Below are 55,745 nucleotides of genomic sequence, written 5' to 3'. Positions count from 1 at the left end.
GGCCAGCCGCCCACCTCACGGCGAGCGTCCTGGTGCTGTCCGAGGACCGGCGCCAGGTGCTGCTCACGCACCATCGCAAGGCCCGCACGTGGTTCCAGCTCGGTGGTCATGCCGAGCCCGGCGACGCGGACGTGGCGGCGGCCGCCCAGCGCGAGGGCCGCGAGGAGTCGGGCATCCCGGACCTGCAGGTGACGCCGGTCCTGGTCGACCTGGACCGGCACGCGCTGGGTGAGGGGTTCACGGTGTGCCGCGAGCACCTGGACCTGAGGTTCGTCGCCGTCGTCCGCGAGGTCGAGCCCGTCGTCAGCGCGGAGTCCCTCGACGTCGCCTGGTGGCCCGTGGACGCGCTGCCGCACCCGCACGGCGAGGAGCTGCCCCGTCTGATCGAGCGGGCCGGCCTCCGCGCGCCCTGAGACGGGTCATCCGTCGACGCAGTCCCCCGTGTCCCCCGGATCCCCGGGCGGGGTGTCATCGCGTGCGCCGTGCGCAACTCCCTCGAGGAAGCCCTTGGCGCGCTCCAGCTTGGGATAGCTCCGCAGCAGGCGCCAGAACTCCGGCCCGTGCCCGGGCTGCAGCAGGTGCGCCAGCTCGTGCAGGACGACGTAGTCCTGGACCCACCGGGGCAGCGCGGCCACCCGGTCGGAGATCCGGATGGTGCCGTCCGCGGGGGTGCACGACCCCCACCGCCGGTGCTGGTTGGACACCCAGGAGATGCTCGCGGGCCTGGCCAGGCCACCGAGGTAGGACTGGGACAGCTCCCACGCCCGCTCGGCCAGCCGGCCGTCGCTCGGGCGCACCCGGTGCTCGCGCGCCTCGATGCGGCCGACCATCTGGTCGATCCACTCCTGCTCCTGGCGGCGGGAGTGCCCGGCGGGGATGAGCACGACGATGCGATCGCCCTCGCGGTAGGCGCTGACGGTGCGGCGTCGACGGGTGCTCCGGCGCACCTCGACCTCACTCATGGCGGCACCCTAGCGGCGCTCGGGCGTGGCCCGGGGCAAGCGCGCCGTGCTCAGCGGCCGGTGAAGGTGGGCGGTCGCCGCTCGGTCGCCGCCCGGACGCCCTCCTGCAGGTCCGCCGTCGCCATCGTGGTGGCCTGTGCGAGGGCCTCCCACTCCAGCGCCGCGGCCGGACCGTCGTGGCCGCCGTCCCGCAGCGCGGCCAGGGTCAGCCTCGTGGCCACCGGCGCCGCGGCGGCGACGCGGTCGGCGGCGTCCAGGGCCAGCCGGAGCACCTCGTCCGCCGGGGCGGCCGCGGACGCCAGTCCCAGGCCCACCGCCTCGTGGCCCAGGACCACCCGCCCCGTCAGGAGCATGTCGGCCGCGAGCGCCGGCCCCGCGACCGATGGCAGCGACCACGTGGTCGCCATACCGGGGTGCAGGCCGAGCCCGGTGAAGGGCACGGCGAGCCTGGCCTCCTCGGCGACGTAGCGCACGTCGCAGGCGAGGGCGAGAGCCAGTCCGGCGCCGATCGCGTGGCCGTTGACGGCCGCCACGACCGGCACCTCCAGCCTCGTCATCGACAGCCAACGACGGTAGAAGGTGCGCATCCTGGCCCGGAGGTCGCTGACCGACGCGTCCGGCTCGGCCATCAGCCAGGACAGGTTGCCCCCCGAGGTGAACGCCGTGCCCGCACCCGTCACCACGACACACGCCAGCTGCGTGTCGTCCCCGAGCAACGAGGCGAGACGCGCCCACGAGGTCGTCATCTCCTCGCTCATGGCGTTGCGCTGCTCCGGCAGGTCCAGGGTGACCACGGCCGTATGACGCTCGCCCTGCACCCGGCGGGTCACCGCCAGGTGCTCGAAATCCTGCTCCCACCAAAGGCTTTCACGATCCATGGCCATCCTCGTCGACGTCGCTGCGCTGGCGCCGGGCCGTCCCGGCCGCACGCGTGGCTCGAGCCTAGCCACGGATCGCGACCGGCGGCGCGGGCGGCAGGGGCAGCCTGGGCGCCCTGAGCACGACTGCGTGCTCGCGAGGTGACGCGGCGTAATCCCCGGAACCAGCTCTCGTGTGCTCTATGGTGACCGAAGTCCGATTGCCGCACCCGCGGCACGAACGACAAGGAGAGACGACATGGCCGACACCTACAAGGGTGAGTTCTACTGCGTCAAGTGCAAGGCCAAGCGTGAGGCCGAGGGCAACATCGTGGAGACCAACGGTCGCCGCATGGCCAAGGGCAAGTGCCCCGAGTGCGGCACCAACCTCAACCGCATCCTCGGCAAGGCCTGAGCACCACCTGCCGTCCGAGAGGCGGTGTCGGCACCTGTGCCGGCACCGCCTCTCGGCATCTCCGAGCGGGACAGTCCCGCTCATGGTTATCCACAGAAGTACTTTTGCTGTCGTTTGCCTGAGTTTGTGTGTGGCACGCTCGATCCATCACGCATCCCGTAGGAGACGACCCATGACCCGTTGCGAACGCCCCACCCTCCGCCCCGGCCTCCGCCTGCTCGACCGTGGCGGTGACGAGCTCCAGCTCGGGGCGCACCACCCCACCGCGATGGTGCTGGCCGGTCTCAGCGCCGCCGATCGTGAGGTCGTCATGGCGCTCGACGGCACCCGCTCCCGGGCAGACCTGCAGCTCGTCTACGTCCGCCACGGGGAGGACGACAGCCGCCTCGGCGACCTGCTGGACCTGCTGACCGCCCACGGCCTGCTCGACCCCCGGTCACCCGGCGGCGGCCGCCCCCGGGACGTGCTGCGACTGCCGGCACCGGGAGTGGACTCGTCCTCGGACGCGTCGGACCTGGCTCGCGTCCCGGTGCTCGTCGCCGGGATCGGCGACCTCGCGGAGCAGGTCGCGAGCGCCCTGCGACGACAGCACCCTCGCCTCCACGTGCAGGACGAGCTCGCCCCGACCCACCTGCCGTCTCCCTCTGCCGGCACCGCCGCCAGGGACTCGCGCCGGCCGCCCGCCCTGGCGGTGCTGGTGGCGGACGGTGCGATCGACCCCGTCGTCGCTCGGCAGTGGGCACCGTGGGCGATGGTCCTGCCGGTCGTCGTGGCGGACGGCTCGGTGACCGTCGGGCCGCTGTGGGGCGGGCTCGCCGACCCCTGCCCCCTGTGCCTGGACCGCTACCGCACCGACCGGGATCCCGCCTGGCCACGCCTGCTGGCCCAGCTCACGACGCGGCGTCTGGACGGCCTCCCCCGGCCCGCGCGCACCGACCCCACCACCACGGCGCTGGCCGTGGGCGCGGCGGCCGCCCATGCTCGGGACGCGGTCACCAGGCGTCGCCTCCCGGTGGGGTTCACCACCGAGGTCCACGACGCAGACCCCGTCCCGCGCCAGCGCACCTGGTCGGTCCACCCGCGATGCCTCACCCACCTACCCGCCCAGGTCTCCCTCGCGGGGTGACAATCAAGGGGTGAACGACATCCCTCGACGGTCTGCCCACCGCACGGCCCGCCTGGCCGCCCTCCCGCTGACCTACGCCGGCCGCACCGCGGTGGGACTCGGCCGCCGTCTCGGCGGGGCGCCGGCCGAGGCCGTCGCGGCCCAGGTCGCCGCCCGCACCGCTGACCAGCTCTTCTCGGTCCTCGGCCAGCTCAAGGGCGGGGCGATGAAGGTCGGGCAGGCGATGTCCATCTTCGAGGCGGCGCTGCCCGAGGAGGTCGCGGCGCACTACCGAGGCGCCCTGACGGCGCTCCAGGACGCCGCCCCCTCGATGCCTGCGGAGACCGTCCACCGCGTCCTGGCGAGCGAGCTGGGCGACGACTGGCGGTCCCGCTTCCACGAGCTCGACGACGTCCCCGTGGCGTCCGCCTCCATCGGGCAGGTGCACCGCGGCCGGTGGGCCGACGGCCGCAAGGTGGCGGTCAAGGTGCAGTACCCCGGGGCGGGCGACGCCCTGCTGTCGGACCTGCGTCAGCTCGCCCGCGTCGCGCGCGTGACCGGCGCGCTGCGGACCGGCATCGACATGAAGGCCGTGACCGACGAGCTGCAGGCCCGGATGAGCGAGGAGCTGGACTACACGCTGGAGGCGGCCGCGCAGCGCCAGTTCGCGGATGCCTTCGCCGGGAGCGAGTTCTTCGCCATACCAAGGGTGCTCGAGGCGACGCCTCGGGTCGTCGTGATGGACTGGCTGGAGGGGACCCCCCTGTCCGCCGTGATCCGCGAGGGGTCTGCCGAGCAGCGGGACCAGGCCGCCACGCTCTACCTGGACTTCCTGCTGGCCGGGCCGGACCACGTGGGCCTGCTCCACGCCGACCCGCACCCGGGGAACTTCCGCATCACCGAGGACAGCCGTCTCGGGGTCCTCGACTTCGGGGCCGTCAACCGCCTTCCCGGTGGGATGCCCAGCGCCGTCGGACGTCTCCTCGGTCTCGCGCTGAGTGGCGACGACACCGGCCCCGCCGTGCTGGACGGGCTTCGCGAGGAGGGGTGGGTCCACCCCGGTGCCGACCTCGCCCCGGACCTGCTGCTGGAGTTCCTCGACCCCTTCCTCGAGCCGGCACGCCACGAGCGCTACACGTTCAGCCGCGCGTGGCTCCGGGGATGCTTCGCCCACGTCAGCGAGCCCCGCTGGCAGTCGGTCATCGCCGTCCTCGACCTACCTCCGGACTACCTCCTCATCCATCGTGTGTGGGCCGGAGGCATCGGCGTGCTGTGCCAGATCGGTGGCGAGGTGGAGGCGCGAGCCATCCTGACCCACTGGCTGGACGACCTGACCCTGCACCCGCCGTCGGAGTAGCCCCGCGCCTGCGGCTCGGTCTCTCTCCCCTGGCCGGGAGGGACTACGCGCGACCTACCACCACGCGGAGTCGAGCTTGCCCTCGATCGAGCGGGCGTGCTGCCGGCTGCACCGCTCGCAGGCCCACACCGTCCGACCCCGCTCGGTGCCGAACGTCCACCGCACCCTGGCCTCGGCCAGGTCCGCTCCCGCCACCTGCCACCCGCAGCTGCCGCACGTCATAGTGCCGTCGTCATCCCTGCCGCCGTCGTCCACCCCGAGATCGTATGCCGCCTCCGCCCCTCCCTCACGGGCCCGGGGCGCCAGGACAGCCCCCACGCACGACGAGGCGGGCAGGACCGTGACGATCCTGCCCGCCTCGCGGGAACCGACGACCATAGGGTCATCGCTGCTGACGGCGGCGAACCGACGTCCGTATCTCTGAGGCGCCGCGTGGTCGCGGCGCCCTCGGCAGACGCTCGACGCGCACGCGCGCCAGCTCCTGGCTGAAGTGCTGGAACATGATGGATCTCCTTGGTGATCAAGCTGTGTCGGTGTCTTCGTCAGCGCCTACGCGGCGACGTCGTCCTTGCGGGGCCGCCCGCGCGGCCTCTTGCGGGGCACGACCACCCCTGCGACGAACAGCTGTCCGCCCCAGACGCCCCACGGCTCCCGGCGCTCCAGGGCGCCGGCCAGGCAGTCGTCCCTCGCCGGGCAGGTGCCGCACAGGGACTTGGCGAACTCGACACCGTCGGGGGTGTCGGCGAACCACATCTCGGGCTCGTTCTCCTGGCAGGGGATGGTCTCGGCGGCCGCGATCGCGGCGACCTGGTTGTCGATGAGCTCCGTGAGTGTCATCGCTGCCTCCTCAAGGTGATGCCCCGGGGTGGTGGGGCGGCGGGTGCCCGGTGGGGGCGGGTGGTGGGTCCGGTGGTGCGGTCGAGGGCCATGGGGTCCTCCTCGGCGTGGTCGGTAGGTGCCCGGACACGCACGAAGGCCGCGGATCCCGGATGTCGGGTTCCGCGGCCTTGGAGAGGACCTGGGTCTAGGGACTAGACCGGTGGCCTCCCGAGGAACGGGACGACATCCGACGGGGCGAACGAGGTGGACGGGTCGATGATGTGGGCGGAGCCGGGACGCACTCCGTCCATGACGCGGGCGGTGCCGCCGGCGTAGGACAGACCGGTCCCCTGACCCTTGCCACGGGCACCCGCGGGCGCACCGAGGGTGCCGCGATCACGGGTGGTCGAGCGCAGGGGCGTGACAGCATCGACGCAGTAACGCGTCACGATCGTCATCGTCGTGTTCTCCATGCGGCCCACCCTCCTCACTGCGCTCATCGGCACCTCGGTGCCGGGACGTGCGTCACGAGCAGCGCTCGTGACAGGACACCTTGGACTGTAGCCTCCGCCCGCGAGAGGGGGCAATGCCTTTATCGACCTGATCCGCCAGGCGGGACCCGATCAGCCTTCTTTGCCCGCGGATTCCTTTGCAGCGGAAAGGATCTCGTCGACGTCGGCGCCACCGAGAATGGCCAGCACGGACTCGCCGTAGAGCCCCAGCTTGCGGGCCCCCACCCCGGAGACGGTGGCCAGGGCAGCGACGTCGGACGGCACCTGCTCGGCGATGGCCGTCAGGGTCGCGTCGGTGAACACGACATAGGCGGGCACGCCGGCAGCGGCCGCGGTGGCCTTGCGCCAGGTGCGGAGCGCCTCGAAGGTGGCCTCGTCGTAGGTGGGCGGGCAGTCCCCACAACGCCCGGTCTTGCGCTCGGCGGCCGAGCTCAGCTCCGCCCCGCACGTGCGGCAGAACGCCGGCTTGGCGATCGACGGCTTGCGCTGGCGGCCGGTGGCGCCGGCGGCCTTGCGGGGCGCGGACCTGGCGCCCTCTCCCAGGACCGACGCGGCATCGTCGAGGAACCGGCTGGGGCGACGGGAGGCCCGTCCGCCCACGTTGCGGGACGCCGCCCAGGACAGGGCGAGCTCGCGACGGGCACGGGTCAGGCCGACGTAGAGCAGACGGCGCTCCTCCTCGATGGCCTCCCACCCCTCGGCCATCGAGATCGGCAGGAGGCCGTCGCTGCAGCCCACGAGGTGCACGACGTCCCACTCCAGGCCCTTGGCGCTGTGGAAGGACGCGAGCGTGACGCCCTGCACCGTGGGGGCGTGCTGGGCCGCGGCACGCTCCGTGAGGTCGGCGACGAGCTCCGGCAGACGTGCGTCCGGCTGCGAGGCCACGAGGTCGTCGGCGAGGGCCACCAGCGCCTGGAGGGACTCCCAGCGCTCGCGGGTGGCGCCGCCCGAGGCCGGTGGTTGCTCCGACCAGCCGACACCACCGAGGACGTCCCTGGTCAGTCGCCCGAGCGGCACCGTGCCGTCGTCGGCGCGCGCCTGCCCCCGCAGCAGCAGCAGCGCGTCGCGGACCTCGCGCCGTGAGAAGAACCGCTCCCCTCCGCGGACGAGGTAGGGGACGTCGGCGTCCGCGAGCGCGGACTCCAGCGCCTCGCTCTGGGAGTTGGTGCGGAACAGGATGGCGATCTCGGCGGGTGGGGTGCCCGCGTCGATGCGACGCCTGATCTCGGCCGCGACACCGCGCGCCTCGGCCTGGTCGTCGTCGTAGGCCGTCAGCCGGGGCTGGGGACCGTCCTCGCCCTGCGCCTGGAGCTGCACGAGCGCTCGGCCCGCGCCCGTGCGGCTCGCCTGGCCCTGGGCGCGCAGCATCACGTTGGCGAGCCCGACCACCTGGGGCGTGGACCGGTAGTTGCGGACGAGCTTGACGACGGCCGCGTCCGGGTAGCGCGCCGAGAAGCCCAGCAGGTGCGCGGGCGAGGCGCCGGTGAAGGAGTAGATGGTCTGGGCCGCGTCGCCGACCACGCACACGTCCTGGCGGTCGCCGACCCACAGGTCGAGCAGCCGCTGCTGCAGGGCGTTGACGTCCTGGTACTCGTCCACGACGAAGTGGCGGTACTGCCCGCGCACCTCGCGGGCCACGGCCGGGTGCTCGTCGAGGATGCCGGCCATGATCAGCAGGACGTCCTCGAAGTCGATGACCCCGCGCTCGCCCTTGACCTCCTCGTAGGCCTGCAGCAGGCGTGCCATCGCCGTCGCGTCCAGCCCTGCGGGGTCCCGACGGGCGTGCCGTGCCGCGGCGGGATAGGTCTCGGGCGTCAGCAGGCTGACCTTGGCCCACTCCACCTCGGCCGCGAGGTCCCGGATGGCAGGGCGGTCGAGCTGCAGGTGCAGCCTGGCCCCCGCCTCCGCGACGGCCCCCGCCTTGTGCGGCATCACCTCGGGCGCCGCACCGCCGATCGCCCGGGGCCAGAAGTAGTGGAGCTGGCGCAGCGCCGCGGCGTGGAAGGTGCGGGCCTGGACCCCTCCGGCCCCGAGGTCGCGCAGCCGGGTGCGCATCTCGCCGGCCGCGCGGGCGGTGAAGGTGACGGCGAGCACGCGCTGGGGGACGTAGACGCCGGACCGCACGCCGTAGGCGATGCGGTGCGTGATCGCGCGGGTCTTGCCGGTGCCCGCACCTGCCAGCACGCACATGGGCCCGAGGGGTCGCTCGGCGACCGCCCGCTGCTCAGGATCGAGGGCGGTCAGTATGTCGTCAGGGGTCGCAGCCATCGCCCGAAGTCTCCCAGATGCCACCGACATACCTCGACGCGGCGCCGGCCCACCCGCCGTGGCTCACCAGGGGACGGGAGGACCATCCTGGAGCGCGGCGATGGGCTCGCCCAGCCAGCGCTCGACGAGGTGGTAGGCCACCGAGATCGGGGTGCCGCCGGACAGCACGGCGCCGGCCCGGATGTCGGCCCGCAGCTCGTCGCGGGAGTACCACCGGGCCTCGGCGATCTCGTCGTCGGCGAACCGCAGCTGGCCGTCGCGGGCGCGGGCGGTGAACGCCAGCATCAAGGATGCCGGGAAGGGCCAGGGCTGGTTCCCGGCATACTCGACCGCCTCGACCTCCAGCCCGACCTCCTCCTTGACCTCGCGGGCCACCGCCACCTCGAGGGACTCCCCCGGCTCGACGAACCCGGCGAGCACGGACAGGCGCCCCTCCGGCCAGGATGCGTTGCGCGCCAGCAGCAGACGGTCCTGCCGGTCGACCACGGCCATGATCACGGCGGGCGAGGTGACGGGATAGGACTCGTGGCCCTCCGGGCAGCGCCGCACCCAGCCGGAGCTGTTGACGGCCGTGGGGAGGCCGCACCGGGAGCAGAAGCGGTGCGCCCGGTGCCAGTTCGAGATACCGGCCAGCGTCGACGCCAGGGCGACGTCGAGCGGATCGAGCGTGAGGCCGAGCGAGCGCAGCCCCAGCCAGCGAGAGGGCTCGTCGGCGGCGCCGTCCCGCGCGGGGTCGCCGGGCCCGGACGCGTCTGGCATCGGGTCCCGGGCCACGCCCAGGTACTGACCGCCACCCTCGTCGGCCCCCAGGTAGACCACCAGGTCCTCGGCGGTCACCCGGACCTCGACCGGGCGGTGGAGCACGAGGGCGGACCCGTCGGCGCGAGCCTGGAGCAGGTCCCCACGGGACACCACGACCTGGGTGCCCTCGTCGTCGAGCAGCCGTGGCACGAGTCCCGCGTCGCCGCGCAACCAGCCTGAACGGTCCAGCGCGGAGCGGGACAGGGCCAGTTCGGGCAGGATTCGCGGCGCTCCGGTCACGCCTGACAGCCTAGACGCCGGGGCTCGCCTACCGTGGGGCGCGTGACCGTCGCCCTCCGCTCCCCGTTGCACCTCGCCGCCCTGGCCAGCGCCGCCGTCAAGGGCCTGGACCCGGTGTCGGTGGAGCCCGTGCACGGGGAGGACGACCGGTGCGACGTCGCCCGCGTCCACGACTCGCAGCAGCGCACCTGGACGATCCGCGTGCCGCGGTCCGCGGCCGACGCCGCCCAGATGGAGTCGGCCGCGATGCTGCTCCCCCACCTCGACAAGCGGCTGGCGTTCGAGGTCCCCCAGGAGGCCGGCAGCGTCGCCCTGCGCGACTCGGGTCGGGCGATGGTCTACGCGCAGGTGCGGGGGCGCAACCTCGACTTCTCGAGACTCCCCGCCGGGCCCGGCCTGGCGGCCGCCCTCGGTCGCGCGCTGGGCGAGATCCACAACCTGGACCCCCGTCTCTACGACGAGGCCGGCGTCCCGGTCTACGACGCCGAGACCTATCGCACGCGTCACCTGGCCGAGCTCGACCGGGCGGCGAGCACCGGGCACGTCCCGGCGAGGCTGCTGAGCAGGTGGGAGCGGGCCCTGGAGAACGTCGCCCACTGGCGCTTCGCCCCCGCCACCATCCACGGGCGGATGTCCGGCGAGCTCCTCCTCGCCGACTTCGAGGACGACCGGGACGCCTCGAGCGGGCGCATCGTCGCGATCACCGGCTGGGACCAGGCCAGGGTGGCCGACCCGGCCGACGACTTCGCCGTGCTGTGGTCGCAGGCGACCCCCGAGGCGTTCGACACCGTCCTGGAGGCGTATGCCGGGACCCGGCACGAGCGCCCGGACCGCGCGCTCGAGATGCGCGCCAGGCTGGCGGGCGAGCTCCGCCTGGTGCGCGAGCTCGTCCACGCCGAGACCGTGCAGGACGACCTGGCCCGCAGGGACGCGCAGGCGGCGCTCCAGCGGCTGGACGACGAGGTGGCCGGGGACGACCTGGTCGCGCACGTCCCGGCCGTGACCCTGCCCGGACCCGTCGGTGCCCCCGAGACGATGGACGCCGGCCTCGACGAGGCCCGGCACACCATGGCCGACCCGCACGAGCCGGGCGCACCCACCCAGCCGGTGGTGCTGCGGGACGTCCGCGCCGACGTCGCAGACAGGGCCGACGAGACGGTGCGAACGGGCCCTGGCGACGCAGCCACCGAGGTCACGCGGATCGTCCCGGTCGCCGAGCCGGGCGAGTCGCGGCCGGACCGCCGAACCGAGGGCGATACCTCCGCGGACGACGGTGTCACAGGAATCCCGGGTCTGGACCAGCGGCGGGACCAGCTCGAGAACCACGACGACAAGGCAGCCGCGGCGGGCGCCGGGGACCGCCGCGGGGACGAGGCAGCCGACGCTGTGCCGGTGGTGAAGGCGACGCCGGACGACACCGTCCAGGAGGACGAGTACGTCGTGGACACCACCCGACACACGACCACCCACCTGCGGCCCGGCGATCACTCCCGCTGACGGGCTGGGCGGTCAGCGGGGCGACTGACCAGCCGTGAGGTCGGCCACGAGCGTCGCCAGGGCCTGCTCGTCGGGGAGGTCCGGTCGCACGGTCTGGCCGGTGGCGGCGTAGTAGAAGGCGCCGTCGACGAGCGCGGGGTCGACCTGCTGCAACCGGGCGTAGGCGACCCGGTAGACAGCCAGCTGGAGCCGGCGCACCTCGGCTCGTCGACCGGTCGGCGGCGCGCCCGTCTTCCAATCCACCACCGTGAACCCCCCGTCCGGTCGGGGGAAGACGGCGTCGATGCGCCCGCGCAGCCTCGCGCCCGCCACGGTGGACTCCACCGCCAGCTCGATGGCCACCGGGGAGAGCGCCGCCCACTCGCTCTCGAGGAAGTGTGCCTTCATCAGGTCGAGGTTCCCCTCGTCGGCAGCGGACTCGTCCGCGCTGCCGGGGAGCTCGTCCAGGTCGATGATGGCCGCCTGGGCGTAGTGCTGCTCGACCCAGGCGTGGAAGGCCGTGCCCCGCCGGGCCGCTGTGGCCGGGGCAGCCGGCATCGGGCGACGCAGCCCCACGGCGAACTCGTCAGGGTCGTCGGCGAGGGCCACGAGCGACGACGTCGACAGGTGGGGCGGTAGGGACACCAGCACCTCGGAGCGCTGCTGGGCCGCATCTCGCTCAGCGACGAGGACGGCGATCTCACGGTCCAGGTGCCGCCACTCGTCCGCAGGCGTGACCGCCGCCGCAGGCGTGGGCTCCACCTCGGGCGTGGGCGCCACCTCGGACGTGGGCGCCGTGGATCCGCGAGCCGCCTGGACCGCGTCGGCGGCCCGGGTGAGAGCTGGGTCAGGGGCGTCGCGCAACGGCCACGGCAGGGTGAGCTGATCCGCCAGCCGCGGGTTGGCGAGGTCGTCGTCGCGGGAGTCCGGCATCTCGGCCCAGGCTGTCGTGCGGGCGATCCCCGCCTCGCGAACCTCGTCCAGCAGGCGGGACGTGACCCGCGGGCTGCGCTGAGTGGCCCAGACGGGGGCGGTCAGCAGCAGCTCGTGGCGGGCCCGGGTGACGGCGACGTAGGCCAGTCGTCGCTCCTCGACGACGGCGTGCTGCCCGCACGCCAGCACGAAGGTTTCGATCCGGCTCGCCAGCTCCTGACGGTCCGGGCAGGTCGCCCAGTCGAGGTGCGGCAGGCCGGACCGGTCGCCCCGCAGGCCGAAGGGGAGGCTGTCGAGCCCGCTCAACCAGGCCTTGTCCTTGGGCGGCGGCACCCGCCACCCACCGTCGTCCCGGGCGGCGACCCGGGCGTCGTGGGCCGGGAAGGTGCCCTCCTCGAGCCCGGGGACGACCACGAGGTCCCACTCCAGCCCTTTGGAGGCGTGGACCGTCAGCAGCTGCACGGCTCCCGGGGTGGGCGCGGTCTGACCGGCGGCGAGGCCTCTCTCGCGAGCCTCGGCGACGTCCAGCCAGGTCAGCAGACCGCCCAGCGTGGGCCGCTCGGACGACGAGGCGTAGGCGGCAACGACGTCGGCGAAGGCCTCGAGGTGGACCCGGGCATCGGCGACCGAACGCCCCGGTCGCGCCATGAGCTCGAGGTCCAGCCCCAGCACCCGCTCGGCCTCGCCGACGACCTCGGGCACGGTGGCGCTCAGGACCTCGCGCACCCGCCGGACCCTGCGCCGCAGGTCGACGAGCCGCGATCGGCCGGTGTCGCCCAGGGCGCGGCCGTGGGCGTCGTGCCATCCCGTCGGGGGTAGCCGGTCCAGCGCCTCGACGAGGCCCACCTGCTCCGGCTCCCCCACCTCGCCCCCTCGACCGAGCGACCGTGCCCAGGCGTGCAGGCCTGCGAGGTCGGCCGGGCCGAGGCGCACCAGCGGCCCCGTGAGGAGACGCATCAGGTGGTCACCGCGGGAGGGGTCGTCCACGACGTGCAGGAAGGACACGAGGTCGACGACCTCGGGCATGCTGAGGAGCCCGCCCAGGCCAACGACCTCGACGGGCAGGCCGGCGGCGGTGAGGGTCTCCGCGAGCAGGGTGAACTGGCTCCGCTTGCGGCACAGCACGGCGGCCGTCGGGCGCGGGTCGCCGTTCAGGCCGACGGTCGTGCCGGTCTCGCTGGGATCAGGCTGCGCCGCCAGCCGCTCGCTCAGCCAGTCGGCGATGTGCGCGGCCTCGGCCTCCAGGGTGTCGAGGCGGGCCGCCTCCACCTGACCGGGGCCGGCCCCGGGGCGCGGCTCGAGGACCGCCACCTCCACCGGGCAGGCGGCGGTGAGGGGCGCGGCGATGACGTTGGCCGCAGCGAGGATGGCGCCGTCGTTGCGCCAGGAGGTAGACAGCGGCAACGTGCGGGCGGGCCCAGCGGGTCCGGGGAACTGCTGGGGGAAGGACGTCAACGTGGTGGAGCTGGCGCCCCGCCAGCCGTAGATCGACTGGTGCGGGTCCCCCACCGCCATGACCGGAACCGTCTCGTCCGCCTCGGCGTAGAGCCGGCGCAGCAGCACCAGCTGCGCCTCGCTGGTGTCCTGGAACTCGTCGAGGAGGACGGCACGGAATCGCTGCCGCTCCCCCCGACCGACGTCGGGGAAGGCGCTCGCGATCCGGGCTGCCACGGACATCTGGTCGGCGAAGTCCAGGCTCTCCCGCGCCCGCTTGACGCGCTGGTAGTCCAGGATCAGCGGGACCAGGGCCTGCCGCTGACGCAGGACCCCGATGGCCTCCAGCACCGGCTTGAGCGGCGTCTTGCGTCCCTCTCCGTCGGGGAGAGCGTCCCAGGCCGCCAGGAGTCTGCGGAGGTGGTCGCCAAGGTCCTCGGGGGTGCCGAGGTGCTCCGCGAGCTGGCCGGAGAGCGACAGGACCGCCTCGACGACCGTGGACACGGCCGGGACCGCCCGGCCGGCGGCGCTGCTGACGGTGTCCAACGGCCCCGGATAGGCCTCGACGACCTCCTGCGCGAGCTGCCAGCAGGACGCCTCGGACAGCAGCCGGGCCCCGGGCTCGTTGCCGAGCCGTAGGCCGTGCTCGGACACGATCCGGCCGGCGTACGCGTGGTAGGTGGAGACCGTGGGCGTGAGGTCGAGGCCGTCGTCGGGTGAGCCGTCACGCCACAGCCCGGCGGCCTCCAGCTGCCGCAGCCGGCGTCCGATGCGCTCGGCCAGCTCACCGGCAGCCTTGCGGGTGAAGGTGAGGCCGAGCACCTCCTGCGGCTGGACCAGACCGTTGGCGACGAGCCACACGACCCTGGCCGACATGGTCTCGGTCTTGCCCGAGCCTGCCCCGGCCACGACCAGCAGCGGCTCCCGAGGAGCCTCGATGACGGCCTGCTGCTCGGCCGTCGGCGGAGGCTGGCCCAGGGCCTGGGCGATGTCGAGAGCACCGATCAGCGTCACAGGGTCCTCCCCTCGGGCTGCGCCGGGCAGGACCTGCGGACCGGGCAGTAGGAGCAGTGGTCACCCGGCGTGGCGGGGAAGCTGTCGCCGGCCATCCCCTCGGCGGTCGACTCGACGAGCTCGCGCGCCCACCCCGGGTCGTCGGCCTCGACGGCCGGCGCCTGCGGTTGGACGCGGGGGGCACGTCGGTCGCCGCCGAGCTGCAGCAGGGCCGCACCCGCGGACCCGGTGCCCGAGGGGAAGGCACCGGCCTCGACGGCGGCCTGGTAGGCCGCCAGCTGCGCGTGGTCGGCGAGCTCGGCCTGCGTGGGGGCGCTCCTGCCCGTCTTGATGTCGACGACCCGGAGGCGACCGTCCGGGGCACGCTCGAGGCGGTCGACGCGGCCCGTCAGCAGGGCGCGCCCGATCTCGACGCGGGCCTCCTGCTCGACCGCGACGAGCTCCCACCCCTCGTCCCGGATGGTGCGGGCGTAGTCGGCCAGCTTGTCGACCATGCGACCCGCCCGGTCGTGGTCGTGCCGGCCCCGCCAGCTGTCGGGCAGCCCGAGCTCGGGCCAGCGCCGGTCGAGCTCGCGCCGCAGGGTGGTGGCGTCGGTCAGGTCGACGTCGGGGTCGGCGGCGATCTCGTGCACCAGGGTGCCGAGGTCGGCGGCTCCCCGATCGCCCCCCTCGCCCCCATGGCTCCGGAGCACCCACATGAGCCGGCACCTCCCGAAGCTCTCGATGCGGGACGGCGACACCGGCACCGGCAGGTCGTCGGGATAGAGCGGCCGCGCATCCGTCTCACGGCGCAGGGCCCACCAGCTGCCGGGATCGGCGCCAGGAACCCCGGCATCGGCCAGCGCCCCGAGCCGGGCTGCTGCCTGCTCCCGGTGTGCCGCGTCGTCGGAGAGGACGCGGCGGCGCAGCTCGGCCACCACGCCGGTGAGGGTCATCGGTCGGGGCACCTCGAGCACGCTGCGCCCGTCGCCCTCGGGAGGGTCGATGACGTCGAGGTAGGACGAGGGCTGCTCGTCCTCGGAGGACACCGCCGTGACCACCAGGCGACGACGGGCCCGGCTCACGGCGGTCAGCAGCAGTCGAGCCTCGTCGGAGCGGACCGCCGCGAGCGCCTCGCGCGGTCCGTGACCGCGCCCTGCCAGCAGGTCGACCAGGTGCTCGGACCCGAGCAGGGACCCGCGCAGCCGCAGGTCCGGCCAGACTCCCTCCTGCAACCCGGCGACGACCACCAGGTCCCACTCGCCCCCGGCCGCACCCTGAGGGGTGAGCACCTGGACGACGTCGGTCGTGGGGGCCTGGGCGACGAGCGAGTCCGCCGCGACCTCCTGACCGAGGACCTGCTCGAGGAAGGCCTCCGGGCCGGCACCGGGCAGTCGCTCGGCGAAGGCACCGGCTGCCCCGAACAACGCGACGACGGCGTCAAGGTGCCGGTCGAAGCGCACGGACATCGGCCCGGACGACAGGGCGGCCCCCCTCCAGTCGTCGGCGACGCCCAGCGCGGACCACAGCTGCCACAGGATGGACTCGGCGGTTGTCTCGGCCGACCACCGACCCTCAGGGGTGAGCCGGGCCGCCCCGGCAGCCCTCGCGATCGCGCGACCGAGGCGCCGGACCGGTTGGGTGTCCACGGTGGGGAGCGCGTCGTCGTCGAGCGCGGACGGGTCGGACGGGTCGGACGGGCGCAGGAGCGCGGCCACGAGGAGCTGGTCGGGGGCCCGGTGGCCGCCCGCGGCCTGCTCGCGCCGCCGCAGGGCACGGCGCAGCCGCCGCACGGCGACCGGGTCGCTGCCGCCGAGCGGTGAGAGGAGCAGGTCGACGGCGACGTCGGGCTCCAGGGGACGCTCCTGGCCCCGCGCGACGCGGACGACGACCTCGAGCAGGGTGAGCAGGGCCCGGGCTGCGGGCTCCTCCCGGACCGGCAGGTCGGTCATCGCGGTGGGGACCGGCACGCCGGCGGCCGCCAGGGATTGACGGAGCGCGGCGAGCCGGGACCGGCCTCGACACACCACGGCCATCTGGGACCACGGCACCCCGTCGACGAGGTGGGCCCGGCGGAGCACGCCGCTCACGTGCGCGGCCTCCTGCGCGGCGCTGCGGAGCAGCACCGTCTCGACGGTGCCCTCCGACCCCGCCTGCGCCGCCCCGGGGTCGGTCTGATGGGTCGTGGCTGCTGCGTGGTCCTCGACCTCACGGTCCGCCACGCCCGCGTCGTGCCCCGCGCCCGGCCCGACGACGGGGTGCCCGGCCTCGCCGACCGGCGCCTCCGTCCCCGCCTGCCTGTGAGCAGTGACTCCGACAGCGCCGACCTGACGCGAGACGCGGGCGGTGACGGCGGCGAGCACGCGCCCCTGGCGGTGGGAGCACCCGAGGACGTGCGTCTCGCCCAGGCTGAGCAGGTCGTCACCCCCGAACCACCGCTCCCAGTCGGAGGCGAAGACCCGGGGGTCTGCCCCGCGGAAGGTCTGGACCGCGGTGTCCGGGTCGCCCACGAGCACCAGCGGCGTGGAGGGCGCGCGCACGACCGAGAGCAACCGCGCCGCCGACCAGGTCAGCTCCTGGGCGTCGTCGACGACGATCAGCCCGATGCGGCTCCGCACGCGGTCCAGCGCCTCCGCCGACTCCTCGAGCCGGTCGGCAGCGGCGGACAGCACCCAGGCCGGGTCATAGGCGCCGGGGCGGGAGAAGGCGGTGACCTGGTCGTACTCCTCCAGCACCGCCGCGGCGGCGCGCCACTCGGGGCGCCCGTGCCGGTCGGCGAGGACGACGAGATCCTCCGGGACCAGCCCCCGCTCGACGGCCCGCATCAGCAGGTCACGCAGCTCGGCGCGAAAGCCCCTGGTGCCCAACGCCTCTCGCACGGACTCCGGCCACTCCGGGCCCCGCACCACGCCGAGGGCGTGGCCGTCGAGGAGCTCCTTGAGGATGGCGTCCTGCTCGGCCCCGGACAGCAGCCGCGGAGACGGGTCCCCCACCAGCGCCGCCTCGGAGCGCAGGACGCCGAACCCCAGCGACTGGTGCGTGCGCGCCAGCGGCGTCGTGGTGGTGCCGCCCAGGCGGCTGGTGATGCGGTCCCGCAGCCCGGCAGCCGCGACGCGCGAGGAGGTGAGCAGCAGGGCCCGGTCGGCCTCGACGAGGCCGCGCCGCACGCGGTCGACGACCAGCTCGACGGCCAGCGTGGACTTGCCGGAACCCGGTGCGCCGACCACCTGGAGGAGCGAGGCGGTCGAGGCGAGCACGGCCCGCTGGCGCTCGTCGAGGACGGGCGCCTCGGCGAGGAGCGGGGTCGGCGTGCGCCGGAGCTGGACCATGCCTCGATCACACCAGACACCACTGACACACCCCCGCGCGACAGCCCGGGGGGACGGGACGGATCGGCATGTCGGTGCTGGGGCGGGGGGCGGAGCCCGGGCGATCAGGCCCCAGACGTGGGCTCGTCCCCGGGGATCCACGCACCCTCGGCGTCCCACCGGGCCAGGGGCAGGTCGATGCGCGTGCCGGTGACCAGACCGCCGACGAGCGGCATCGACTCGGCTCGCCACTGCTCGCGAGCCCGGGCCGTGAGCTGCTCGGGGAGGGAACCGTCGGCCCGGACGACGCGCCACCAGGGAGAGCCCCCGGCATACCGGCTCATCACCGACCCGACCTGCCGGGGCCCGCCACGTCCGAGGAGCTGCGCGACGTCGCCGTAGGCGAGGGCGCGTCCGGGCGGGATCTGGTCGACCACCTCGAGCACGTCCTCGGCGTAGTCCCCGATCACCGCGTCCGCAGCCACGCCGTCAGTAGGTGGGGAGCGACGGGTCGACGTCGCGGACCCACGCCAGCACCCCGCCCTCGAGGTGACGGGCGTTGGTGTGGCCGCCGGCGATCAGGGCCTGCAGCGCGGTCGCGGACCGGCCGCCGACCTTGCAGTGGATGACGACCTCCTCGCCCTCCTCGAACCGCGCTGCCGCCCGGCCGGAGACGAACTCCTCGAGCGGGACGGGCTCCGCGCCGGGGATGGAGACGATCGACCGCTCGTCCTCGCCCCGGACGTCGACCAGGCGGAAGCTGTCGGGGCGCTCGCGCAGCATCTGCGCGAGCTCGGGGGCGGTCACGGTCGGGAGCATGGCGTGCACGTCGTCCTCCTGGGTGGCGGGCAGTCCGCAGAACTGCTCGTAGTCGATGAGCTCGGTGATGGTCGGGTGGTCGCCGCAGAGCGGGCAGTCGGGGTTGCGCTCGACCTGCAGCGTGTCCCACCGCTGGGACAGGGCGTCGTGCAGCAGGAGCCGGCCGACGACCGGGTCGCCCATCCCCACGACGAGCTTGATCGCCTCGGCCGCCTGCACGGCTGCGACGGCGGCGCACAGGACACCGAGCACACCGCCCTCGGCGCACGAGGGGACGGAGCCGGGCGGCGGCGGGGTGGGGAAGACGCACCGGTAGCAGGGTCCCTCCCCCGCCCACCAGACGCTCACCTGGCCCTGGAAGCGGAAGATCGAGCCCCAGACGTGCGGTATGCCGACCAGGGCGCAGGCGTCGTCGACGAGGTAGCGGGTGGCGAAGTTGTCGGCGCCGTCCACCACGAGGTGGTAGCCGCGAAGGAGCTCAAGGGCGTTGCTCGAGTCGAGGCGAAGCTCGTGCTCGATCACCTGGACGTGCGGGTTGACCTCGCGCACGCTCTCGGCCGCCGACCGGACCTTGGACCGGCCGATGTCGGACTGGCCGTGGATGATCTGGCGCTGGAGGTTGGACTCCTCGACGACGTCGGCGTCCACCACCCCCAGGGTGCCGACGCCCGCGGCCGCGAGGTAGAGGAGGGCCGGGGACCCCAGCCCCCCGGCTCCCACGACCAGGACGCGGGCGTTGGCGAGGCGCCGCTGCCCCTCGCGGCCCACCTCCGGCAGCAGCAGGTGGCGCGAGTAGCGCTCGACCTGCGAGGTGGACAGCTCGGGCCCGACGTCGACGAGCGGTGGTCGTGCCATGCGGCGACGATACCCCGCACCGGGTGCGAGGCGGCAGGCGTGGAGCCGTCCGAGTAGCATGGCCGGACCCGTGGCCAGGCGCCTCGGGCCCCGGCTGAAAGGACCCCGATGACCACCGCACCGGACCACGTCTCCACCGAAGCCGCCCGCCCCGGGCGCCTGCCACGGTCGGAGCGCCGGGCCCAGCTGCTGGAGGCCGCCCAGGACATCTTCGTCGAGTCGGGCTACCACTCCGCCGCCATGGACGCGATCGCCGAGCGGGCCGGCGTCTCCAAGCCCGTTCTCTACCAGCACTTCCCCAGCAAGAAGGACCTCTACCTCGCCCTGCTGGACCAGCACTGCACCGCGATCGTCGACCTGGTCCGCGAGGCGCTGGGGTCGACGGACGACAACCGGGCCCGCGTCGCCGCCACCATCGCGGCCTACTTCGAGTTCTTCGACCGGGACGGCGCGCCGTTCCGGCTCGTGTTCCAGTCCGACCTGACGGGCGAGCCGGCGGTCCGCGAGCGCCTGGACCGGGTCGAGACCGAGTGCGCCGAGGCGATCGCCGACGTGATCAGCGGGGACGCCGCGCTGTCCCGCGAGCACGCGCTGATCCTGGGGATGGCGCTGGCCGGCGCCGCGCAGAACTCCGCCCGCCACTGGGTCACCAGCAGCTCCGAGACGGGCGTGACCCGGACCGAGGCCAGCCGACTGGTGGACACGCTCTCGTGGCGGGGGATCGGCGGCTTCCCCAAGGCGGACGCCCCCGGCGAGGCCGCCACCGCCTGACCGGGAACACCCCGACCCGCCCGGCGGTTGGTCACGGACGAGAGCGTCCGGCCCGCCCGCCGGCACCGACCACAACGAAAGGACCCTCCGTGGAGGTCAAGATCGGCGTCCAGAACGTCGCCCGCGAGATCACCTTCGAGTCCGCACAGTCCCCCGAGCAGGTGTCCGAGGCCGTCGCCACGGCCGTCCGCGACGGCTCCCTGCTGACGCTCCAGGACGACCACGGACGGACCGTGGTCGTGCCGGGCGACCGTCTCGGCTACGTCGAGATCGGCGAGGCCGCGAAGTCCCGGGTGGGCTTCGGCTCGCTCTGAGGCAGAGCGGCGTCAGACCGCAGGACGGCGGGGATGTGGTGCAGACCACATCCCCGCCGTCTTGCGGTTGTCATTGTTTCGTGATGCTGGAGTGATTGAACAATGCATGGAGGGGTATCCCATCAGTGACACCGTGTAAGCAGCCCCCCGAGACCGCGGGGTAGCTCACGAGGCGAGGCACCCCTCGCGTCACGCACCTACCAAGGAGAGTCACATGCTGGGCACCATCATCACCGCCATCATCATCGGCGCCATCATCGGCGGTCTGGCCCGTCTGGTCATGCCGGGCAACCAGAACATCTCGATCCTCATGACCATCGTCCTGGGCATCCTGGGGTCGGCCATCGGCTCCTGGCTCGTCTCCCAGTTCGGCTACAAGAACGCGTCCGGCGGCATCGCCTGGATCGCCGTCCTGGCCGGCGTCGTCGTCGCGGCCATCCTGATCGCCATCTACCTGAGCATGACCGGTCGCAAGGGTCGCGTCTGACCCGCACCGAGACCGTATGCCGGAGGGCGGCACCCCCACGAGGGGTGCCGCCCTCCGCGCGTGCCGTCACCGGACGGCATACGACCTCCGTCAGCTCGAGAGGCCGAGCCGACCCATGCGCTCGGTGTGGGCCTCGGCGAGGCGCGTGAACATCCGGGACAGCTCGGCCAGGTCACCGTCCGGCACGAGCATCGCCACCAGCTCGGGGTGCGCGGCGGCCAGCTGCTGCGCCTGGGACATCGCCTCCCCCATGAGCCTGCGCCCCCACAGGGACAACCGGCCCGCCACCGCGGGGTCGGCGTCCACCACCTTGCGGAGCTCCTGCTCGACGAACTCCGCCTTGCCCTCCGACTGCAGGACCCGCTGCATCAGCGGGCGCTCCGCCTCGCCGACGAAGTCGCTCGCCTCGCGGTAGAGATCCATCGCCAGCCCGTCGCCCACGTAGGCGTTGACGAGCCGCTCCGCCCAGGACCCGGGCGCCGTCCGCCGGTGGAAGGCGTCGATGGCCCCCACGAACGGCGCCATCGCGGCCTGCGGATCCGCGCCCAGCGCCCGCAGCCGCTCCTCGAGCGCCTCGTAGTGCCGGAACTCGCGGGCGGCCAGCCGTCCCAGCTCGGCCCGGGCGGCCGACGTGGGGGCCAGCTCGCTGTCGCCGGCGAGCCTGGCGAACCCCGTCAGCTCGCCGTAGGCGAGGGCTGCGAGGAGCTCGACGACACCGGTGTCGGACGCTGCGGGGCTCATGTGCACCCAGAGTAGTCGTCCCGCCGGTAGACTGGGTCGGACCAAGGTGCCCGGTCGGCACGAATCCAGGTGGACCACGTGGTCCCCTCCGCAGCGAGCACGCTGCCCGAAGACCTCCGATCGGCTCCGCTCATCCCGTGAGCCTCGTAAGAGGTCGCCGGCCGCCTCGCGGCTGCAGCCCCCGGCGGCTCACCACGCCCGACAGGACACCCGCATGACCAACCCCGCCCTCGACACCCCCGTCGACGAGCAGACCCGCGCCGAGGCGGCCCAGGTCGCCCCCGAGCTGACCTTCGCCGACTTCGACGTCCACCCGGACATCGTCGCGTCGCTGGCCTCGCTCGGGATCGAGCACCCCTTCCCCATCCAGGCCATGACCCTCCCGGTCGCCCTGGGCGGTCACGACATCATCGGCCAGGCCAAGACCGGCACCGGCAAGACCCTCGGCTTCGGCATCCCTATGCTCAACCGCGTGGTCTCCCCCTCCGACGAGGGCTTCGCCGAGCTGCGCCACGCGGGCAAGCCGCAGGCCCTGGCCGTGGCCCCCACCCGTGAGCTCGCGGTGCAGGTCGCCGGCGACCTCGAGCGGGCCGGACGGCAGCGCGGCGTGCGCATCGCGACGATCTACGGCGGGCGCGCGTTCGAGCCCCAGATCGAGCAGCTGCAGCGCGGCGTCGAGATCGTGGTCGGCACCCCCGGTCGCCTGCTCGACCTCGCCAAGCAGGGACACCTCGACCTCTCGCACGCCAGCATCGTGGTCCTGGACGAGGCCGACGAGATGCTCGACCTGGGCTTCCTGCCCGACGTCGAGAAGATCCTGGCCCTCACGGCCCCCAGCCGGCAGATGATGCTGTTCTCGGCCACCATGCCCGGTGCGGTCGTGGCGCTGGCCCGCCGCTACATGAGCCAGCCGACGCACATCCGCGCCATGGGCGACGAGACGGAGAACAAGCACACCGTCAAGGCGATCGAGCAGTTCGTCTACCGCGCGCACGCGCTCGACAAGGTCGAGATGCTCGCCCGGATGATGCAGGCCAAGGACCGCGGCCTGACCATCATCTTCAGCCGCACCAAGCGCACCGCCGCCAAGGTGGCCGACGAGCTCAGCGACCGCGGCTTCGCGGCCGGGGCCATCCACGGCGACCTGGGGCAGGGCGCACGCGAGCAGGCGCTCCGCGCGTTCCGCAACGGCAAGATCGACATCCTCGTCGCCACCGACGTCGCCGCCCGCGGCATCGACGTCGAGAACGTCACGCACGTCGTGAACTACCAGTGCCCCGAGGACGAGAAGACCTACGTGCACCGCATCGGCCGCACCGGCCGCGCCGGGCACACCGGCATCGCCGTGACCTTCGTCGACTGGGACGACGCACCCCGCTGGGGCATTATCAACAAGGCCCTCGACCTCGGCATCCCCGAGGCCGTCGAGACCTACTCGTCCTCCCCCCACCTCTACAGCGACCTCGACATCCCCGAGGGCACCAAGGGCCGGTTGCCCCGCACGGCCCGCGTCCGCGAGGGCCTGGACGCCGAACGTCTCGAGGACCTCGGCGAGACCGGCCAGCGCGCCGGCAAGGGTCGCCAGGGCGGCGGCCACGGCGGACGTGACGGCGGACGCGGTGGGCGCGGCAGCCGCGAGGACGGTCGTGGCGGACGTGAGGACGGTCGCGGTGGTCGTGGTGACCGCACTGACCGCGACGCCTCGCACGGCGGCACCGAGCGTGATCGTCCGTCCTCGGATGGGGGTGAGGGCGGGTCCGCCCGTCCGCGCCGCAACCGGAGCCGTCGCCGCACCCGCGGTGGCCGTCCCGTCGAGGGGCAGTCTCCCGCGCAGGGCGGTCAGGACTCCTGACGCCGGACGCCGCGAGGCGCCATACAACACCAACTGTCCAGGTCACGGGCCCTTCGACGACATCGGCGGAGGGCCCGTCGCCGGTTCGTCCGATTTGCCAGGCAGCGGTCAGACCCGCCACAGTGGTGGCTTCCTGTGGACGACCAATGACGGGCCGGGATCCTCGGGGGGTCTGCCGGCCCCTGAGGAGGAACCACCGATGTCCGATCAACCGCCACACTCCGTGACCACCGAACCGCCTGAGCCTTCGCGCTCGGAGGGGCCTGGTCAGCAGCCGCTCCCGGAGGGCGACGGCCGCGACCACGCCCTGCTCGCCGGTCTCACGACCGCGGTGCCCGAGTCCACCGCCCGCCGGCCCGGCGTCGACAAGATCACCTTCGGCATCACGGCCGTCCTGGCGATCGCCTTCGTGGTGTGGGGATTCCTCGGCACCTCGTCGCTCTCCACGGCCTCGTCCGGGGCGCTCGGCTGGGTGATGACCAACGCCGGCTGGGGCTTCGTCCTCATGGCCTCGATGTTTGTGGTGTTCGTCCTGTGGCTGGCCGCGAGCCGCTACGGCGACGTCCCGCTCGGTGGTGACCACGAGGAGCCCGAGTTCTCCACGCGGTCCTGGATCGCCATGATGTTCAGCGCCGGGATGGGCATCGGCCTGATGTTCTACGGCACGGCCGAGCCGCTCACCCACTACATCTCGCCTCCCCCGCGCAGCGGCGGCGAGGCGCAGTCGCCCGAGGCGCTCCAGACGGCGATGGCGACCACGCTGTTCCACTGGACGCTGCACCCGTGGGCGATCTACGCCGTCGTCGGCGTGGCCATCGCCTACTCGACCTTCCGCAAGGGTCGCAGCCAGCTCATCTCGTCGGTCTTCGCGCCGCTGATCGGGCGCCGCCGCGCCACCGGTCCGCTGGGGCGCGTCATCGACATCCTCGCGATCTTCGCCACGCTCTTCGGCTCCGCCGCCTCGCTGGGCCTCGGCGCGCTGCAGATCGGCGCCGGCATCGAGTTCAACGGCTGGGTCGACAGCGCGGGCGCCAACCTCCTGGTCATCATCATCGTGGTGCTGACCATCTGCTTCATCCTCTCGGCCGTGAGCGGCATCTCCCGCGGCGTCGAGATGCTGTCCAACGTCAACATGGTCCTGGCGCTCGTGCTCGCGGTCTTCGTGTTCCTCGTCGGCCCGACGCTGTTCATCCTCGACCTGCTGCCCACCGCGCTCGGGACCTATGTCGACCAGCTGGCCCGCATGGCCTCGCGGTCCGACGCCAGCGGGCTCGAGCCGATGAAGGCCTGGCTCTCCACGTGGACCGTCTTCTACTGGGCCTGGTGGATCTCGTGGACCCCCTTCGTCGGGATGTTCATCGCGCGCATCAGCCGCGGCCGCACCATCCGCCAGTTCGTCACCGGCGTGCTGCTCGTCCCGAGCCTCGTCTCGCTCGTGTGGTTCGCGATCTTCGGTGGCGCCGCCATCGACGCGCAGCGGAGCGCCGGCGACATGGCGACCAAGGTCAAGGGCGAGCTCCTCGTCGACGCCGACGCGTCGCTGTTCCAGCTGCTCAACCACTACCCCCTCGCCGGGATCACGACCGTGCTCGTCATGGTGCTCGTCGCGATCTTCTTCGTGTCCGGCGCCGACGCCGCCTCCATCGTCATGGGGACGCTGTCGGAGCACGGCACCATCGAGCCGAGCCGCAAGACGGTGATCTTCTGGGGCGCCGCGACCGGCGCCGTCGCCGCGGTCATGCTGCTCGCCGGGAGCCTGAACGGCGACATGAAGGAAGCGCTCAGCGGACTGCAGAGCCTGGTGATCGTCTCGGCGCTGCCGTTCGGGATCGTGATGGGCGGCCTCTGCGTCGCGCTGGTCAAGGACCTGCAGAGCGACCCGGTCGTGCGCCGTGCCGCCCTGGCCGACCGCCTGATGCGCGAGGCCGTCGTGCGCGGCGTCTCCGAGCACGGTCACGACGACCTGCAGCTGATGGTCCAGCAGAACGGTGCCACCCGTGACGAGACCCCACAGCCGCGTCGCTTCGACCGGTTGATCGGGCGCTACCGCAACGGCTGATCGGGTCCGCCCGAGAGGCACCGTGGAGGGGAGTCGACCGTGTCGGCTCCCCTCCACGCTGCCCCGGCCCGCTACGTCCCTCCGCTGTCGTCCGGCTCCAGCGCCGCCCAGGGCGCCCGCTCGGGCACGTGGGAACTCCCCTCGGGGCAGTGGGCGCGGAAGTCGCACCACCCGCACAGGGCGGACACCTGAGGCGGGAACTGGTCGGACTCCACCCCTCGCTCGCGGTAGTCGGCGTCCGCCCGCCTCAGGTCCACCGCGATGGACTCGACCTCGCCGACCTTGCGGTCCAACGACTCAGCCGTATGACGGTGCCGCGCCACCGTGCCCGTGGGCACGTGATGCAGCTCGACGTCCACGCAGGGACGCTTGAACATCCCGGCGACCGCCACGGCATACATCGCCATCGGCAGGGAGGTCCGCAGCTCGTCCACCGTCGAGGGCCGGCGCGAGGTCTTGTAGTCCACCACCACGAGCGCCCGTCCGCCGTCGGACGTCGGCCGGTCGTCGAGCCGGTCGATCCGCCCGGTCAGCGCCACCGTGCCGGTGCGCACCGAGACGGTTCGCTCGATCCCGACCGGGCGGTTGCCCGGGGCGATCCCCCGGAGGTAGTCCGTGACCTCCTGCTGCGCCGTCCGCAGCCAGCGGCGGGACATGGCGGCGTCGCGGAACCCCACGTCGACCCAGCTCGCGGCGACCAGCGCGTGCGCCCGGTCCACCGACCACTGCTCCACCGGCACGTCCCACCAGTCCCGCAGCGCGTTGTGCACCGCGATCCCGAGGCTGGTGTGCGCCCGCTGCGGGGCCGCCTTCGGCTTGGGTCGGTCGAGGTACTGCAGGCGGTAGCGCCGCGGGCAGTCGAGGTAGGCGAGCAGGCGGGACGGGCTCGCGGCATACAGCCGCTGCGGCATCCCGGCGAAGGTGCCCTGCCCGGCCGGCTGGTCCGTGGACTGCTGGGTCATGCCGTCGACCCTAGGCACGCGCGAGCCGAGGAGACCATCCACCGCGCCGCCTGTGGACGACGACGCCCGGAACGCGACAGGCTGTGGACGACGAGGCTCAGGGACGCAGCACGGGCACGCCGCTCGCCCGGTCCTCGATCTGCTCCAGCACCCCGGGCGCCGTCGTGTGCTCGCCGATGCGGTTGAGCTTGCCGTCGCCGTGGTAGTCGCTGGACCCGGTCTGGAGCAGCCGCAGGGACCGAGCCAGCGCGGCGCCGTGCGCACGTTGCCGGGGGTCGTGGTCGCGGTGGTCGATCTCCAGCCCCGCGAGGCCCGCCTCGGCCATCGCCTCGATCACCGAGTCGTCGACGACCCGCCCCCGCTTGGCGGCGAAGGGGTGCGCCATCACCGGCACTCCCCCGGCGGCCAGCACCAGCCGCACCGCCTCGACCGGGTCCGGGGCGTAGTGCGAGACGTAGTAGGGCGACCCGTCGTGCAGGTAGTCGCGGAAGACCGCGTTGCGGTCGGGCAGGGCTCCGAGGGACACCAGCGCGTCCGCGATGTGCGGCCGCCCGATCGTCGCGCCCTCCCGCACCTGCGCTAGGACGACGTCATAGGTCAGCTCGGGGAACCGCTCCTGCAGCCGCTCCACGATGCGTTGTGCGCGGCTCTCGCGCGACAGCCGGGCCCGCTCGATCTCGGCCACCAGGTCCGGGTCGGCGGGGTCGTGCAGGTAGGCCAGCAGGTGGATGCTGATGCCCTGGTGAGCGCAGGACATCTCCATGCCGCGCACCAGCGCCACCCCCGTCTCGTCCACGACGCCGGCCGCCTCGTCCCACCCGCTCGTCGTGTCGTGGTCGGTGAGCGCCACGACGTCCAGGCGTGCGTCGCGCGCCGCACGGACCACGTCCGCAGGGTCTTGCGTGCCGTCGCTGGCCAGCGAGTGCGTGTGCAGGTCGATGCGCATCCCGCCAATCTAGGCGCTGGCGATGCGCGGTCGCGTCAGCGGCGGGGCATCAGGACCGTGTAGTCCAGGTCGAGCACGACGTGCGGCAGGTACTTCCCGTCCTCGCCGCGCAACGGGACGTCGGCGCACGGGTGGTCCTTGGTGGCCACGGTGCGGATCCGCAGGGCCCCCACGTCGTGCCGGCCCGGCAGCTCGATCCGCTCCAGGACCTCCGACCAGGCGTAGATCGTGTGTCCCGCGAAGGTCGGGTTGGCGTGGCTGCCACCGTTGATCGCCGCCACGGAGAGGGCGTTGCCGAGCCCGTTGAAGGTCAGCGCTCGGGCGAGCGAGATCACGTGCCCGCCGTAGATCAGCCGCCGCCCGATCGCCGAGGACGCCTGGGCGTGCTGGTCGAAGTGCACCTTGGCGGTGTTCTGGTAGAGGCGGGTGGCCAGCATGTGGTCCGACTCCTCGATGGTGACGCCGTCGACGTGGTCGATGCGCTCGCCGACCTCGTAGTCGTCCCAGAGGAACTCGCTGCCCGCGAGCGCCGTGTCGTAGCCGCCGACGACCCGCCACGGGGCGATGAGCTCGGACGCCGGCACCGCGCCGGGGAGATCGGGGATGGTCGTCTCCCCCAGCCGGTCGGCAGGGACGGTCTCGCGGCGGCGGACCATCACCCAGCGGACGTAGTCCAGGACGACCTCGCCCTCCTGGTTGCGGCCCTCGGTGCGGACGTAGACGTTGCCGGAGGCGCCGTTGGAGTTGGGCTTGAGGCCGATGACCGTCGAGGTGGCCGTGAGGGTGTCGCCGACGTGGACCGGGCGGTGGAAGCGGCCTCCGGCATACCCCAGGTTGGCGACCGCGTTGAGCGAGATGTCGGGCACGGACTTGCCGAACACGACGTGGAAGGCCAGCAGCTCGTCGACCGGCATGCGCTCCAGCCCGAGGCCGCGGGCGAAGGTCTCCCCCGAGGTCAGCGCGAACCGCGAGCCGTAGAGCCCGGCGTACAGCGCGACGTCGCCCTCGGTGATGGTGCGCGGCGTCGCGTGGACGAGCTCCTGCCCGAGCCGGAAGTCCTCGAAGTAGTTGCCGGCCGTCGTCTTGGACATCGTGGGTCACCTCGTCGTGGGCGGTCTGGGTCCGCCGCCCATGCTGCCGCAGCTGGTCCCCCCGGGGCACCCGGGTGAGGCGTGCCCTTGCTCACTCCGGCCGTATACCGTCCCCCTGCACGACGGGGAGCGTGCCCGTGGTCGCCGCCTCGAGCCGCTGCGTCGCGCCCTCGGCCTCGGGGCTGCCGGCGGCCACCGCCTTGTCCGCCCGGGACCCGTCGCCGCGCGGCGAGGCGTGGCGCAGGTTGCTTCGGCCGGGTCGCGCGAGGTAGGTGCCGAGGGACGCCCCGGCCGCGAGCGCCAGCCCGACGCCCGCGGCGTTGAGCAGCGTCATCGTGCCCTCGCCGAAGGAGGTGCGCGACCCCGCGTGGACCATGATCTCCAGCAGGCCGCGATAGACCATCGACCCGGGCATGAGGGGCACCAGGGCGGCGGTCGTGAGGGCCAGCGACGGGACCGCCAGGCGCCGGCCGAGGTGCACCGACACCATGGCCGCCACGAACGCTCCGACGGCGCTGGACGAGATGCTCCCGAGGCCGATCAGCGTGCCGGCGAGGTAGCCGACCCAGCCCAGCACGCCCATCCCGGCGCACAGCACCACGGTTCGCGGCCCGGCATACGTCGAGATGGCGAAGAAGGCCGAGATGAGCAGCGACCCGCCCAGCTGCTGGGCGAGGCTCCCGAGGGGCGGCGCGGCGCCGCTGAGGACGACGGGGATCCCGACGCGCTGGGCGAGCTGGAGGGTCATGAGGATGCCCACGACGATGCCGAGGGTGAGGATGACGACTTCGAAGGATCGGGCCCCGGCGGTGACGTAGTAGCCGTCGATGGCGTCCTGGGCGGCACCGACGACGGACAGACCCGAGAGCATCATCACGATGCCTCCGGCGACGATCAGCTCGGGCCGGACGCCCTCGAGCCACGTGATCCCCTGGTAGGCCCCCGCCATGAGGGCCGTGGCGGCGACGGTGGGGATGGCGGCGGCGAACACCTGCATGAAGAACGGCGGCACCTGCTTGCGGGCCAGCCAGCCGATGAGCAGGTCGATCGCTGCGGACGCCAGGAACGCGACGATCGTGATCAGGAACGACGCGTTGAGCAGCACGCACACGGCCGCGGCGACACCGGCGTTGCCGAAGGTCACGACCCACCGGCGATAGGGGTGCGGGGCCCGCACGATCGCGGCGAAGACCTCGAAGGCCTCGTCGACGTCCTGCTCCTCCTCGATCCGGTGGACCAGGGCCTGCAGCCGCTGGAGGCGGGTGTAGTCGATGCTGCGCGCCCGCACCACCCGCAGCGTCGTCAGCGGCTCCCGGTCGTGACCGCGGTAGTGCGAGACGGAGATGGACGTGTAGGTGACGTCGACGTGGACGGCCTTGAGCCCGAAGGCCTTGGTGATGCGCAGGGCGTTGAGGGTGACGTCGTTGGCCGAGGCGCCGTGCGACAGCATCATCTCGGCCACGCGCATGGCCAGGTCGAGGGCCTTGCGCGTGAGGATCGGGTCCACCTCGTCGGGGTGCAGCTGCAGCACGCTAGTGCCGTCGCTGGGGCGAATGACCCGGACGGCCTGCTGGGCGGTGCGGCGCAGCCCCCGGGGCGCGGAGGGGCGCCGTGGCAGGGGCGAGGACGGGTAGTGCGGCTTCGTCACGCTCCGTACTGTCCCCGTCGCCGCACCTGCGACGCAAGCCGCCTCCCCGTGCGTGGCACGATGGTCGCCATGACGAGCGAAGAGCAGCCGAAGGCCGAGCACCGGAGCCGACCCACCAGCGCCGAGTTCCGTGACTTCGTCGCGACGGGGTGGGCGCCACGAGCGACCGAGCCGACGCCGCGCTCGGAGGTCGCGGACGTGACGGTGCCCCGCCGCGAGGCCGTGTCAGCCGAGTTCGCGGGCGAGCGGCTCGTCATACCGGCGGGTGGTCTGAAGGTCCGCAGCAACGACTGCGACTACGTCTTCCGGCCGCACACCGCCTTCTCCTGGCTCAGCGGCCTCGGCGCCGACCGCGAGCCGGACGCGGTCCTCGTGCTCGACCCCCTGCAGCAGGGCGGTCACGAGACCACGCTGTTCTTCCGCCCGCTGGCCCCGCGCGACAGCGAGGAGTTCTTCGCCGACAGCCGGTATGGCGAGTTCTGGGTCGGCGCCAGGCCCACGATCGCCGACGTCGAGTCGGAGCTCGGCGTGCGAGCCCGGCACATCGACGAGCTCAAGGACGTGCTGGCCAAGGACGCGGGCCAGGTGCAGCTGCGGGTCGTGCGGGACGCCGACGCCGCCGTGGCGGCGCTGGTGGACGAGGTCCGCCAGCAGGCGGGCGTCACCGAGTCCCAGACCGAGGTGGACGAGGCGCTGTCCCGCTCGCTGTCCACCCGGCGCATGGTCAAGGACGCGTGGGAGGTCGACGAGATGCGCAAGGCCGTCGCCGCCACGCAACACGGCTTCGAGGGGATCATCGCCGACCTGCCCGAGGCGGTCCGCCGCGGCCGGGGCGAGCGCTGGGTCGAGGGCGTCTTCGGCCTCTACGCCCGGCACGAGGGCAACGGCGTGGGCTACGACTCGATCTGCGCGTCCGGCGACCACGCCAACACGCTCCACTGGATCAAGAACACCGGCGACATCCGCGACGGCGACCTGATCCTCGTGGACGCGGGCGTCGAGGTCGACTCGCTCTTCACCGCCGACGTGACCCGCACCCTGCCGGTCAACGGCACGTTCAGCGAGCCGCAGCGGCGCGTCTACGACGCCGTGCTCGCCGCGCAGGAGGCCGGCCTGGCCGCCGTCAAGCCCGGCAACCGGTTCAAGGACGTCCACGCGGCCGCGATCCGGGTCATCGCCGAGCACCTGCACGCGTGGGGGCTGCTGCCCGACGGCGTCACCGTGGACCAGACCCTGGACCCCGAGCACGGGCAGTACCACCGTCGCTGGATGGTGCACGGCACGTCCCACCACCTCGGCATGGACGTCCACGACTGCCAGCTCGCGCTGCGCGAGGACTACATGGATGCAGAGCTCGTGCCCGGCATGATCCTCACCGTCGAGCCTGGGCTGTACTTCAAGGCCGACGACGAGCTCGTCCCGGACGAGCTGCGGGGCATCGGCGTGCGCATCGAGGACGACGTGCTGGTCACGCCGGACGGCCACGAGAACCTCTCGGCGGCCATGCCGCGCACGTCCGCGGACGTGGAGCGCTGGATCGCCGAGGTGCAGGAGCGCGGTCGCCCCTGAGGGATCTGGCTCTGACAGGTCAGGCCACCAGGGTCAGCGGCGCGGGTCGTCCTCGCCGGCGCGCGTCGCGCCGCTGCCCGTGCTGTCGCTGCCGGTCGGCGGGGCCAGGTCGTACGGCTGCTGTCCGGTCGGCGGCGCCGGCGGCGCGTCCTGGCGGGGCACGGGGCCCTGTGCCCCGAGCAGGCCTGCGCCGCGGAGCATCTCGCGGGCCTGGGCCTGGACCTGGTGCTCCACGAGCACCTCGTACTTGGTGGCCACGACCTGCGAGACCGAGGTGAAGTCCCGCTTGCCGCGGGTGAAGGCGTAGCCGAGCAGCGCCCACACGAGTCCGAACAGCGCACCGAACAGGACCGTCGTGATGATCGTCCGCATCCCCTGGCCGTCGAAGATCGAGAAGATCAGACCCACGAACAGACCCATCCACATGCCCGACGCGAGGCCGCCGAGGGCGACCTTCTGCTGGGTGAGCCGGCCGGTCACGCGCTCGACCTGACGCAGGTCGGTGCCGACGATCATGACGTTCTGGACCGGGAAGGCGTTGTCGGCCAGGTGGTCGACGGCCTTCTGCGCCTGGGTGTACTGGTCGAAGACCGCGACGGACGACGGCCACTCGAGCGTGAGCCGCTCGGCCATGGTCGCTGCGCTGGGGTTGTTGATGGGGCTCGGGGACATGGGCTCCATTATGCCGTTCGCGCCCGGACCCACCCTGGATGTCCGCCGCACGATCGCCGAACGCAGCCAGCCAGGGATGCAGGGACGCAGGGACGAGCTCGCCTGCTCGATCAGCGTCGCGCGTAGTCCTTGACCAGCCGCCGGCCGATGATCATCTTCTGGATCTCGGCCGTGCCCTCACCGATCAGCAGCATGGGCGCCTCGCGGTAGAGCCGCTCGATCTCGTACTCCTTGGAGTAGCCGTAGCCGCCGTGGATGCGGAAGGACTGCTCGACCACGTCGGCGCAGTACTCGGCGGCCAGGTACTTCGCCATACCGGCCTCGAGGTCGTTGCGCTGGCCCTTGTCCTTGAGGCGGGCCGCCTTGACCATCATCTGGTGGGCGGCCTCGCACTTGGTGGCCATGTCGGCGAGGCGGAAGAGGATGGCCTGGTGGTCGACGATCTTCTTGCCGAAGGTCTCGCGCTGCTGGGCGTAGTCGATGCCGAGCTCGAAGGCCCGCTGGGCCACCCCGCACGCCCGGGCGGCGACGTTGACGCGCCCGACCTCGACGCCGTCCATCATCTGGTAGAAGCCCTGCCCGGGCTCGCCGCCGAGGATCTGCGCGGTCGTGGTCTGGTAGCCGTCGAGGACGAGCTCGGTGGTGTCGACCCCCTTGTAGCCCATCTTGTCGATCTTGCCGGGGACGGTGACGCCGGGCGCGACCTCGCCGAAGCCGGGCTCCTTCTCGACCAGGAAGGTCGTCATGTTCTTGTAGACCGACTCGGCGCCGGTGTCGGTCTTGACCAGGACCGCGACGAGGGTCGAGGAGCCGCCGTTGGTCAGCCACATCTTCTGCGCGTTGATCGTCCACGCGTCACCCTCGCCGGGGACGGCCTTGCTCTTGATCGCGGAGACGTCGGAGCCGCAGCCGGGCTCGCTCATCGAGAAGGCGCCGCGGACCTCGCCGGTCGCCATGCGGGGCAGGTAGCGCTCCTTCTGCTCCTCGGTGCCGTGCTGCAGGAGCATGTAGGCCACGATGAAGTGGGTGTTGATGATGCCGCTGACGCTCATCCAGCCGCGGGCGATCTCCTCGACGCACAGGGCGTAGGTCAGCAGCGACTCCCCCAGACCGCCGTACTCCTCGGGGATCATCAGCCCGAAGATCCCCATCTCCTTCATGCCCTCGACGATGTCCGTCGGGTACTCGTCCTTGTGCTCCAGGTCGGTCGCGACGGGGATGATCTGCTCGTCGACGAACTGGCGCACGAGCTTGAGCAGCTCGCCCTGCTCCTCGGTCAGTCCGTCGGTCGTCTGGATGCGTCCCATGGGGATCTCCCGGCTTCGGTGGTGGGTGGCCTCGGTCTACCAGGGAGTATGACGAAAGGCCGTGGTCGCCGACAGGCGCACGGGCCGTGAGCCTCACCACGCCTACCTCAGGTAGATCCGCTCACCAGGCGCGGCGCAGCACCCCGATGGCCTCGGCGAGGTCCAGGCCGTGCCGCTGGGCGGTGCGGGCGAGGAGCGTGGCGGCGGCCTGGGTCTCGTCGGCGGTGCCGTCGCGCACGTGCTCGAGCACGACCGTGCCGTTGCGGCCGCGCGTGGCCACGTGCCCCTCGGCCTCGAGCTGCTTGTAGGCCTTGGCGACGGTGTTGACCGCGAGGCCGAGGTCCCCGGCCAGCTGCCGGACGGTCGGCAGCCGGGCGCCGGTCGGAAGGGTGCCGTCGGCGACGGCGCCGGTCACCTGCGTGACGATCTGCTCGTATGCCGGAGCCGGGCTGCTCTCGTCGATGGTGAGGATCACGCGAGCACGTCCTTGCCTCGATCCGCCGTGGACCGGATGGCGAGGCACATCCCCCCGGTCCAGCACGTCCAGATCGCGAGCCACACCATGGCCTCTCCCATCACGACGTTCCCCTCATTTTGTAGCATGACGTTATGCGACACATCTAAGACGCTCCCGGTGGCGGGCGCAACCCCACCCCCTGGCCGGTCGGAGGGAGGAAAAGGGGTTGCAGGCGGGGTGCGGCGGCCGCGACAGTGGGTGGGCCTGCCGCCATACGGCCCGGGCCCCGACGATCTCCAGGAGGTGGCGACATGACGGTCCTCGTGCGCCTGCACCGCCCAGACCCCACCTCCCACCTGGAGATCTCTCATGAACTTCCCTGCGCAGCAGGATCTTTCGTTCGACTCATCGCCTGACGGCCCGCCCGAGGGCGAGCGCTGGTCCACCTGGGACGTCGCGCAGCACGGGCCGAAGCCCCGCCCCGACTGGGTGGTGACCGCCCTCGGCGCCGTCGACCAGGACCTCGGCGTCCTCAAGACCGGCAAGGAGGCCGACGTCCACCTCGTGCGTCGGTGGGTCCCCGGCGACGACGGCTCCGAGGTCGTCCTCGCGGCCAAGCGGTACCGCTCCAACCAGCACCGCCTGTTCCACCGCGACAGCGGCTACCTCGAGGGCCGCCGGGTCCGCAAGAGCCGCGAGATGCGCGCCATGGCGCACCGCACGACCTTCGGCAAGGAGGTCATCTCAGGCCTGTGGGCCGCGGCCGAGTTCGACGCCCTCGGCCGGCTCTGGGAGCTCGGCCTGCCGGTCCCCTATCCCGTCCAGATCACCGGGGACGAGATGCTCATGGAGTTCATCGGTATGACGGAGGGGCCGACGCCGGTGGCCGCGCCCCGACTGGCCCAGACCCGGCCGGACCCGGCGCTCCTCGACGAGCTGTGGCACCAGCTGCGGCGCACCCTGCTCGTCCTCGCGCGGGAGGGGTGGACGCACGGCGACCTGTCGCCCTACAACGTCCTGCTCCACGAGGACCGGCTCGTGCTGATCGACTGGCCCCAGATCGTGGACGTCATCGGCAACCCGCACGGCTTCGAGATCCTCGAGCGGGACGCGACCAACATGTGCGACTGGTTCGTGCGACGCGGGCTCGAGGTCGACGCCGGTGAGCTGGTGGGCGAGCTCGTCGCCGAGGCGACCGCGCGCTACTGACGCCGGCTGCACTCCTGACCCGGCTGACCCAGCTGACCCCTGCTACCCGCAGACAGGTGAGGAGGCCGCCGGCACCCCCATGCCGACGGCCTCCTCGGACCGGTCCGAAGGGTGTTGGATCGACCGGTCGTGCGTGCCGGTTCGAGCCCCCGCAAGACCCGGCACATCTCGTACGACGCCGCACCCCGCCATCAGGTTGGGGCCACCCTCGCGACGTCTGCGCGGTGAGTGTCTCCGCGGGGTCTCCGCGGTCAGTAGACGACCACCGTCCCCCGCAGCCCGATCAGCCGCTGACCGCGCAGCTCGTCCATGTTGGCGTTGTGGATGCGGACGCACCCGTGGCTGCTCGGGTAGGCCCCGATGTCGAAACGGCTGCCGTGCACCGCGATGCCGCCGTTGAAGTACATCGGGCGGTACATGCTGCCGAGCCGGCCGTGCTGCCAGCCGGACCCGTCGCCGTACTGCGTCCAGAACCGGAAGCTGCCCGACGGCGTGACGGCGCGCACCCACCGGCCGCGGTCGCGGTAGCGCTTGTTGTTGCCGGTGCTGACGTTGTAGATCCGCGAGACCCGGCCGCCGTCCACGACGTACAACGTCTGGCGGGCCTTGTCGATCTCGATCACGTGACCCTTGCGGCTGCGGGCGGCGGGGCGGACCCCCTTGCTCGCAGCGGCCTGGGTGCGGGCGTCGGCCACGCCGGTCCGCGGCAGACCGGCGACCTTCTGCAGCGCCATGACGGCCTGGCGGGTGCGGGCGGCATACACGCCGTCGACCCGGCCGAGGCTGTAGCCGAGAGCGTTGAGCCTGCTCTGCAGGACCGTGACGGCCGGACCGCGCGAACCGACGCGCAGGGTGCGCGCGGCGGCCCGGGGAGCCAGGGCGGCCTGCGCCGCGCTGACAGGTGCCGAGCTGACGAGCGTCGAGCTGACGGGTGACGCGCTGATGCGTGCCGGTGCGACGGGCGCGGACTGGGCCGTGGTCCCCCCGACCACGGCCCCGCCCGTGAGCATCGCTGACGCGGCGAGGAGCGTGACACCGCGACGGATGGTGGAGCTGCTCATGATGGTCCCCCCTCTGGGACGTGCTTCCTTGACACCCTCAGGACGTCGTGGCGGGGCACAAGGTTGCACGCCGATAAGGTGACCCCCGTGAGCTCTCTGCGTCGCGTCTTCGTGGCCCGCCTCGCCGGCATCGCGGTGTTCGACCCGCTCGGCGACCAGGTGGGGCGCGTCCGCGACGTCGTCGTCAGCTTCAGCGCGACCCGGCGCAAGCCACGCGTGCTGGGCCTCGTCGTCGAGGTGCCCGGCCGTCGCCGCGTCTTCGTGCCGATCACGCGCGTCACCAGCATCGACGCGGGCCAGGTCATCACCACGGGCCTGGTCAACATGCGCCGCTTCGAGCAGCGCCCGACCGAGTCGCTCGTGCTCGCCGAGCTGCTGGACCGCGCGGTGACGGTGAGCCAGCCCGCCGAGGAACCGTTCGAGGCGACCGTCGAGGACCTGGCGATCGAGCAGGACCGGCCGCGCGAGTGGTCCGTGACCAAGGTCTTCGTCCGTCGCGGCCACGTCAGCGGCAGCCTGTCGCTGCGTCGCCTGACGGGCCGTCGCGGCGAGACGCTGATCGTCGACGTGCTCGACACGACGGGCCTCGCGACCCGCCACCAGGGCCAGAGCGCCGCGCGCCTCCTGGAGGCCTACGACGACCTTAAGGCCGCCGACCTCGCCGAGGTCATCCACGAGCTGGCGCCCGGCCGACGCGTGGAGGTGGCCAGCGCCCTCGACGACGAGAAGCTCGCCGACGTCATCGAGGAGCTCCCGGCGGACGACCAGATCGAGATCCTCACCCACCTCGAGACCGAGCGCGCCGCCGACGTCCTGGAGTTCATGCAGCCCGACGACGCTGCCGACCTGCTGTCCGAGCTGCCGGAGGCCACCCAGGAGCACTACCTGCAGCACATGGAGCCCGACGAGGCCGCCCCGCTGCGCCGCCTGATGGCCTACGACGACAACACCGCCGGTGGTCTGATGACCCCGGAGGCGATCATCCTCGGCCCGGACGCCACCATCGCCGAGGCGCTGGCCTGGGCCCGCCGCGAGGAGCTCTCCCCCGCGCTCGCGTCCCTCGTCTGCGTCTGCCGCCCACCGCTCGAGACCCCCACGGGGCGCTACCTCGGGACCGTGCACATCCAGCGGCTCCTGCGCGAGCCCCCGCACAGCCCGCTGGGAGCGATCCTGGACAAGGAGCTGGAGCCGCTGCAGCCGACGGACAGCCTGGGCACCGTCACGCGGATGCTCGCCAACTACAACCTCACCGGGGCCCCCGTGGTCGACGAGGACGGTCACCTCCTCGGGGTCGTGACCGTCGACGACGTGCTCGACCACATCCTCCCCGAGGACTGGCGCGAGGAGAGGCACGAGGTGACCCATGACTGAGCGCACCCGCACCCAGGACCGCAACCGGCTGGACCAGCCGCAGGAGGCACGGGTCCGGTTCCGGCGACCCGCGATCTTCGCCGAGGGCGCCTTCGGCTCGGCCAGCGAGGGCTTCGCCCGCTTCATGGGGACGCCGACCTTCCTGATCTGGATGACGATCTTCGTGGTCGTCTGGCTCGGGTGGAACACCTTCATGCCCGAGGCCGCGCAGTTCGACCCGCGGTCGCTCAACTACACGCTCCTCACCCTGATCCTGTCGCTCCAGGCGTCGTATGCCGCTCCCCTGCTCCTCCTCGCCCAGAACCGCCAGGACGACCGGGACCGCGTCGCCCTCGAGCAGGACCGCGCCCGCGACGAGCGCAACCTGGCCGACACCGAGTTCCTGACCCGCGAGGTGGCCGCCCTGCGGATCGCGTTGCGGGACATGGCGACCCGCGACTACCTGCGCTCCGAGCTGCGAGACCTGCTGGAGGTGCTGGAGGAGCGCGGGATGGTCCCGGAGGCCGCCGACGACAGCGACCCGGAGGCACCCCGCGCCAAGAAGGCCAAGAAGAAGAAGGCCGCGCCCGCGCCCCCCGCCGATCCCGGCGCGTAAGGAGAGGCCGGGCGGGCGGCATACGATGGGGGGCATGTCTGCCCCGTCCCTGGACCTGATCCACGCCGCCCTGGCCACGGTCGACGACCCCGAGATCCGCAAGCCCATCACCGAGCTGGGGATGGTCGAGTCGGTCGACGTCGACGACGCCGGACGGGTCGCCGTCCGGGTGCTGCTGACGGTCGCGGGCTGTCCCATGAAGGACCCGATCCGCAAGGGCGTCACCGAGGCCGTCGCGCGCGTCGAGGGGGTCAACGGGGTCTCCGTCGACCTCGGCGTGATGAGCGACGAGCAGCGCGGCTCCCTGCGCGACCAGCTGCGCGGCGGCCAGGCCGAGCGCGAGATCCCGTTCGCCAAGCCGGGATCCACGACCCGGGTGTATGCCGTCGCCTCCGGCAAGGGTGGTGTCGGCAAGAGCTCGGTCACCGTCAACCTCGCCGCCGCCCTGGCCCGTCAGGGGCTCAAGGTCGGCGTGGTGGACGCCGACATCTACGGCTTCTCGGTGCCGCGCATGATGGGCGTCGAGCAGCAGCCGACCCAGGTCGACGACATGATCCTGCCGCCGGTCGCGCACGACGTGAAGGTCATCTCCGTCGGCATGTTCGTCGCCGGCAACCAGCCCGTCGTCTGGCGCGGACCGATGCTGCACCGCGCGCTGCAGCAGTTCCTCGCCGACGTGTTCTGGGGCGACCTGGACGTCCTCCTGCTCGACCTGCCGCCCGGCACCGGCGACATCGCCATCTCCGTCGCGCAGCTCATCCCCGGCGCCGAGATCCTCGTGGTCACCACCCCGCAGCAGGCGGCGGCCGAGGTCGCCGAGCGCGCCGGGTCCATCGCCGTGCAGACGCACCAGCGCATCGTCGGCGTCGTCGAGAACATGTCCTGGCTGGAGCAGCCCGACGGCTCCCGGCTCGAGCTGTTCGGCTCCGGCGGCGGTCAGGCCGTGGCGGACTCGCTGTCCCGCATCGTCGGGGCCCCGGTGCCGCTGCTCGGCCAGATCCCGCTCGACACCCGGCTGCGCGAGGGCGGCGACGAGGGCACCCCGGTCGTCCTGTCCTCCCCCGAGAGCGCGGCGGGCACGGCCCTCAACGGCATCGCCCGTGGGCTGGGCACGCGGTCGCGCGGCCTGGCCGGCCGCAAGCTGGGCCTCACCCCCACCAGCCGCTGACGCCGGCGGGTCCACGGCGCGGCTGAGCGCTGACCGAGCCGCGTCTCGCGCTGGCGCACCTGTCTCACCCTGGCGCATCCGTCTCACCCTGCAGCACGAGACACGCTCGCCAGGGTGAGCCACCGCCAGCGCTGCCCGGCCGCGGCGGCGCACAGCGCGCTGCGGTCAGGTGGCCTCGGCGTCGAAGGGTGTGTAGGTCTGGTCGTAGCGCTGCCCGGGACGGTTCGGCTCCGGCTCCGTCTGCACACTCGCCATGGTCGCGTCACCAGCCGCACCTGCCCCCGCACCTGCTCCCGCTGTCGCGGCCGTCGAGCCCGAGGGGCCGTCGTCCAGCAGGGCCTCGCGCACGATCCGGCGCGGGTCGTACTGCCGTGGGTCGTACTGACGCCAGTCGATGTCGTCGAACTCCGGCCCCATCTGGTCGCGCAGGGAGGTCTTGGCGCCCTCGGCGTAGGCCTTGGCCTGGCGGACGAGCTGACCGAGCTTGGCGGCATACTCCGGCAGCCGCTCCGGGCCCAGCACGACGACGGCGATCACGATCAGGAGCAAGAACTCGGTGCCGTTGACGTCCCACATGAGGGCGAGACTACTGGGTCGGCCTGCACGACCGGGCCGGCCGGAGCAGACGGTCCACCCCTCGGGGGTGAACTCCAGGCGTCCGGGCGGTGAGCACGACGGTCAGGCGCCGACGATGCCGAGCCGGCGCGGCCGCAGGGCAGCCGGGCGGGACACCGGGGCGGCCGGCTGCGGGCGCAGCGCGGGGTCGCGGTGGGCCAGGGCGCTGCGCAGCTGGGCGCGGCCTCGGTGGATGCGGGACCGCACGGTGCCGAGCTTGATGCCCAGCGCGTCGGCGATCTCGTCATAGGTCAGGCCCTCGATGTCGCACAGCACGACCGCGGCGCGGAACTCCGGCTTGAGCGCGTCCAGGGCGCGCTGCACGTCGTCGTCGAAGGTGCCGTCGGCGTACGCCTGCTCCGGCCCGATCTCCCGGCTCGGCAGGCGCGCGGCACCCTCGTCGGACAGGGCGTCGAAGCGGATGCGCTGCTTGCGGCGCATCCGGTCGAGGAAGACGTTGGTGGTGATGCGGTGCAGCCAGCCCTCGAAGGTGCCCGGCTGGTAGCGGTCCAGCGAGCGGAAGACGCGCACGAACACGTCGTGCGTGAGGTCCTCGGCGTCGTGCTGGTTGCCGGTGAGGCGGTAGGCCAGGCGGTAGACCCGGGCGGAGTGCTCGCGCACGACCTCGTCCCACGACGGGGGCACCCAGGCCTCCGCGGTGGCGACGGCACCCTCGGGGAGGGTGGTCGAGCCGACCGGGGCGCTGGGAGCGACGCGGGACGGTTCGTGGGCGACGGGGATGGTCATCTGCTGCCTCTCGGGAGGAGCGTCGGCGTTCGGTGGCACAAGATCTGCCCCTCCATGGTCGACCACGGTGCTGGGCGGTGTCTGGGAGATTGCTTGGAGCCCCGTGAGCACGGCCGCAGCCCCTCGGTAGACTTCTCGGCATGAGCACACAGAAGCCCGCCAGCTGGGCCTACGCCGAGGAGTTCGTCACGGAGGACCCGGTGGCGGAGCGGGCCCGCGAGCGCGGTCAGCAGCTCGGCTGCACCCCCGTGCTGCCCGGCGCGGCGGCTGCCCTGCGCCTCCTCGCCGCCAGCGTGCGGGCGCGCGCGGTCGTCGAGATCGGGACGGGTGCCGGCGTGTCCGGCCTGTGGCTCCTGCAGGGTATGGCGCCCGACGGCATCCTCACGACCATCGACGTCGAGCCCGCCAACCAGCGCGTGGCGCGCGAGGCCTTCGCCGAGGCCCGCATCCCGCACCAACGCACGCGGATCATCGCCGGGCGGGCGCTGGACGTGCTCCCCCGCCTCGCGGACGGCGCCTACGACATGGTCGTGGTGGACGGCGACAAGAGCGAGTACCCCGCCTACGTCGACCAGGCGATGCGGCTGCTGCGCAGCGGAGGGGTGCTGGCGATGGACAACATGCTGTGGCACGACCGGGTCGCCGACCCGGCGTCGCGCGACGAGCGAACCGCGCTGCTGCGCGACCTCGGCAAGGAGCTGCGCGAGCGGGACGACCTGGTGCCGGCGATGCTGGCGGCCGGCGACGGCCTCTTCGCAGCCGTCAAGCGCTGACGAGCTGACGAGCTGACGAGCACCGTCCAGCCCGCGCCAGCCCTCAGCAACGCTGACGTCGGACAGCCGGAAGGCGCCCACCCCGAGTAGGGGTTGGGCGCCTTCCGTCATACGAGCAGTGCTCGTCGGTCTCTCAGCCGGTCAGCCAGTCACCGTCTTGATGGCCTCGCCGAGTGCTGCGATCTCGTCGGGAGTCATCTCCACCACGAGGCGTCCGCCACCCTCCAAGGGCATGCGCAGGACGATACCGCGCCCCTCCTTGGTCACCTCGAGGGGACCGTCTCCGGTCCTGGGCTTCATCGCCGCCATGCGCTTCCTCTTCCCTTATCAGTGCGACCCCACCCCACGGACGAGGCACCGGGGTCACAGACCTGGATCCATTATCGCAAGTCTTGGCCCGTGGTTCCTAATCACCTCCACAGGTGCCGGACGTCACTTCTTGTCGCTCTGGCGCCTGGACGGCCGGTCGCTAGATTGGGCCGCAGCCCTGCACCGCCGCAGACCCACCTCCCGAGGAGAGCTCGTGACCGACACGACCGCGCCCCAGCCCGCCCAGCCCGCACGGACACCCCACACGTCCGAGGCTCCCGTGCTCGTGACCGTCGAGGATGGCGTGGGCGTGGTGACCTTCAACCGCCCCGACGCGATGAACTCCCTCGACATCCCCACCAAGGAGGCCTTCCTCGCGGCTCTGCGGCAGGTCGCCGACGACCCCGAGGTGCGCTGCCTCGTGCTCACGGGGTCCGGCCGCGCCTTCTGCGTCGGCCAGGACCTCAAGTCGCACGTCGAGCTGCTCCAGCGCCAGGACCCGTCGCTGTGGGACACCGTCGAGCAGCACTACAACCCGGCGGTGACGCTGATCGCCACCATGCCCAAGCCGGTGATCGCCGCGGTCAACGGCGTCGCCGCGGGGGCGGGCGCCTCGTTCACCTTCGCCGCGGACTACCGCTTCCTCGCGGAGGGTGGCGGCTACAACTTCGCGTTCACCGGTATCGCGCTCTCCTGCGACACCGGGGCGTCCTGGACCCTGCCGCGCCTGGTCGGGACGGCGCGGGCCAAGGAGCTCCTGATGTTTCCCCGGACCATCAAGGCGGCCGAGGCCAAGGAGCTGGGCCTGGTCAACGAGGTGGTCGAGGGCGACGTGATGGTCCCCGCGATGGACCTGGCCCGTCGTATGGCGAAGGGCCCGACCCTGGCGTACGCCGCCGTCAGGGAGGCCGTGCACCACTCGGCCCAGCACTCCTTCGCCGAGTCGCTCGCTCACGAGGGGGAGCTGATGAACCGCACCGGTGGCAGCGCCGACCACGCCGCGGCGGTCGACGCCTTCCTGGCCAAGCAGAAGCCGATCTTCGAGGGCCGCTGACCCCCGGCTGGCGCCATTGGTCACCAATGACGTCTGAGAGCACGTTTTGAACGTTCAAGAACGCCAGTGGTGACCAGTGGCGGGGCGAGGAAGGGCGTCCAGAGCGCGGGGAGGGGGCGGGTCACGGGGGCCAGGAGGCTGGCAGGTGGAGCACCAGGACCTCCTGGGTCCACCACACCTGCAGCGCAACGCCCAGGCCGACGAGGGCGGCTGCCCGCACCACGGTGCCCGCCGTCACCCGGCACGTGGCCCCCACCCCGATGAGGGCAGCGGGGAACAGCAGCAGCAGGTAGCGGTAGAGGCTCGTCCCCGGGTCCTGCACGGCGAAGAGGTAGAGCGGGTAGGCCAGCATCCAGCTGCGCATCACCCAGCCGAGCGGCCGGGCCCACGGACCCAACGCCAGCAGCAGCAGGACCACGGTGTAGGCCACGAGGACGACGAGGGCCTTGTCCTCGAAGAAGTATTCGGCGTTGGTCCACCACGGCACGAACGGCGTGATCTCGTGCCCGGCGCGCCAGGAGGCCATGGTGTCGGTGTAGCCGTCCGGCTGCCCGGTGGCCCACCACACGATCGCGGGCCAGACGAAGCCCGCCACCCCGCACCCGGCCAGGGTCGCGAGCATCCCGGCCCACTCCCCCCGCCCGATCGGGCGCTCCGCGCGGCGCCGCCACCGCAGGACCACGGCGACCAGCGCGACCAGGCCGAGGGGGACGGCGATGGGGCGCGACAGGCCGATGAGCAGGGCCACGGCGACCGCGCCCCACCAGCGTTGCTGCTCCAGCAGCAGGAGGAAGGCCACGAGCAGCAGCATCGCGAGGGACTCGGTGTAGGCGATCTGCAGCACCGGGGTCGCGAGATAGGTGGCCCACACCGCCATCGCGAGGACGGCCACGCCGTCGGACACGTGCCGCCGCAGCAGCACCACCAGCAGCACCGCGGCTGCGGCGCCGAGGACGGTGGCGACGATCGCTCCGGCATACCGGAACTCGAGGCCGGTGACGGCCATGAGGCCCCGGGCCAGGCCGGGGAAGAGGGGGTAGAACGCCCACTCGTTCTGCTGCGTGACCCCAGCGGCGTCGACGGGGATCGGCACGGGATAGCCGGTCTCCGCGATCCGGCGGTACCACGTGCCGTCCCACATGAGGGTCATGCCCCAGTAGTCGACGGGATCGCCGGTCCAGCCGATCGGCACCTGGTGGCGGGCGGCCCGGGCGATGAGGAGGCCGGACACGAGGCGCGTCGCGGCATAGGTCAGCAACGTCACCAGCAGCAGCCGGGGCGTCCGCCATCGCCCGACCCCGCCCAGGGGCCCGGCGACGTGGGTCCGGGTGCCGACCGTGGCGCCCGCCGTCACGACGACCGGTCGGGCTCGCGGGCAGGACGGGTGGCGTCGGGATCACGCCGGGTCCACAGGCTCGCCCCGGCGGGGGCGCGCACGATCTCGGACACGTCGAGCGGCCCGGTCGTCACGTCGGGATGGGTCGCGGGGTCCAGGCCCCTCGGCCCGACGGATCCGCTGCGGACGCCGTCGCCACCCTCACCCCGCAGCCGCTCGATCTCGTGGTCGCGATGGCGCAGCTCGTCGACGAGCCGGTCCAGCACCTCGTCGACCTGGTCCATGCGATAGCCGCGCAGCACCTGGTCGAAGCGCAGGTCCCGCACCGTGTCGGTGACCACGGGCCCGTCGGGCAGGCCGGCATACGGCGAGCTCGACGTCGGGTCGGCGAGCGCCTGGTCGGACAGCGACCCCGGGCGCGCCCCGACGGCCCACACGAGGGCCGCGGTCAGCAGGCCCACCACGAGCACGGTCAGGACGATCATCAGCAACGGCACGCCCCCGATCGTGCCACGGGCACCGGGGGGAAGCCATCCCCGCGCCCGGGGCAGCGCGGCCGCGAAGAGGTCACTCGGGGCGGCGGGCCGCCTGGTCCTCCCCCGCGCCGCGGACGATCCGGACGGCCTCCTCGACGGTGTCCACCACGTGCAGGAGCTCGAGGTCGGAGGCGCTCACGGTGCCCGCCGGGAGCATCGAGCCGCGGACCCAGTCGAGCAGCCCCGCCCAGTAGTCGCAGCCGAGCAGCACGATCGGGAAGGACGTCACCTTGCGCGTCTGGACGAGGGTCACCGCCTCGAACAGCTCGTCCAGCGTGCCGAACCCGCCGGGGAGGACGACGAAGCCCTGGGCGTACTTGACGAACATGGTCTTGCGGGCGAAGAAGTAGCGGAAGTTGACGCCGAGGTCGACGTACTCGTTGAGGCCCTGCTCGAACGGCAGCTCGATGCCCAGCCCGACCGACGCGCCGCCGGCCTCGAGCGCCCCGCGGTTGGCCGCCTCCATCAGCCCGGGGCCGCCGCCGGTGATGACGGCGAAGCCCGCCTGCACCAGCGACTGCCCGAGCTGCACGCCGAGCTCGTAGGTCGGGTGCTCGCGCGGCACCCGCGCCGACCCGAACACGCTGACGGCGTCACCCAGCTCGGCCAGCGCGCCGAAACCCTCGACGAACTCCGCCTGGATCCGCATGACCCGCCACGGGTCCGAGTGCACCCACTCGGCGTCGCCGCTGTTGTCGAGCAGCCGCTGGTCGGTCGTGGAGCCTGGGACGCGCTTGCCGCGCAGCGTCACCGGGCCCTTGTGGTAGTCCCCTCGAGCGTCCTTCATGCGGCCAACCTACCTGCGCGATCAGGTCAGCCAGGCGAGCAGCCGGTCGTAGGCCTGCTCGATCTGGGCGATCGCGCAGCGCTCCTCGTCCTGGTGCGCGACGAGCGGGTCGCCGGGTCCGAAGTTGACGGCGGGCACGCCCACGGCGCTGAACCGGGCCACGTCGGTCCAGCCCTGCTTGCCCTGCACCGGCAGCCCCAGCGCGGCCACGAAGGCCTGAGCCGCCGCCCGGTCCAGCCCCGGGCGCGCCCCGTCGGCGGCGTCCGTCACCACGACGTCGTAGTCCGCGAAGAGCTCGCGCAGGCGCCGCTCGGCCTCGACCGCGTCGATGTGCGGCGCGAAGCGGTAGTTGATCGTGACGACGCACTCGTCCGGCACGACGTTGCCGGCGCGCCCACCCCGGATGCCGACCGCCGACAGGCCCTCGCGGAACTCCAGCCCGTCCACGACCACGGTCTGCGCGTCGAACTCCCGCAGCCGGTCGATGATCGTGCCCGCCTCGTGGATCGCGTTGTGCCCCATCCACGGTCGTCCGCTGTGGGCGGCCTTGCCCCGGGCCGTCACCTCGATCCGGATGGTGCCCTTGCAGCCACCCTCGACCGTGCCGTCGGTCGGCTCCAGCAGCACCGCGAAGTCCGCCTCGAGGACGCTGGGGTCGTTGTGGACCAGGCGCGCGAGGCCGTTGTGCTCCGCCTCGACCTCCTCGCAGTCGTAGAACACGTAGGTGATGTCGCGGCTGGGTTCCACGGCGGCCGCCGCGAGCGCCAGCATGACGGCGACCCCGCCCTTCATGTCGGTGGTGCCGCGCCCGACCAGCTCGGTGGCGGTGCGGGTGATGGGCAGCGAGGCCGCCGGGCCCTGACCCGCGAACGGGACGGTGTCGAGGTGCCCCGCCAGGACCACCCGCTCGGGGCGGCCGAGGTCGGTGCGGGCGACGATCGTGTGCCCGTCGCGGCGCACGCTCAGGTGGGCGAGCGGCCGCAGCGCCGCCTCGACGGCGTCCGCCAGCACCTCCTCCTCGTGGCTCACCGAGGCGATGTTGCAGACGGCCTCGGTGAGGTCCACCGCCGATGCCGACAGGTCGAGGTGCGCTGGGGTCGTCATACGGACAATGTATGCCGAGCGCCGTGCCCAGATCCCGCGCTCTCACAGGCGCTCCCGAGCGTCGCTCCACCGCGCGCCCAGCACCGACCGATAGCCTGGAAGGCATGACTTCTCGCACGGCCTGGGGCCACGGACTCGCGACCATCACGACCTCCGGGACGGTGCTCGACACGTGGTACCCCTCCCCCGTGCTCGGGGACCATGACGGCTCCGACCTGCCCGCGGCGCTCGTGGACCTCGCGGGCGAGGACGAGGCGCGGGGCGTCACCCTCGAGGCCGTCCTGACCGAGATCGACCTGGACGCGCCACCCGCCGACGCGCGCGACGCCTACCTGCGCCTGCACCTGCTCTCGCACCGGCTCGTCCGCCCCAACTCGATCAACCTGGACGGCCTGTTCGGCGCGCTCGCCAACGTCGTGTGGACCAACCACGGCCCGTGCTCGCCCGAGGGCTTCGAGAACGTCCGGCTCGCGCTGCGCGCTCGCGGTCCGGTGCAGGTGCACGGCGTGGACAAGTTCCCCCGTATGACGGACTACGTCCTGCCCACCGGCGTGCGCGTCGCCGATGCGGACCGGGTGCGGCTCGGCGCCCACCTCGCGTCCGGGACCACCGTGATGCACGAGGGCTTCGTCAACTTCAACGCCGGCACGCTCGGCTCCTCCATGGTCGAGGGCCGGATCTCGCAGGGCGTCGTCGTGGGCGACGGCTCCGACATCGGCGGCGGCGGCTCAACGATGGGCACCCTGTCCGGGGGCGGCACCGAGCGCGTCGCCATCGGCGAGCGCTGCCTGCTCGGCGCGGAGTCCGGCATCGGCATCGCCCTCGGCGACGACTGCGTCGTCGAGGCGGGGCTCTACGTCACCGCCGGCACCAAGGTCACGCTCGCCGACGGCCGGGTCGTCAAGGCGGCCGAGCTGTCCGGCCAGTCCAACCTGCTGTTCATCCGGGACTCGGTGACGGGGACGGTCCTCGCCAAGGCTCGCGACGGCCACGGCATCGCCCTCAACTCCGAGCTGCATGCCAACGACTAGGGCCGAGCGGCGCCGCACCCACCGGCTCGTCGTCGTCGCGGTGGTCGTGGCGCTGGTGCTCGCCGGTCTCGGCTACGTCTGGCACACCGTGCGTGACTTCAACGAGGGCTTCGGCTCGTCCACGTGCCGGGCGGTCGCCTCGACCTACACCGCGACCTTCAACCCGGACCAGACGGCCAACGCCGCCACCATCACCGGGATCGGCGCGCGGCGTGGGCTGCCCGCCCGCGCCGCCACGATCGCGCTGGCCACCGCCATCCAGGAGTCCAAGCTCGAGAACATCGACTACGGCGACCGCGACTCGGTCGGCCTGTTCCAGCAGCGACCCTCGCAGGGCTGGGGCACCGTGGAGCAGATCATGGACCCCGTCTACGCCACCAATCAGTTCTACGACGCGTTGGTCAAGGTCGACGGCTGGCAGACGATGGAGATCACCAAGATCGCCCAGCGCGTGCAGCGGTCGGGCTATCCCGAGGCCTATGCCGACCACGAGGGCGAGGGGCGTGCGCTGGCCTCGACGCTGGCCGGGCACACGCCGGGCGGACTCGGCTGCCGGCTCGAGCCGCTGGTATCCGGCGACCGACGGGCCGGCCCGGTCGTCGTCGCCCGGGACCTCGAGAAGCAGCTCGCCGTGCGAGGCGTCGTCAGCGGCGACCACGTCGAGGTGCGGGGCTCGACGGCGGAGCAGGCGTGGATGGTCGGGCACTGGGCCGTGGCGCACGCGCAGCGGCACGGGCTGTCGTCCGTCACGGTGGGCGACCGGGAGTGGACGCGGGCGCGTGGCGAGGAGGGCTGGTCCTGGCGGGCCGCCCGCTCGCCCGTCGCCGCCACGGCCGTCACGATCCGCTGACCCAGAGCCCGTCTGCCTGCCCGTCTGCTCTGCCCCCGGCGCGACCTCCGCACCGGCGCCATTGGTCACCAGTGATGGCCTGGATCGTTCAAACACGCCCCGAATCGCCCATTGGTGACCAATGGCGTGAGGCCGGATCGTCCATTGGTGACCAATGGCGTGAGGCCGAATCGTCCATTGGTGACCATTGGCGGGCAGGCGGGGTGGCGAGGGGCGGGGACGGCCGAGGGGCCGCTCACCCGTGCGGATGAGCGGCCCCTTGGCGTGCTTGGTGCTTGGTGCTTGGTGCTTCGCGCTTGGTGGTGCTTCGTGCTTCGTGCGGCTCAGGCCTCCGGAGCCACGTAGCCCGGGTAGGTGCGCTCGGTCTCGCCGACGTAGACCTGGCGCGGGCGGCCGATCTTGGTGGCGGGGTCGGTGATCATCTCGCGCCACTGGGCGATCCAGCCGGGGAGCCGGCCGAGCGCGAAGAGCACCGTGAAGTAGTTGACCGGGAAGCCCATGGCCTCGTAGATCAGGCCGGTGTAGAAGTCGACGTTCGGGTAGAGCTTGCGCTCCTTGAAGTAGTCGTCCGTGAGGGCGACCTCCTCCAGGGCGAGCGCGATGTCGAGCAGCTCGTTCTGGCGGCCGGACGACTTGAGGATCTCGTCGGCATGCTTCTTGATGATGGCGGCGCGCGGGTCGTAGTTCTTGTAGACGCGGTGGCCGAAGCCCATCAGCTTGACGCCGGACTTCTTCTCCTTGACGTCCTTGACGAAGCGGTTGACGTCGCCGCCGTCCTCGTCGCGGATCTTGCCGAGCATCTCGAGGACGGCCTGGTTGGCGCCACCGTGCAGCGGGCCCGCCAGGGCGTTGATGCCGGCCGAGATGGAGCCGTAGATGTTGGTCTGCGCCGAGCCGACGAGGCGGACCGTCGAGGTGGAGCAGTTCTGCTCGTGGTCGGCGTGCAGGATCAGCAGGACGTCGAGGGCCTTGGCGACGGCCGGGTCGATGTCGTAGTCCTCGGTCGGGTAGCCGAACGACAGGCGCAGGAAGTTCTCGACGTAGCCGAGGGAGTTCTGCGGGTAGAGGAAGGGCTGACCCACGGAGTTCTTGTAAGCGTAGGCCGCCAGCGTCGGCAGCTTGGCCAGCAGCCGGACGGTCGCGCCCTCGACCTGCTCGGGGTCCAGCGGGTCGGTCGTGTCGACGGCGAAGGTCGACAGCGCCATGACACCGGCCGACAGCACCGGCATGGGGTGCGAGCGACGGGGGAAGCAGCGGAACAGGTCGCGCATGCGCTCGTCGAGCAGCGAGTGGCGGGTGATGCCACGCTCGAAGCTCTCGAGCTGCTCACCCGTGGGCAGCTCGCCGTAGATCACGAGGTAGGCGACCTCGAGGAAGCTGGACTTCTCGGCCAGCTGCTCGATCGGGTAGCCGCGGTAGCGCAGGATGCCGGCGTCGCCGTCGATGTAGGTGATCGCCGAGGTGCAGCTGGCGGTGTTGGTGAAGCCGGGGTCGAGCGTCGTGTTGCCGGTCGCGGACAGCAGCTTGCTGACGCCATACCCGCTGTTGCCCTCGGTGGCCTGCGTGATGGGCAGGTCGATGCTCTTGCCGCCGTCGGTCAGGACGGCCTTGCCGGCATCACTGGTCATGGGTTTCCTCCTTGGGGGGCCGTGGACACCACGGTCCTTCGGTGCTTGGACGCTACCGCAGGTGGGGCGGACGCCCCGAATCAGGATCGACCCGATCCGGCGGTAGGTGAGGCGAGGCTCAGCGGCTGAGACGTCGGACGGCGGCCTGGATGCGCTCGTCGGAGGCGGTGAGGGCGACGCGGACGTGCCGCTCTCCGGCGGCGCCGTAGAACGCGCCAGGTGCGACGAGGATCCCGTGCTGCGCGAGCGCGTCGACGGTGGTCCAGCAGTCCTCGTCCCGGGTGGACCAGAGGTAGAGCCCGGCCTCGGAGTGGTCGACCCGCAGCCCGGCGCCCTGCAGGGCCGGCAGCAGGGCGGCGCGCCGCTCGGCATACCGGGCACGCTGCTCGGCCACGTGGGCGTCGTCGCCGAGGGCGACGCGCATCGCCTCCTGGACCGGCCAGGGGACGATCATCCCGGCGTGCTTGCGAATCTCCAGCAGCTGCTTGACGATCCGCGGGTCACCGGCGACGAGGGCGGCGCGGTAGCCCGCGAGGTTGGACTGCTTGGACAGCGAGTAGCACGCCAGCAAGCCCTCGGTCGAGCCCTCGTTGACCCGGGGGTCGAGGATGCTGGGCACGTGGCCTGGCCGCGGAAGGCCGTCGACGAGCGCGCCGTCGTCCCAGACGAGCTCGGCGTAGCACTCGTCGCTCGCGACGACCACGCCGTTGTCCCGCGCCCACCGGACGACCCTCGCGAGCGTGTCGACGTCGCGGACGGCGCCGGTCGGGTTGCTGGGCGAGTTGACCCACAACAGCCGTATGGCGCCTGCCTGCGGCAGGTCGCCCGCCAGGTCGACGACCACCGGCTCGGCGCGGGCGATCCGCGTGCCGACGTCGTAGGTCGGGTAGGCCACGGCGGGGATGCCGACCTGGTCGCCGGGCCCGAGGCCGAGCAGCAGGGGCAGCCACGCCACGAGCTCCTTGGAGCCGACCGTCGGCAGCACGCCGGCGGGGTCGAGGCCGGGGACACCACGACGCCGCTCGAACCAGCCGGCCACCGCCTCGCGCAGCGCAGGCGTGCCGTATGTCTGCGGGTAGCCGTGTGCGTCCGACGCGTCGGCCAGGGCACGACGCACCACCTCGGGGGTGGGGTCGACCGGGGTGCCGACGGACAGGTCGACGATGCCGTCAGGGTGCGCCCGCGCGACCGCCTTGGCGGGCTCGAGGGAGTCCCAGGGGAAGTCCGGAAGCGCGACGCGGCTGGGCGGCGCCACGCGTCAGGCGTCCTGGGCCTGCGGGGGCAGGGCGGCGATGATCGGGTGGTCCTTCTTGATCATGCCCATCTTGGCGGCGCCGCCGGGGCTGCCCAGGTCGTCGAAGAACTCGACGTTGGCCTTGTAGTAGTCGGTCCACTGCTCGGGGACGTCGTCCTCGTAGTAGATGGCCTCGACGGGGCAGACGGGCTCGCAGGCACCGCAGTCCACGCACTCGTCCGGGTGGATGTAGAGCGAGCGCTCACCCTCGTAGATGCAGTCGACAGGGCACTCCTCGATGCAGGCCTTGTCCTTGAGGTCGACGCACGGCTGGGCGATCACGTAGGTCATTGCTCAGTACCTTCCGGGGGGCGGGGTGTATCAGGACAACACTATGCCGTCGCAGGCGGTGCACCGGCACGGTGTCTGGCGGCTGGACGGACCGACGGGCCGATCCGAGCAGGTGGTGGCGGTCGGCCCGACCGGCGTCAGGTGCGCTTGGGCTGCCCCTTGACGGGTCCGGTGCACCGGACCTTGTCCTGCGGGGCGTAGCTGGTGACGAAGCCGTCGGTCTTGACGACCTGGCCGCCCTTGATCATCTGGCGGGTGATCGTGACCTCGAAGCCCGGCACGGGGACCTGCGACTGGCAGGTCGGGCTGGCGTCCTCGATCGTGCGGGGCGGGACGATCTTGCGTCGGGGGCTCTTGAGGGACTTGACCTCGTCGTAGCGCTTGGTGCTCCACAGCTCGAACTTGAGCACGCCGTCCTCGACCCAGGAGTGCACCAGCACGGCGTGCTGGCTGTCGTTGCGCCACTTGTTGTCCAGCGTCGGCCAGCTGACCGTCGCCTCGCGCCCCTCGGGGTAGTGCGTGATGTAGAAGCTGTGGGCGCGGTGCTCGACCAGCTCCATCCCCGCGAAGAACGCGGAGTTGAGGACCGACGTGGACACCTGGGAGACGCCACCGCCCGTGTCCCGCACGTAGCGCGAGCCCTGGATGATGAGGGCGTCGCGGTAGCCCTTGGCCGGGGTGCGCTCGCCGACGATGCCGTTGAGGCTGAACGTCTCCCCCGGCTTGATGATCGTGCCGTCGATGGCGCCGGCCGCGAGCCGGATGTTGGCGGTGCGGTTGGGGTTGTAGGGCAGGTCCGCGTCGTAGCGCGAGACGACCTCCTTGATCCCCCATGCCGCCACCTCCTGGGCGCCGATCCCGGGCTCCACCTGCTGGGCCTTGACGGTCGCGGTGCGCGCGGGCGACGAGACGGCGCCGAGCACGGCCGCGGACAGCTGGTCGGCGGGCACCTCGGTGCCGTTGCGCCCGGGGACGGTCTGGGGCCGGCCGTCGACGAGCCGCACCGTGGCGTTGACGGGCGGCGTCTCGATGCCCGGGGCGACTGCCGCGAGCAGCCGGCCCAGCTTGTCCTGGTCGACCTGCGGGGCGAGCGCCCCGTCCCTGGGCGCGAACGCGATGACCGACGCCAGCTGCGCGGGGGCCAGCACGCCCTTGCGGGTGCCGTCCGTGACGGTGACGGGACCGGCGAGGACCGGCCGGGCGACGGTGGAGACGGCCTGGTCGACGGCCTTCTGGGGTATGGCGGGCTGCTGCTCCTGCATCACGGCGTCCGTCGTGGTGGTGCGGGGCCACTGCTCGAGCAACCGGTCGCGGGTGCGGTCCACGTCGAGGCGGCGACCGACGACGGCGTCCTTGGCCTCGACGGCGCCCTTGGCGATGGACAGCGCGCCGTCCGTGGCGGACACGTCGAGGGTGGTGCGGGCCTTGCCGAGGGCCGCGTCCAGGGTCTCCTCGTCGACGTCGACCTCCACGTCCCGGTCGCCACCACCGGTCAGGTGCGCGGCGACGTCCCGCGGGTCGAGCGAGAAGCGGGTGAGCCCGGTCAGGCTGCCCGGCACGTCGACGGACAGGCCCGCAGCGCGTGGGTCGAGGGTGGCTGTCCGATCCCCGGAGCGCAGGGTGACCGGCTTGGTGGCCAGCGGCGCCAGGCGGTCGGTCAGGGTGCGCTCGGCCGCGGCCTGGTCCATCCCGCCGATCGACACCCCACCCACGCGGGTCCCGGCCGGAGCCTGGCGGGTGAGGATCGCCGCGAGGCCGGCATACAGCCCCAGGAGCACGGCGAGCGAGACGAGCAGACGCACGAGCACAGCGGTGCCCGAACGGCTCGTCCCGGAGGGGGAAGCAGCCATCACAACTCCTGGATCAGACGGTCAGGGACACGTTACGTGGTCCACCGTCACGAAAGGTGACCAAACGCGCCACGGTAGTAGGTCAGGGCCTCGCCGGCGTGCGCCGGCACCTCGAGACCGACCACGGCCCCGATGATGATCGAGTGGTCGCCCGCCTCCACCACCTGGGTGGTCCGGCACTCCACGGCCGTGAGCACGTCGTCGAACATCGCGACCCCCGTCTCGGCCCCGCGATGGTGCGCCACGCGGTCGAGCTGGCCGTGCACGGGTCGCCCCCTCGTCGCGAACCAGGCCGCGTGCGAGCGGGACTCGGCGGGCAGGACGTTGACGCCCCAGACGCCCGTCTCGAGCACCACGTCGTGGAAGCGCGCCTCCTGCTCGACGCAGCACAGCAGGAGCAGCGGGTCGAGGGAGACCGACGTGATCGCGTTGGCCGTCATCGCGTGGTCGACGCCGTCCAGGCAGGTCGTCAACACCGAGACCCCGGTCGCGAACCGCCCCATCGCCCGTCGGAACACGTCCCGGTCCGGCGGCTGGGTCTGCACCTGCGCGTGCGGCGCGCTCTCACTCATCGGATCCTCCCGTCGGGGCGCCGGTCCGCGGGTCGACGAGCACGAAGGCCTCGCGTCCCGCCAGCCGGGCGGCGATGTCGTTGGACAGGGCGTAGTAGCCGTCGTGCACCGTGACCTGCGTGGGATGCTCCCGCAGCGCGGAGGCCTGGACGCGGGCAGCCGCGGCGTCGACCACGACGTGGGTGACCAGCTCGTCCGCCACCACCGACGGCGGATAGGCGTCGTCGCGCCCGGGCACCACGACGTCCGTGCGGTGGACGTGCTCGGTCAGCCAGGCCCGGTCCTCCATCGCCCACGACCGCGGCACCACCACCAGCAGCACATGGGGCGACTCCTCGAGGGACGCCACCGCCGCCAGGGTCGCGCGGTGGGCCGCGACGTGGTCGGGGTGCTCGTACCCGCCGTGCGGGTCGTAGGTGATGACGGCGTCGGGACGCAGCTCGCGCAGCACGGCGGCCAGGGCGTCGACGGCGGCCCCTCCTGCGGTGGCGAACGCGTCGGGGTGATCGGCGGCCGGGGTTCCCGCCATACCGGAGTCGCGCCAGCGTGGGGCAGGGTCGGCCGATCCCCGGGAGCCGTCCGCCCCGAGCAGGTGCGAGGTGGCGCCCAGCACGCGGGTGGCGCCGGCCAGCTCGCCGCGTCGGTGGGCCGCGAGCGCCGGACCGTCGCCCTCGAGGTGGCGCAGGCCGGGCGGGATCACCTCGCCCTCCTCGCCGAGGGTGCACGTGACGACGTGGACGTCGGCCCCCTGACCCGCCAGGTGAGCCGTGGTCACCCCGGTCCACAACGTCTCGTCGTCGGGATGGGCATGCACGAGAACGACCCGCCGCAGGGCCAGGTCGTCGAGGGAGCGCGTCAGGGTCATCCCGCAGAACGTTACTCGTCCCCACGGATCGGTGCCGCGACGACCGCTCCGCGGGGACTCGCTCCGGGCGAGAGGGGTTCCGGGGCGGGGACGACGCAGTTCACACCTCGTTCACGACCTCGGCCTATGCTCCCCGCAGACCCCCCACCCGGCTGGAGATCCCATGCAGCAGAACTTCCGTGAGTACCTCGCCACCCTGCACGACCAGGGGTACACCGTGCGTGACGACCAGGGCTCGGACCCCGACCTCATCGACCCCCTGGGCAACCCCGTCGAGACCTGGCGCGAGGACTACCCCTACGACGAGCGCCTCGACCGCGAGCAGTACGACATCGAGAAGTACCTCCTGCAGGTCGAGCTGCTGAAGTTCCAGAAGTGGACGCGACAGACCGACAGCAAGCACCTCCTCGTCTTCGAGGGGCGGGACGCTGCGGGCAAGGGCGGCACGATCAAGCGGTTCACCGAGCACCTCAACCCTCGGTATGCCCGCGTCGTCGCCCTGGTGAAGCCCACCGAGACCGAGCTCGGGCAGTGGTACTTCCAGCGCTACGTCCAGCACTTCCCCACGTCCGGGGAGATGGTCATGTTCGACCGCTCCTGGTACAACCGGGCCGGGGTCGAGCGGGTCATGGGCTTCTCCACGGACGAGCAGTACACCCAGTTCATGCA

Annotated in this window: 53 protein-coding genes (2 of these 53 only partly in view); 20 read left to right on the top strand and 33 right to left on the bottom strand. The window is 72.6% G+C overall.

The window, feature by feature from the left end; all coding sequences use genetic code 11:
• Positions 1-413: the 3' portion of an NUDIX hydrolase gene (locus K313_RS0103110; RefSeq protein WP_029210391.1), read on the top strand. 157 nt of this gene lie to the left of the window's left edge; 413 of the gene's 570 nt are visible here — the last part of the coding sequence; the start codon falls outside the window, past its left edge; it ends in the stop codon at positions 411-413.
• A 6-nt stretch (positions 414-419) separates the two neighbouring features.
• Here K313_RS0103110 and K313_RS0103105 read toward each other — a convergent pair whose 3' ends face one another.
• A complete protein-coding gene (locus K313_RS0103105) occupies positions 420-962 on the bottom strand; it encodes a M48 metallopeptidase family protein (RefSeq protein WP_019287523.1) in 543 nt (180 codons plus the stop codon).
• Between the two features lie 50 nt (positions 963-1,012).
• The gene (locus K313_RS0103100; protein WP_084412411.1) at positions 1,013-1,840 is read right to left on the bottom strand and encodes an enoyl-CoA hydratase/isomerase family protein; all 828 of its coding nucleotides are present in this window, start codon (positions 1,838-1,840) and stop codon (positions 1,013-1,015) included.
• 238 nt (positions 1,841-2,078) lie between these two features.
• On the opposite strand from K313_RS0103100, the gene K313_RS23825 reads away from it, so the two are divergent.
• The 3 genes from K313_RS23825 to K313_RS0103085 all read left to right on the top strand — a co-directional run bounded on the left by K313_RS23825 (position 2,079) and on the right by K313_RS0103085 (position 4,696).
• Positions 2,079-2,234 (top strand): DUF5679 domain-containing protein, encoded by a 156-nt coding sequence (locus K313_RS23825; RefSeq protein ID WP_019287526.1) that lies wholly within the window; start codon positions 2,079-2,081, stop codon positions 2,232-2,234.
• 172 nt (positions 2,235-2,406) lie between these two features.
• A complete protein-coding gene (locus K313_RS0103090) occupies positions 2,407-3,360 on the top strand; it encodes a hypothetical protein (RefSeq protein ID WP_029210389.1) in 954 nt (317 codons plus the stop codon).
• A 10-nt stretch (positions 3,361-3,370) separates the two neighbouring features.
• Positions 3,371-4,696, top strand: a complete 1,326-nt coding sequence (locus K313_RS0103085; RefSeq protein WP_029210388.1) for an ABC1 kinase family protein — start codon at positions 3,371-3,373, stop codon at positions 4,694-4,696.
• Positions 4,697-4,750: 54 nt separating this feature from the next.
• Here the strand turns inward: K313_RS0103085 and K313_RS22005 are convergent, their stop codons facing one another.
• The 5 genes from K313_RS22005 to nudC all read right to left on the bottom strand — a co-directional run bounded on the left by K313_RS22005 (position 4,751) and on the right by nudC (position 9,336).
• Positions 4,751-5,074 (bottom strand): hypothetical protein, encoded by a 324-nt coding sequence (locus K313_RS22005; RefSeq protein ID WP_019287529.1) that lies wholly within the window; start codon positions 5,072-5,074, stop codon positions 4,751-4,753.
• A gap of 171 nt (positions 5,075-5,245) precedes the next feature.
• Complete coding sequence (locus tag K313_RS0103075; protein WP_019287530.1) at positions 5,246-5,533, bottom strand: WhiB family transcriptional regulator; 288 nt, start codon at positions 5,531-5,533, stop codon at positions 5,246-5,248.
• A gap of 194 nt (positions 5,534-5,727) precedes the next feature.
• Complete coding sequence (locus K313_RS0103070) at positions 5,728-5,988, bottom strand: hypothetical protein (protein WP_029210387.1); 261 nt, start codon at positions 5,986-5,988, stop codon at positions 5,728-5,730.
• Positions 5,989-6,138: 150 nt separating this feature from the next.
• Positions 6,139-8,295, bottom strand: a complete 2,157-nt coding sequence (locus K313_RS0103065) for an ATP-dependent DNA helicase UvrD2 (protein ID WP_029210386.1) — start codon at positions 8,293-8,295, stop codon at positions 6,139-6,141.
• A 63-nt stretch (positions 8,296-8,358) separates the two neighbouring features.
• Positions 8,359-9,336: an NAD(+) diphosphatase gene (gene nudC / locus K313_RS0103060; RefSeq protein ID WP_019286147.1), complete on the bottom strand. Its 978-nt coding sequence runs from the start codon at positions 9,334-9,336 to the stop codon at positions 8,359-8,361.
• 42 nt (positions 9,337-9,378) lie between these two features.
• Between nudC and K313_RS22000 the strand changes: the two genes are divergently transcribed.
• Positions 9,379-10,833, top strand: coding sequence for a phosphotransferase (locus K313_RS22000; RefSeq protein ID WP_029210384.1), 1,455 nt, complete (start codon positions 9,379-9,381; stop codon positions 10,831-10,833).
• A 12-nt stretch (positions 10,834-10,845) separates the two neighbouring features.
• Here the strand turns inward: K313_RS22000 and K313_RS0103050 are convergent, their stop codons facing one another.
• The 4 genes from K313_RS0103050 to moeB all read right to left on the bottom strand — a co-directional run bounded on the left by K313_RS0103050 (position 10,846) and on the right by moeB (position 19,154).
• Entirely contained in the window at positions 10,846-14,193 is a 3,348-nt protein-coding gene (locus K313_RS0103050) for an ATP-dependent DNA helicase (protein ID WP_029210383.1), read from the bottom strand.
• Positions 14,190-17,501 (bottom strand): ATP-dependent helicase, encoded by a 3,312-nt coding sequence (locus tag K313_RS0103045; protein WP_029210382.1) that lies wholly within the window; start codon positions 17,499-17,501, stop codon positions 14,190-14,192. The genes K313_RS0103050 and K313_RS0103045 overlap by 4 nt, the downstream gene beginning before the upstream one ends.
• 104 nt (positions 17,502-17,605) lie before the next feature.
• The gene (locus K313_RS0103040) at positions 17,606-17,965 is read right to left on the bottom strand and encodes an MGMT family protein (RefSeq protein ID WP_029210381.1); all 360 of its coding nucleotides are present in this window, start codon (positions 17,963-17,965) and stop codon (positions 17,606-17,608) included.
• Between the two features lie 4 nt (positions 17,966-17,969).
• Positions 17,970-19,154 (bottom strand): molybdopterin-synthase adenylyltransferase MoeB, encoded by a 1,185-nt coding sequence (gene moeB / locus K313_RS0103035; protein WP_029210380.1) that lies wholly within the window; start codon positions 19,152-19,154, stop codon positions 17,970-17,972.
• A 108-nt stretch (positions 19,155-19,262) separates the two neighbouring features.
• On the opposite strand from moeB, the gene K313_RS0103030 reads away from it, so the two are divergent.
• The 3 genes from K313_RS0103030 to K313_RS0103020 all read left to right on the top strand — a co-directional run bounded on the left by K313_RS0103030 (position 19,263) and on the right by K313_RS0103020 (position 20,726).
• Positions 19,263-19,925: a TetR/AcrR family transcriptional regulator gene (locus K313_RS0103030; RefSeq protein ID WP_019286152.1), complete on the top strand. Its 663-nt coding sequence runs from the start codon at positions 19,263-19,265 to the stop codon at positions 19,923-19,925.
• 89 nt (positions 19,926-20,014) lie between these two features.
• Positions 20,015-20,239, top strand: a complete 225-nt coding sequence (locus K313_RS0103025; protein WP_029210379.1) for a DUF3107 domain-containing protein — start codon at positions 20,015-20,017, stop codon at positions 20,237-20,239.
• 214 nt (positions 20,240-20,453) lie between these two features.
• Positions 20,454-20,726 (top strand): GlsB/YeaQ/YmgE family stress response membrane protein, encoded by a 273-nt coding sequence (locus K313_RS0103020; protein ID WP_019286154.1) that lies wholly within the window; start codon positions 20,454-20,456, stop codon positions 20,724-20,726.
• Positions 20,727-20,816: 90 nt separating this feature from the next.
• Here the strand turns inward: K313_RS0103020 and K313_RS0103015 are convergent, their stop codons facing one another.
• Positions 20,817-21,467 carry a ferritin-like fold-containing protein gene (locus K313_RS0103015; RefSeq protein WP_029210378.1) on the bottom strand — a complete coding sequence of 217 codons (651 nt, stop codon included), beginning with the start codon at positions 21,465-21,467 and terminating at the stop codon, positions 20,817-20,819.
• A 214-nt stretch (positions 21,468-21,681) separates the two neighbouring features.
• Here K313_RS0103015 and K313_RS0103010 point away from each other — a divergent pair, with 214 nt between their 5' ends.
• Entirely contained in the window at positions 21,682-23,319 is a 1,638-nt protein-coding gene (locus K313_RS0103010) for a DEAD/DEAH box helicase (RefSeq protein WP_029210377.1), read from the top strand.
• Positions 23,320-23,518: 199 nt separating this feature from the next.
• Positions 23,519-25,378: a BCCT family transporter gene (locus K313_RS0103005; RefSeq protein ID WP_084412407.1), complete on the top strand. Its 1,860-nt coding sequence runs from the start codon at positions 23,519-23,521 to the stop codon at positions 25,376-25,378.
• A gap of 71 nt (positions 25,379-25,449) precedes the next feature.
• On the opposite strand, the gene K313_RS0103000 is transcribed toward K313_RS0103005, so the two are convergent.
• From K313_RS0103000 to K313_RS0102985, 4 genes are all read right to left on the bottom strand, one after another.
• On the bottom strand, positions 25,450-26,340 hold the full coding sequence (locus K313_RS0103000; protein ID WP_051273977.1) for a RecB family exonuclease: 891 nt from the start codon (positions 26,338-26,340) through the stop codon (positions 25,450-25,452).
• A gap of 97 nt (positions 26,341-26,437) precedes the next feature.
• Positions 26,438-27,286, bottom strand: coding sequence for a PHP domain-containing protein (locus K313_RS0102995; protein WP_029210374.1), 849 nt, complete (start codon positions 27,284-27,286; stop codon positions 26,438-26,440).
• A gap of 35 nt (positions 27,287-27,321) precedes the next feature.
• Positions 27,322-28,377 (bottom strand): MaoC family dehydratase, encoded by a 1,056-nt coding sequence (locus tag K313_RS0102990; protein WP_029210373.1) that lies wholly within the window; start codon positions 28,375-28,377, stop codon positions 27,322-27,324.
• A 91-nt stretch (positions 28,378-28,468) separates the two neighbouring features.
• Positions 28,469-30,025, bottom strand: coding sequence for a threonine/serine exporter family protein (locus tag K313_RS0102985; RefSeq protein WP_156911116.1), 1,557 nt, complete (start codon positions 30,023-30,025; stop codon positions 28,469-28,471).
• A gap of 69 nt (positions 30,026-30,094) precedes the next feature.
• Between K313_RS0102985 and K313_RS0102980 the strand changes: the two genes are divergently transcribed.
• On the top strand, positions 30,095-31,594 hold the full coding sequence (locus K313_RS0102980) for an aminopeptidase P family protein (RefSeq protein WP_029210371.1): 1,500 nt from the start codon (positions 30,095-30,097) through the stop codon (positions 31,592-31,594).
• 33 nt (positions 31,595-31,627) lie between these two features.
• Here the strand turns inward: K313_RS0102980 and K313_RS19825 are convergent, their stop codons facing one another.
• The 3 genes from K313_RS19825 to K313_RS0102965 form a co-directional block, all read right to left on the bottom strand.
• A complete protein-coding gene (locus K313_RS19825; protein WP_029210370.1) occupies positions 31,628-32,266 on the bottom strand; it encodes a YflT domain-containing protein in 639 nt (212 codons plus the stop codon).
• A gap of 110 nt (positions 32,267-32,376) precedes the next feature.
• Positions 32,377-33,573 (bottom strand): acyl-CoA dehydrogenase family protein, encoded by a 1,197-nt coding sequence (locus K313_RS0102970; RefSeq protein WP_029210369.1) that lies wholly within the window; start codon positions 33,571-33,573, stop codon positions 32,377-32,379.
• Positions 33,574-33,694: 121 nt separating this feature from the next.
• On the bottom strand, positions 33,695-34,048 hold the full coding sequence (locus K313_RS0102965) for a GntR family transcriptional regulator (RefSeq protein WP_019286168.1): 354 nt from the start codon (positions 34,046-34,048) through the stop codon (positions 33,695-33,697).
• Between the two features lie 351 nt (positions 34,049-34,399).
• On the opposite strand from K313_RS0102965, the gene K313_RS0102955 reads away from it, so the two are divergent.
• On the top strand, positions 34,400-35,239 hold the full coding sequence (locus tag K313_RS0102955) for a serine protein kinase RIO (protein ID WP_029210368.1): 840 nt from the start codon (positions 34,400-34,402) through the stop codon (positions 35,237-35,239).
• Positions 35,240-35,490: 251 nt separating this feature from the next.
• Here K313_RS0102955 and K313_RS0102950 read toward each other — a convergent pair whose 3' ends face one another.
• Positions 35,491-36,300 (bottom strand): L,D-transpeptidase family protein, encoded by an 810-nt coding sequence (locus K313_RS0102950; RefSeq protein ID WP_029210367.1) that lies wholly within the window; start codon positions 36,298-36,300, stop codon positions 35,491-35,493.
• An 87-nt stretch (positions 36,301-36,387) separates the two neighbouring features.
• On the opposite strand from K313_RS0102950, the gene K313_RS0102945 reads away from it, so the two are divergent.
• From K313_RS0102945 to K313_RS0102935, 3 genes are read left to right on the top strand one after another with little or no spacing between them, the layout of a single operon-like run.
• A complete protein-coding gene (locus K313_RS0102945) occupies positions 36,388-37,671 on the top strand; it encodes a magnesium transporter MgtE N-terminal domain-containing protein (RefSeq protein ID WP_029210366.1) in 1,284 nt (427 codons plus the stop codon).
• Entirely contained in the window at positions 37,664-38,266 is a 603-nt protein-coding gene (locus K313_RS0102940; protein WP_029210365.1) for a DUF1003 domain-containing protein, read from the top strand. Before K313_RS0102945 ends, K313_RS0102940 begins: the two co-directional genes overlap by 8 nt.
• A gap of 34 nt (positions 38,267-38,300) precedes the next feature.
• The gene (locus tag K313_RS0102935; RefSeq protein ID WP_029210364.1) at positions 38,301-39,434 is read left to right on the top strand and encodes an Mrp/NBP35 family ATP-binding protein; all 1,134 of its coding nucleotides are present in this window, start codon (positions 38,301-38,303) and stop codon (positions 39,432-39,434) included.
• Positions 39,435-39,599: 165 nt separating this feature from the next.
• On the opposite strand, the gene K313_RS0102930 is transcribed toward K313_RS0102935, so the two are convergent.
• Together K313_RS0102930 and sigE are read right to left on the bottom strand one after the other, a co-directional pair.
• Positions 39,600-40,010: a twin-arginine translocase TatA/TatE family subunit gene (locus K313_RS0102930; RefSeq protein WP_029210363.1), complete on the bottom strand. Its 411-nt coding sequence runs from the start codon at positions 40,008-40,010 to the stop codon at positions 39,600-39,602.
• Positions 40,011-40,112: 102 nt separating this feature from the next.
• Positions 40,113-40,796, bottom strand: a complete 684-nt coding sequence (gene sigE, locus K313_RS0102925) for an RNA polymerase sigma factor SigE (protein WP_029210362.1) — start codon at positions 40,794-40,796, stop codon at positions 40,113-40,115.
• A gap of 140 nt (positions 40,797-40,936) precedes the next feature.
• Between sigE and K313_RS0102920 the strand changes: the two genes are divergently transcribed.
• A complete protein-coding gene (locus tag K313_RS0102920) occupies positions 40,937-41,569 on the top strand; it encodes an O-methyltransferase (RefSeq protein ID WP_019286177.1) in 633 nt (210 codons plus the stop codon).
• Positions 41,570-41,710: 141 nt separating this feature from the next.
• Here K313_RS0102920 and K313_RS22860 read toward each other — a convergent pair whose 3' ends face one another.
• Positions 41,711-41,878, bottom strand: coding sequence for a DUF3117 domain-containing protein (locus tag K313_RS22860; protein ID WP_019286178.1), 168 nt, complete (start codon positions 41,876-41,878; stop codon positions 41,711-41,713).
• Positions 41,879-42,092: 214 nt separating this feature from the next.
• On the opposite strand from K313_RS22860, the gene K313_RS0102910 reads away from it, so the two are divergent.
• Entirely contained in the window at positions 42,093-42,932 is an 840-nt protein-coding gene (locus K313_RS0102910; protein ID WP_029210361.1) for an enoyl-CoA hydratase/isomerase family protein, read from the top strand.
• Between the two features lie 121 nt (positions 42,933-43,053).
• Here the strand turns inward: K313_RS0102910 and K313_RS0102905 are convergent, their stop codons facing one another.
• From K313_RS0102905 to dapE, 4 genes are all read right to left on the bottom strand, one after another.
• Positions 43,054-44,286 carry a hypothetical protein gene (locus K313_RS0102905; RefSeq protein WP_029210360.1) on the bottom strand — a complete coding sequence of 411 codons (1,233 nt, stop codon included), beginning with the start codon at positions 44,284-44,286 and terminating at the stop codon, positions 43,054-43,056.
• Entirely contained in the window at positions 44,283-44,765 is a 483-nt protein-coding gene (locus K313_RS21995) for a DivIVA domain-containing protein (RefSeq protein ID WP_029210359.1), read from the bottom strand. The genes K313_RS0102905 and K313_RS21995 overlap by 4 nt, the downstream gene beginning before the upstream one ends.
• 70 nt (positions 44,766-44,835) lie before the next feature.
• Positions 44,836-45,591: an LOG family protein gene (locus K313_RS0102895; protein ID WP_029210358.1), complete on the bottom strand. Its 756-nt coding sequence runs from the start codon at positions 45,589-45,591 to the stop codon at positions 44,836-44,838.
• A gap of 21 nt (positions 45,592-45,612) precedes the next feature.
• The gene (dapE, locus tag K313_RS0102890; RefSeq protein WP_029210357.1) at positions 45,613-46,695 is read right to left on the bottom strand and encodes a succinyl-diaminopimelate desuccinylase; all 1,083 of its coding nucleotides are present in this window, start codon (positions 46,693-46,695) and stop codon (positions 45,613-45,615) included.
• Positions 46,696-46,799: 104 nt separating this feature from the next.
• Here dapE and dapD point away from each other — a divergent pair, with 104 nt between their 5' ends.
• Positions 46,800-47,726, top strand: a complete 927-nt coding sequence (dapD, locus tag K313_RS0102885) for a 2,3,4,5-tetrahydropyridine-2,6-dicarboxylate N-succinyltransferase (RefSeq protein WP_029210356.1) — start codon at positions 46,800-46,802, stop codon at positions 47,724-47,726.
• Positions 47,713-48,576: a hypothetical protein gene (locus K313_RS0102880; protein ID WP_051273976.1), complete on the top strand. Its 864-nt coding sequence runs from the start codon at positions 47,713-47,715 to the stop codon at positions 48,574-48,576. Before dapD ends, K313_RS0102880 begins: the two co-directional genes overlap by 14 nt.
• A 323-nt stretch (positions 48,577-48,899) precedes the next feature.
• Here K313_RS0102880 and K313_RS0102875 read toward each other — a convergent pair whose 3' ends face one another.
• The 6 genes from K313_RS0102875 to K313_RS0102850 form a co-directional block, all read right to left on the bottom strand.
• Complete coding sequence (locus K313_RS0102875; protein ID WP_029210354.1) at positions 48,900-50,204, bottom strand: citrate synthase; 1,305 nt, start codon at positions 50,202-50,204, stop codon at positions 48,900-48,902.
• Between the two features lie 118 nt (positions 50,205-50,322).
• Positions 50,323-51,459 carry a succinyldiaminopimelate transaminase gene (gene dapC / locus K313_RS0102870; RefSeq protein ID WP_029210353.1) on the bottom strand — a complete coding sequence of 379 codons (1,137 nt, stop codon included), beginning with the start codon at positions 51,457-51,459 and terminating at the stop codon, positions 50,323-50,325.
• A gap of 3 nt (positions 51,460-51,462) precedes the next feature.
• Complete coding sequence (gene fdxA, locus K313_RS0102865) at positions 51,463-51,789, bottom strand: ferredoxin (protein ID WP_019286190.1); 327 nt, start codon at positions 51,787-51,789, stop codon at positions 51,463-51,465.
• A 137-nt stretch (positions 51,790-51,926) separates the two neighbouring features.
• Positions 51,927-53,639 carry a VanW family protein gene (locus K313_RS0102860; protein WP_084412401.1) on the bottom strand — a complete coding sequence of 571 codons (1,713 nt, stop codon included), beginning with the start codon at positions 53,637-53,639 and terminating at the stop codon, positions 51,927-51,929.
• 47 nt (positions 53,640-53,686) lie between these two features.
• The gene (locus K313_RS0102855; RefSeq protein WP_029210351.1) at positions 53,687-54,211 is read right to left on the bottom strand and encodes a flavin reductase family protein; all 525 of its coding nucleotides are present in this window, start codon (positions 54,209-54,211) and stop codon (positions 53,687-53,689) included.
• Entirely contained in the window at positions 54,204-55,076 is an 873-nt protein-coding gene (locus K313_RS0102850; RefSeq protein ID WP_034251328.1) for a PIG-L family deacetylase, read from the bottom strand. The genes K313_RS0102855 and K313_RS0102850 overlap by 8 nt, the downstream gene beginning before the upstream one ends.
• 163 nt (positions 55,077-55,239) lie before the next feature.
• Between K313_RS0102850 and ppk2 the strand changes: the two genes are divergently transcribed.
• Positions 55,240-55,745, top strand: the 5' portion of a protein-coding gene (gene ppk2 / locus K313_RS0102845; protein ID WP_029210349.1) for a polyphosphate kinase 2. Its footprint extends 385 nt past the window's final position; 506 of the gene's 891 nt are visible here — the first part of the coding sequence; the start codon lies at positions 55,240-55,242; the stop codon falls past the right edge of the window.

Source organism: Arsenicicoccus bolidensis DSM 15745, assembly GCF_000426385.1.
GTDB classification, from domain to species: Bacteria; Actinomycetota; Actinomycetes; order Actinomycetales; family Dermatophilaceae; genus Arsenicicoccus; species Arsenicicoccus bolidensis.
The sequence above is the reverse complement of the archived record's forward strand: the minus strand, read 5'-3'. Positions and strand labels throughout refer to the sequence as shown.

Coding starts and splice junctions, on each gene's coding strand:
- K313_RS0102980 (WP_029210371.1), top strand. CDS start 30,095: ATGACGAGCGAAGAGCAGCCGAAGGCCGAGCACCGGAGCCGACCCACC.
- K313_RS0103090 (WP_029210389.1), top strand. CDS start 2,407: ATGACCCGTTGCGAACGCCCCACCCTCCGCCCCGGCCTCCGCCTGCTC.
- K313_RS0102850 (WP_034251328.1), bottom strand. CDS start 55,076: ATGACCCTGACGCGCTCCCTCGACGACCTGGCCCTGCGGCGGGTCGTT.
- K313_RS0102860 (WP_084412401.1), bottom strand. CDS start 53,639: ATGGCTGCTTCCCCCTCCGGGACGAGCCGTTCGGGCACCGCTGTGCTC.
- K313_RS0103030 (WP_019286152.1), top strand. CDS start 19,263: ATGACCACCGCACCGGACCACGTCTCCACCGAAGCCGCCCGCCCCGGG.
- K313_RS0102920 (WP_019286177.1), top strand. CDS start 40,937: ATGAGCACACAGAAGCCCGCCAGCTGGGCCTACGCCGAGGAGTTCGTC.
- K313_RS22860 (WP_019286178.1), bottom strand. CDS start 41,878: ATGGCGGCGATGAAGCCCAGGACCGGAGACGGTCCCCTCGAGGTGACC.
- K313_RS0103005 (WP_084412407.1), top strand. CDS start 23,519: ATGTCCGATCAACCGCCACACTCCGTGACCACCGAACCGCCTGAGCCT.
- K313_RS0103075 (WP_019287530.1), bottom strand. CDS start 5,533: ATGACACTCACGGAGCTCATCGACAACCAGGTCGCCGCGATCGCGGCC.
- K313_RS23825 (WP_019287526.1), top strand. CDS start 2,079: ATGGCCGACACCTACAAGGGTGAGTTCTACTGCGTCAAGTGCAAGGCC.
- K313_RS0102935 (WP_029210364.1), top strand. CDS start 38,301: ATGTCTGCCCCGTCCCTGGACCTGATCCACGCCGCCCTGGCCACGGTC.
- fdxA (WP_019286190.1), bottom strand. CDS start 51,789: ATGACCTACGTGATCGCCCAGCCGTGCGTCGACCTCAAGGACAAGGCC.
- K313_RS22005 (WP_019287529.1), bottom strand. CDS start 5,074: ATGGTCGTCGGTTCCCGCGAGGCGGGCAGGATCGTCACGGTCCTGCCC.
- K313_RS0102940 (WP_029210365.1), top strand. CDS start 37,664: ATGACTGAGCGCACCCGCACCCAGGACCGCAACCGGCTGGACCAGCCG.
- K313_RS0102950 (WP_029210367.1), bottom strand. CDS start 36,300: ATGAGCAGCTCCACCATCCGTCGCGGTGTCACGCTCCTCGCCGCGTCA.
- dapE (WP_029210357.1), bottom strand. CDS start 46,695: ATGACGACCCCAGCGCACCTCGACCTGTCGGCATCGGCGGTGGACCTC.
- K313_RS0103065 (WP_029210386.1), bottom strand. CDS start 8,295: ATGGCTGCGACCCCTGACGACATACTGACCGCCCTCGATCCTGAGCAG.
- sigE (WP_029210362.1), bottom strand. CDS start 40,796: ATGACCATCCCCGTCGCCCACGAACCGTCCCGCGTCGCTCCCAGCGCC.
- dapD (WP_029210356.1), top strand. CDS start 46,800: ATGACTTCTCGCACGGCCTGGGGCCACGGACTCGCGACCATCACGACC.
- K313_RS0103020 (WP_019286154.1), top strand. CDS start 20,454: ATGCTGGGCACCATCATCACCGCCATCATCATCGGCGCCATCATCGGC.
- K313_RS0102970 (WP_029210369.1), bottom strand. CDS start 33,573: ATGGGACGCATCCAGACGACCGACGGACTGACCGAGGAGCAGGGCGAG.
- K313_RS0103070 (WP_029210387.1), bottom strand. CDS start 5,988: ATGGAGAACACGACGATGACGATCGTGACGCGTTACTGCGTCGATGCT.
- K313_RS0103015 (WP_029210378.1), bottom strand. CDS start 21,467: ATGAGCCCCGCAGCGTCCGACACCGGTGTCGTCGAGCTCCTCGCAGCC.
- K313_RS0102880 (WP_051273976.1), top strand. CDS start 47,713: ATGCCAACGACTAGGGCCGAGCGGCGCCGCACCCACCGGCTCGTCGTC.
- K313_RS0103105 (WP_019287523.1), bottom strand. CDS start 962: ATGAGTGAGGTCGAGGTGCGCCGGAGCACCCGTCGACGCCGCACCGTC.
- K313_RS0103010 (WP_029210377.1), top strand. CDS start 21,682: ATGACCAACCCCGCCCTCGACACCCCCGTCGACGAGCAGACCCGCGCC.
- K313_RS0102895 (WP_029210358.1), bottom strand. CDS start 45,591: ATGAAGGACGCTCGAGGGGACTACCACAAGGGCCCGGTGACGCTGCGC.
- K313_RS0102930 (WP_029210363.1), bottom strand. CDS start 40,010: ATGTGGGACGTCAACGGCACCGAGTTCTTGCTCCTGATCGTGATCGCC.
- K313_RS0103100 (WP_084412411.1), bottom strand. CDS start 1,840: ATGGATCGTGAAAGCCTTTGGTGGGAGCAGGATTTCGAGCACCTGGCG.
- K313_RS0102855 (WP_029210351.1), bottom strand. CDS start 54,211: ATGAGTGAGAGCGCGCCGCACGCGCAGGTGCAGACCCAGCCGCCGGAC.
- K313_RS0102955 (WP_029210368.1), top strand. CDS start 34,400: ATGAACTTCCCTGCGCAGCAGGATCTTTCGTTCGACTCATCGCCTGAC.
- K313_RS0103045 (WP_029210382.1), bottom strand. CDS start 17,501: ATGGTCCAGCTCCGGCGCACGCCGACCCCGCTCCTCGCCGAGGCGCCC.
- K313_RS0102875 (WP_029210354.1), bottom strand. CDS start 50,204: ATGACCAGTGATGCCGGCAAGGCCGTCCTGACCGACGGCGGCAAGAGC.
- K313_RS0102990 (WP_029210373.1), bottom strand. CDS start 28,377: ATGTCCAAGACGACGGCCGGCAACTACTTCGAGGACTTCCGGCTCGGG.
- K313_RS0103000 (WP_051273977.1), bottom strand. CDS start 26,340: ATGACCCAGCAGTCCACGGACCAGCCGGCCGGGCAGGGCACCTTCGCC.
- moeB (WP_029210380.1), bottom strand. CDS start 19,154: ATGGCACGACCACCGCTCGTCGACGTCGGGCCCGAGCTGTCCACCTCG.
- K313_RS19825 (WP_029210370.1), bottom strand. CDS start 32,266: ATGTCCCCGAGCCCCATCAACAACCCCAGCGCAGCGACCATGGCCGAG.
- K313_RS0102995 (WP_029210374.1), bottom strand. CDS start 27,286: ATGCGCATCGACCTGCACACGCACTCGCTGGCCAGCGACGGCACGCAA.